Below are 54965 nucleotides of genomic sequence, written 5' to 3'. Positions count from 1 at the left end.
GACGCCCACCGCGGTCCACCAAGACCGCCAGCTGCACGCGGGCGGGGCGGCCATAGTCAAACAGTTCATTCAGCACAGCGCGAATCGTGCGGCCGGTGTACAGCACATCGTCGAGCACCAGAATGTCTGCGCCATCCACCTCAAAAGGCAAATGGGTTTGCCCCCCGGCCGACAAGCCGCGCTGGGCAAAGTCATCGCGGTGCATGACCGACGACACCTGACCCGATTCACCGGGCAAGGCCAAATCCCGCTGCAAGCGCTCGGCCAGCCAAGCACCGCCCGAAGTGATGCCCACCAAACGGGTATGGGCGGTGCACAGGCTGCGCACACCGCGCAACAGCTCCAAATAAAGGGCCTCGGCATTCAGGGCGAGTGCGCTCATGGGATGTTCCTTAAAAATTGGTCCAGAATGATCGCTGCTGCAGCGGCATCGGCGTCTTTGGCGCCATAAGAATGGGCCTCGGTGGTGGTGTAACGCTCGTCCACCTCGTAGACCGCTAAACCAAACCGACCTCGCAATTGGCGGCCAAACTTGCGGGCGCGCAAGGTGTTGTCGTGCTCGCCGCCATCGGGGTGGGTGGGCACGCCAATCACCAGCGCGTCGGGCTGCCATTCTTGGATGCGCTTGGCAATGTGCTCAAAGCGGGCATCGCCTTCGGCGGCAATCGTGCCTTGCGGTGTGGCCGATTTCATCAGCCGGTTGCCCACGGCCACGCCGGTGCGCTTGAGGCCATAGTCGAAGGCAAGAAAACTCTGGTGATGGGCAGGGACACTGTTTTCGGGAACGCTGCTCATGCGTGCCCCGCTTCAGGCGAAAGCATCCAGCTCTTGAGTCCGAGCAAATCCAGGGCGCGGTCATAGCGCTCGGCCAGGGGAACGTCAAAAATCACATCGACCGAAGCGGGTACCGTGAGCCATGTGTTTTCGCCCAACTCGGACTCCAATTGACCCTCACCCCAAGACGCGTAACCCAATGTGACCAAAACTCGGCGGGGCCCAGCGCCAGAGGACAAGGCCTCCAGGACATCGCGGGACGTCGTCATCTCAAGCCCACCCGGCACACTCAGGGTTGAGGCAAAAATCGGCCCGCGTTCTTGGTCGGCAGGCGCCATTTGGACGGGATCGTGCAGAACAAAACCTCTGTCCGTTTGCACCGGGCCGCCATGCAGCACCGGGTTTTGCACCAAATCTTCGCGGCGCAAAGGCAAATCCACCTTGTCAAACAAGTGGCGCATGCTGATGTCAGCAGATTTGTTGATGATCAGGCCCATGGCCCCGCGCTCGCTGTGCTCGCACATGTAGATGACGCTGCGGGCAAATGTCTCGTCCTCCAACCCGGGCATGGCGATCAGGAAATGATGCTTGAGGTCAATAGAGGCAGAATCAGCGGTCATGCACCGATTTTAGCGGTCCCGCCCTCGCAACTGGGGTCCAAGGTGCATTCCTTCATCCAACCCGGCAAACCCTGATGGAAACCCCTTTTTCTTGTGGTCTGGTCTGGCTGCGCCGCGACTTACGCGTGACCGACAACGCTGCCCTGTTCCAAGCCCTGAAGCATTGCCAACGGGTGCATGTGGTGTTCGTCTTTGACACCGAAATTTTGGACGCCCTGCCCCGCGCTGACCGCCGGGTCGAGTTCATTCGCGAATCGCTGGTCGAAGTCGATGCCCGTTTGCGCGAGATGGCGGGTCATCCTCAAGCAGGTCTGATCGTGCGCCACGGCGTGGCCAAAGACAAAATCGTCAAACTGGCGCACCATCTGCAAGCCCAAGCCGTGTTTGCCAACCACGACGACGAACCCCACGCGCTTGAGCGGGACATTCAGGTGCGCGGACACCTGGCCGACCACGGCATGGTGCTGCACACCTACAAGGACCATGTGGTGATGGAGCGCAACGAGGTGCTGACCCAAATGAACAAGCCCTTCAGCGTGTTCACGCCCTACAAAAACGCTTGGCTGAAAAAAATCACGTCGGAAGACCTGCAGGCCTATGAAGTGGCACCCATGGGTCAGCGCTTGGCCCCCCGCCCCGACGATTTGGCACACCCGGTGCCCAGCTTGACCGACATTGGTTTTGAAACCACCAACCTGCAGACCCTGAAAATCCCCACCGGCGAGACGGGCGCACAGGCTTTGCTGCAAGACTTCTTGACGCGCATCGACCAGTACGAAGACACCCGCAACTTCCCAGCCGTCAAAGGCCCCAGTTACCTGAGCGTGCATCTGCGCTTTGGCACGGTGTCCATTCGCCAACTGGCCCGCGAAGCGCATCCGCGCATGTTGGCGGGCAGCGAGGGGGCGAGTGTGTGGTTGTCAGAATTGATTTGGCGCGACTTTTATGTGCAAGTGCTGCACAACTTTGCCCATGTGGGCCAAGGCAAAAGTTTCAAGCCCGATTACGATGCCATCCGCTGGGAACACGGCACGCACGCCCACAAGTTGTTTGACGCCTGGTGCGAAGCGCGCACCGGCTATCCGCTGGTGGACGCGGCCATGCGCCAAATCAACCAAACCGGCTACATGCACAACCGCCTGCGCATGGTGGTGGCCAGCTTTTTGGTCAAGGATTTGGGCATCGACTGGCGCTGGGGCGAGAAATACTTCGCCACCCACCTGAACGACTTCGATTTGTCCGCCAATAACGGCGGTTGGCAGTGGGCCAGCTCCAGCGGGTGTGACGCACAACCTTATTTTCGGATTTTTAACCCGATCAGCCAAAGCGAAAAGTTTGATCCGGACGGGAAATTCATCCGCCGCTATGTGCCGGAATTGGCCGATTTGCCCACCAAGTCCCTGCACGCGCCCTGGTTGGCCAAGCCCCTGGAGTTACAAGCAGCTGGGGTGGAGATCGGCAAAACCTACCCCGCTCCCATCGTGGACCACGCGCAAGCCCGCGAAAAAACACTGGCCCGCTATGCGGTGGTCAAGAAAAGCGCAGACTGATCAGATCGCGACCATTTCAAAGTCTTCTTTGCGGGCCGCGCACTCGGGGCACGTCCAGTTCATGGGCACATCTTCCCATTTGGTGCCTGGTGCAATGCCGTGCTCGGGGTCACCCTCGGCCTCGTCGTAAATCCAGCCGCAAATCAAGCACATCCAAGTTTTGTGTTCCATCACCGTGTCGCAATCAGAGAGTCGAATAGAATGTTTTGATTGTATCGGCCCGCCCATCACCCCCCCAGAAGCTGGCCCGAAGCCCCTGAGATTCGACTTTTGCATGACCGACCCCAGCCCTGAAATTCTCGATATTGAGCAGGTCCAGGCCGAAGAAGAATCGGCCTCTTTGGCCTGTGTGCTTTCTTTCAATGCGAATGACCCGAGCGGCGCTGGCGGCTTGAGTTGCGACGCCGTCGCCATGGCCTCGGTCGGTGCCCACTGCATGCCGATTTGCACCGGCACTTATGTGCGCGACACCACCAGCATCACCGATTTCTTTGCGCTGGACGATGAAGCCGTGCACGACCAAGCCCGCGCCATGGCCGAAGACGTGCCGGTACAGGTCATCAAAGTCGGTTTTGTGGGCACCCCGGAAGCCCTGGCGGTGATCGCCGAGCTGTCCGACGACTACGACGGCGTGCCTTTGGTCGCCTACATGCCCAACCTGTCTTGGTGGGAAGAGGACAAGATCGACGCCTACCTGGACGCTTTTCGCGAGCTGCTGCTGCCCCAAACCAGTGTCTTGGTGGGCCACCACAGCACGCTGCGCCGCTGGCTTTTGCCCGACTGGAGCGGCGAGCGCAACCCCGGACCCCGCGACATCGCCAAAGCGGCGGCTGAATTGGGTGTCCCCTACACCTTGGTCACTGGCCTGCCCTTGCCCGACCAGCACATCGACAATGTGCTGGCCTCGCCCGAAACCGTGCTGGGCCATGAAAAGTTCGAACGCATCGAGGCGGTGTTTGCGGGCGCGGGCGACACACTCACCGCAGCCCTTTCCGCCTTGCTGGCCACCGGTATGGACTTGCCCGAAGCGACCAGCGAAGCCTTGCACTATTTAGACCGTTGCCTCGACGAAGGTTTTCGGCCCGGCATGGGGCAGGTCATTCCGGACCGCCTTTTTTGGGCCCTGCCCGAGGGCGAAGAAACAGACGACGAGGAAGGCCTGGAAGTTCACCCCGGTGCCGATTACTTTGAAGTGCCTTTCAACGAAACCAAACACTGAGACCTCCTATGACCGACCTGAACCAAACCCTCTTTGACCGCGCGGCCCATGTGATCCCTGGTGGCGTCAACTCACCCGTGCGCGCCTTTCGCGCCGTGGGCGGCACACCGCGATTTGTGCAACGCGCCCAAGGCGCTTATTTCTGGGACGCCAACGGCCAAAAATACATTGATTACATTGGCTCCTGGGGCCCCATGATCCTGGGCCACGGCCACCCCGCCGTGCTCGAAGCGGTGCAAAAAGCGGCGCTCGATGGTTTTTCGTTTGGCGCCCCCACCGAGCGCGAAATCGAGCTGGCCGAAGAAATCCTGAAACACGTGCCCTCTATGGAAATGGTGCGCCTGGTCAGCTCAGGCACCGAAGCGGGCATGAGCGCCCTGCGCTTGGCCCGTGGCGCCACGGGCCGCAGCAAGTTCATCAAGTTTGAAGGTTGCTACCACGGCCACTGCGATGCGCTGCTGGTCAAGGCCGGCTCCGGCTTGGCCACTTTTGGCAACCCCACCAGCGCTGGCGTGCCACCTGAAGTCGTGCGCGACACGCTGGTGCTGGAGTACAACAACATTGCCGCCCTGGAAGAGACTTTTGCACTGCACGGCAAGGAATTGGCCTGCGTGATGATCGAGCCCATCGCGGGCAACATGAACTTTGTGCGCGCCAGCGTGCCCTTCATGAAGCGCTGCCGCGAGTTGTGCACCGAATACGGCGCTTTGTTGGTGTTTGACGAAGTGATGTCGGGTTTCCGCGTGGCCTTGGGCAGCGCGCAAAGCGTTTACGCCAAAGCCATCCCTGGCTTCAAGCCCGACATGACGGTGCTCGGCAAAGTGATTGGTGGCGGCATGCCCTTGGCCGCCTTTGGCGGCCCGCGCGAGATCATGCGCCAACTGGCCCCTACCGGCCCGGTTTACCAAGCTGGCACCCTCAGCGGTAACCCGGTGGCCACAGCCTGTGGCCTGACCACGCTGCGCGAAATCGCCAAGCCCGGCTTTTTTGAGGCCTTGGGTGCCCGAACGCAAAGTTTGGTCGATGGCCTGACGGGCGCTGCCGCTGCGGCGGGCGTGCCTTTTGCGGGCGATTGCCAAGGCGGCATGTTTGGCTTTTTCTTGCTGCCCGAGCTGCCGCAAAACTATGCCAAAGTGATGACCAGCGACAGCCCCAAGTTCAACAAACTGTTCCACGGCTTGCTGGACCGCGGCGTGTACATCGCGCCCGCTTTGTACGAAGCGGGTTTTGTGAGCGCAGCCCACACCGAAGCCGACATTGCCGAGACGGTGCAAGTCGCGGCTGACGTGTTCAAGTCGCTCTGAGTCCAACCTAGCCACGTCATGAAGCGCCTGGCCTGCTTGTTTTGCGCCAGCATGGCGCTGACCGCACACGCCGAGTTCGATGTCAGCCGCCTCTGGGTGAATGCTGGCTTTTACTCGGCGCACTTTGACACTGAAAAAGGCTTGCGCAACGCCAACCCCGGTGTGGGTTTGGAGTACCGCTTCGACCCCACTTGGTCAGCCACCGCCGGGCGCTTTCGCAACAGCAACAACGCCGATTCGAACTATGTGGGTGTTTATGTCCAGCCTTGGACATATGCCGGCGTCAAACTGGGCGCTGTGGCCGGGGTCTTCAATGGTTACCCCAATGCCTACAACGGCGGCTGGTTTCCGGCGGTCATTCCGACCGCCACCCTGGAAAGCGGCCACTGGGGCCTGAACGTGGCGCTGGTTCCACCTTTCAAAGACCGCCTGTATGGTGCGGTGAGCTTTCAGCTCAAGTACAGGTTTCGCACCGACTGAGGCTGGCCAGCCATTCCTAAGCACAAGGCCGAGACTAGGCCGGATCGGACCCTGAGGCCATCGGCACAAAGCTGGCTCGCGCTTCGGTGTTGAGTTGGGTGTTGAGCAACAACAAGAGGCCCAAGAACTGCTCGCGCTGGGCGTCATCAAACGGGCTCAGCAGGGTTTCATAAGCTTGCCGCACTGGCTTTTGCGCTTGGCGAAGCAACTCCGCCCCCTCGGGTGTCAGGCGCACGGCCATTTGCCTGCGGTTGTCGGGTGACACAGCACGTTGGCAAAAACCCCGGTCTTCCAAGCCCTTGATCACCCTGAGCACGGTGACTTTGTCAAAAGCCAAGGCCCGCGCCAAACTCGATTGGTCAATGCCCGGGTGGTCTTGCATCACGCGAAGCACGCCGTATTGCGCCGGCGTCAAAGCCAAATCGGTGCAAGCCCTCTCAAAAATCGAGGCCGAGATCTGATGGGCTCTGCGCAGCAAAAATCCCGGGCGCTGGTAAAGATCGTGTGTGGCCATGGGTCAGGGATTCTATGGATGAGGTGCTGGGGTCGATTCGTCAATAATCGTTGGCATACTAACGCATGGAGATCCTGCCAATGAACCCGTCACGCCGACACGTCTCTGCCCTGTTGGGCGCAGGACTTTGCATGGGGGCCCTATCCCCTGTGGCTTGGGCCCAAAGCGCGGCCAACCCAGGCCCGCTCAAACTGATCGTGCCCTTCACGCCCGGCACAGGCATCGACCTGATCGCCCGCACCCTCGGCCCCAAACTGTCGCAGCGCCTGAACCGCCCTGTCGTGGTCGAAAACCGCGTAGGGGCTTCCGGCAACATCGGCACCGAAGCGGTGGTGCGTTCTGCCCCAGATGGCTCCACCCTCTTGGTGAGTGTCAACACGCTGGTGATGAACCGTGCCCTCTATCCGGGTTTGACTTTCGATCCTGTCAAAGACCTGGCCGCCGTGTCGCAAACCAGCTGGGGACAACTTTTGCTGGTGACCCCCGCGCAGTCGGGCTACAAAACCGCTGGAGAGTTTGTCGCCGCACTGCGCAAACAGCCGGGTCGGCTCAATTACGCATCGCCCGGTGTGGGCACACCCCACCACCTGTCGATGGAATTGTTCAAAAGCACGGCCCAGGTTTTCTTGACCCACATTCCTTACCGCGGCACCGGCCCGGCCGTGACCGACTTGCTCGGCGGCCAAGTCGACGCCATGTTCTTGCCCATCCATGTGGCTTTGCCGCACATCCGCTCGGGTCGTCTGACGGCTTTGGGCATCGGCAGCGACAAACGCCATGCCTTGCTGCCCGACCTGCCCACCTTGGCAGAAGCCAAAGCGGGCAACGTCAACGTGGACATGTGGTTTGGCATGTTTGCCCCCAAAGGCACACCGGCCGACATCGTCAACCTCTACAACCGCGAAATCAACCTGCTGCTCAGCAGTGACGATGTGAAAAAGGCTTTTGTCTCTCAGGGCATGGACCCGAGCGGCAGCACACCCCAAGCCTTTGCGCAACTGGTCGAACGCGATGCCGAACGTTGGGCCCGCTTGATCAAAGACCAAGGCATCAAGGCCGACTGATTCGGCTGGCAGCTTAAGCTGGGCTGCATCGGCCCAGCCGCTTCAGCCGGCTTGGCTCATCAGGTCCACATTCATGGGGTCGTAGGGGTACAACCAGTTGTTGCGCGACGCGGCAATGTTGCGGTCTTTGAAGGCTTGCTTCATTTGCTGCGCATCCGCAATGTGGTACAGGTCGCCCATCTCCGTGGACTCTCGCACCACGCGTGCAGCGCGGGGCGCACGGTGGTTTTGAAACACCTGCAAAGCCTGCGCCATGGGCATGTCGAGCGCCAAGGCCCGGCTCAGCACCGCCGCGTCTTCGATCGCCATGGCAGCACCCTGCGCCATATAAGGCAAGGTGGGGTGCACCGCATCGCCCAGCAAAGCCACGCGGTCTGTGCACCAGTTCATCACAGGCTTGCGGTTGTTGAGCGCCCAGCGAAAACACTGGTCGCGGTCCACGTTGTCAATTGCCGCACGCACGATCGGGTGCCAGCCGGCGTAGTCCTGGTCCAACTCTTCCCAAGGCTGACGCGAAGTCCATGACTCTTCTTCCCAAGGCCGCTCCACGCAGCCCACAAAGTTGAGCACCTGGCCGGCACGCATGTAATACATCACGGCGTGGTTGTTGGGGCCACACCAGATCGACGAGACCATGGGTGGGCGCAGTTCGGGCGCAATGCGTTCGATGGGGATGGCCAAGCGCCAAGCCACCTGCCCAGTGAACACGGGGGGGTCGGCATCGACCACATGCTTGCGCACCACCGACTTGATGCCGTCCGAGCCCACCACCAAATTGGCCCGGACCTGGCGACCGTCCTCGAAGACGATGGACGCGCTGTGCTCGTCTTCTTGCACCTCGATCGCCCGGTAGCCCAGCTGCAAAGCTTGCGGGTCGAGTTGCTCGACCACTTCCAGCAAGGCAGCGTGCAGATCCACCCGATGGATTTGGTAATAAGGGTGACCATGGCGCTGGGCGTGGTCCTCGCCCAGCTTGATTTCGTGCAGCAACTCGCCGGAGTCAAAGCGGCGGAACTCAAACGCAGAGGGTTTGACCGCTTGGGCTTCAAGCCGGTCTTTCAGGCCCAAGTGGTAAAGCACTTTGACGGCATTGGCACTCATTTGCACCGCAGCGCCGATTTCACCCACATGGCGGGCCTGTTCGTAGATGCGGACACGGTGCCCATCGCGCAACAAACAAGCCGCGGCCGTCAAGCCACCGATTCCCGCGCCGACCATTGCAATGTCCATGCTTTGACTCCTGGTGTGTATCGTTAGCATGCTACCAGAAGCCCAACATCCCCGATCACACCATGGCCTCAGAGCATGGCGCGCCTCAACGCAACAGCCAACAACGCGCCAGCCCGAAGCGCTCAAAATCGCGGTTGAAAGTGACCATGCGCCCGCGCAGAGCTGGCCCCGCAAAACAGCGATAATTCGCCCCTGCATTCACGTCCGGTCCGGGCGATTGCCCCGCCAACGAGAGCCCCCATGAAAAAGAACTTCCCCCTGCAAGCCGAAGGCAAGCACCCTGACCGCGTGCTGGAGGCCGTCAAGCACGACATCCGCAAATACTTCAAACGCGAGCGCAACCGTGACGTGCCCAAGGGCGTGGACTTTTGGGACTTTGACTGCAAAGTGGGCTTGAGCGCCGAAACCGCCCAGGTGGTGCGCGTCAGCGGTGTCATCGAAGCCGTGGACGCAGCCGCCAAAACCGGGGCCACCTCGGTGTATGTCGAAATTTTGAGCAAGCACGGCATGCGGGTGCTCAAGGCGCAAAACCAAGATGGTGGCGAAGACCACCTCGACGATCTCCACCAAGGCTGATCCTGATCCGAGCGGGCTTTTGCCCGATCTGGTGGCTGAAGTTGCGCTTACTTTGCCAAATCAGCTGCCGCCGCAGCCGCCCGCAACTTGTCTTTCTTGCTGGGCCGTGAACCCTTGATGCCCCCATTGCCGGGCGATGCCGGTGGTGGGGTTTCGGTTTGCTCAAAGCCTGGAATTTGCTCCAAAGCGAGTTCCAGGCTTTCGCGTTTCTGGATAAGCTGCCAGTGCGCGAGCGCGGCGGCAGTCACAAAGCTCACCGCATCGCCGTGCGCTCCCGCCCTGCCCGTGCGGCCGATGCGGTGGGTGTAATCGGTGGCCGAGCGCGGCAGGTCATAGTTGACCACCACGGGCAGCATGGCAATGTCGATGCCGCGTGAGGCCAGGTCGGTCGTCACCACCACGTCCCAGCGGCCGGCTTTGAACTCGCTCAGCACTTCTTGGCGTGCGCCTTGGCTCATCTCGCCATGAAAAGGTGTGGCAAAAACACCGGCTTTGTAGAGCTTGTTCGCCACATGCTCACAAGCGTAGCGCGTGGCCACAAACACCAGCACCTGCTGCCAGCCGTTTTCGGTGATCAGGTGGCGCAGCAAGGCTGTGCGGCTTTTCTCATCGACGGCAATCGCCCTTTGGGTGATGTCGGGTTGGTGGCCTTCAAAGGCTTCCACGGTGATGCGCGCCGGATCCCGCAGCAACTTGGCCGCCAGCGCTTCCACCTCAGGCGCAAAGGTCGCCGAGAACAACAGGGTCTGCCGCTTGGCAGGCAGCAGTGCCAGCACGCGTTGCAACTCGTCGGCAAAACCCAAGTCCAGCAGGCGGTCGGCTTCGTCCAGCACCAGGTGCTGCACATCGGCCAGGCGCACAGCGTTTTGGTCGATCAAATCGAGCAGGCGGCCCGGTGTGGCCACCACGATGTCGGCACCGCCGCGCAGCGCCATCATTTGCGGGTTGACCGACACGCCGCCAAACACGGTGTTCACTTTGAGCGACTGCGGCAGCTTGGAGGCCAGATGGGCCAGCACATCGCCCACTTGCACCGCCAGCTCGCGCGTGGGCACCAGCACCAAGACGCGCACGGGGCGGCGAAAGTTGGTCTGCCGCGGCGCGGCCAGCAAATGCTGCAAGAGCGGCAGCGCAAAGGCCAGTGTTTTGCCAGAACCGGTCGGTGCTGTGGCCCACACATCGGCAGATTTCAGGACCGCTGGAATGGCCTCGGCTTGAATGGGGGTGGGGGCGTACAAGCCCATGTCGCCCACAGCGCGCAAGAGCGAAGGGGTCAGGCCGAGTGGGTCAAAGTTCAAAACAATCCTATGAATGACGCGAATCAATGGCGAAAGTGCCGCACGCCGGTGAACACCATCGCCACGCCATGTTCGTTGGCCGCGTCAATCACTTCCTGATCGCGCATGGAGCCGCCGGGCTGGGCCACGCAGGTGGCCCCGGCCTCCACGACCACGTCGAGACCATCGCGGAAGGGGAAGAAAGCGTCGCTGGCGACCACGGTGTTTTGCAGGCTGAGCTGGGCGGCTTCGGCCTTGATGCTGGCGATGCGGGCTGAATCGAGGCGGCTCATTTGGCCGGCACCCACACCCAGGGTCATGCCGTCTTTACAGAACACGATGGCATTGGACTTGACGAACTTGGCCACTTTCCAGGCGAACAACAGGTCATGCAGCTCGGCCGGCGTGGGTTGTTTGACGGTGACAATCTTCATGTCGGCCAACGCCAACTCGTGGTTGTCGGCGCTTTGCAGCAGCAGGCCTGAGCCCACGCGCTTGGTTTCCAAAGCGTTGCGCACGTTACCGTAGCTGGCGGGCAAGGCGATTTTCATCAAGCGCACATTCACTTTGCTCTTGAACACTTCGAGCGCTTCGGCGCTGAAGTCGGGGGCCATGAGCACTTCCACAAACTGTTTGCTCACCGCTTCGGCCGCCGCTTTGTCCACGGGGCGGTTGAAGGCGATGATGCCGCCAAAAGCGCTGGTGGGGTCGGTTTGGAAGGCTTTGCTGTAGGCCTCGAGTGCGCTGGCGCCCACGGCCACGCCGCAGGGGTTGGCGTGTTTGACGATGACACACGCAGAGGTCTCAAAACTCTTGACGCATTCCCACGCCGCGTCGGCATCGGCGATGTTGTTGTAGCTCAGCTCTTTGCCTTGCAGCTGCACGCCCGTGGCCAAAGAACCGGAAGCGGGTGCGAGGTCGCGGTACCAAGCGGCTTGCTGGTGGCTGTTTTCGCCGTAGCGCAGGTCTTGCACCTTCACGTATTGCTCGTTGAACTGGCCGCTGAACTGGGCGCGCTCGGGCACGTAGGTTTCGCTCAACTTCTCGGCTTCGAAATTCACGCTGGAGAGGTAGTTGCTGATCGCGCCGTCGTATTGGCTGATGCGGTTGAAGGCGGCCACGGACAAAGCAAAACGCAGCTTGTCGCTGAGTTTGCATTGACCTTGAGCATGTGTGGCCTTCAACTCGGCCATCACGGCAGGGTATTGGCTGGCGTCGGTCACGATGCCCACGTCTTTCCAGTTCTTGGCGGCGGAGCGCACCATGGCGGGGCCACCGATGTCGATGTTTTCAATCGCGTCGGCCAATGTGCAGCCGGGCTTGGCCACGGTGGATTCAAAGGGATAGAGGTTGACGATGAGCAACTCAATCGTGTCGATGCCATGCGCCTTCAAAGCGGCCATGTGCTCGGGCGTATCGCGTCGCGCCAACAGGCCGCCATGCACTTTGGGGTGCAGCGTTTTAACGCGGCCATCCAGCATTTCGGGGAAACCGGTGACTTCGGCCACTTCGGTCACGGGCAGGCCTTGATCGGCCAGCAGCTTGGCGGTGCCACCCGTGGAGATCAGGCCCACACCCAAGGCGTGCAATGCCTTGGCCAGTTCGACGATGCCGGTTTTGTCAGAGACGGAGATCAGGGCGCGCATGGGGAAACTTTCTTCAACTTTTATTTCAACAAATCGTGTTCGAGCAATTTCTTGCGCAAGGTGTTGCGGTTCAGACCCAGCCATTCGGCCGCGCGCGACTGGTTCTGACCCGACTGGCTCATCACCACATCCAGCAGCGGCTTTTCAACCAGCTTGACCAGCATGTCGTACAGGCCCGTGGGCTCGGTACCGTCCAGGTCGCGAAAATAGGTTTCCAGGTTGGCCCGGATGCAGTGTTCAATGGATTGGGGTTCGCTCATGGCGTGGTCTCTAAATCGGTGCAGGCCTCAGGACGCTGGGGCTGGCGCACAGGCAATCGCTCCATCTGCTCGGCCAGGCCGTCCAGATAAGCGGCCACAGCGGCCAGTTGTTGGGCTGCGGTTTCCAGGGTGTTCATGTGCTCGCGAAAAGCGTCGCCACCGGGCAGCGTGCGCACATACCAACCAATGTGTTTGCGCGCCGAGCGCACGCCGGTGTATTCGCCATACAGGCCATAGTGGTCTTGCAGGTGTTCTAACAGGGCGCGGCGCACTTCTGCCACCAGCGGCGAGGCCAAGTGCTCACCCGTGGCCAAAAAGTGGCTGATCTCGCGAAAGATCCAAGGGCTGCCTTGCGCGGCGCGGCCCACCATCACGGCGTCAGCCCCGGTGAACTTCAGCACATCGCGTGCTTTTTCGGGCGAATCCACATCGCCATTGGCCACCACCGGGATGCGCAAGGCGGCTTTGACGGCGGCGACAGTCTCGTATTCGGCCAAGCCTTTGTAGCCTTGTTCGCGTGTACGGCCGTGCACGGTGACCATCTGCACCCCGGCGCTTTCGGCGGCGCGCGCCAGATTCAAGGCATTTTTTTCGGCATCGCACCATCCAGTGCGCATCTTCAGCGTCACAGGAACGCCGTGCGGCAAGGCCGCCTCGACCACGGCAGAAATGATCTCCAGCGCCAGCGGCTCGTCTTGCATCAGGGCTGAACCCGCCCATTTGTTGCAAACCTTTTTGGCTGGGCAGCCCATGTTGATGTCGATGATCTGCGCGCCCCGGTCGATGTTGTAACGGGCCGCGTCGGCCATCATTTGCGCCTCGGTGCCTGCAATTTGCACGGCAATGGGGCCGGGTTCGCCATCGTGGTTGGCGCGGCGAGAAGTTTTGAGCGAGGCCCACAAATCAGGCCGAGAGGTCACCATCTCGCTCACGGCATAGCCCGCGCCAAACTGCCTGCACAGCTGGCGAAACGGCCGGTCCGTCACCCCCGCCATGGGGGCAACGAACACGTTGTTCGGCAATAGGTAAGGGCCAATCTGCATGACTGGAAGACGCTGTGAAGTAGGCTTTGCTCAAAAAGAAGGCACGATTGTAGTTGCTTAATATTTCAGCAACTGACGGCCAGATGTGCTAAGAAAAGGGTCTGTCAAAGATCGCCTTCAGCCCGTTCAAACACCACATTCACGCCGGGAAATGCCCATTGTCTGGGCCGCCGCTACACTCAGTGAATGGAAATGTGGCTCAACGACATCCTGCAATGGCTGGCCCTGCCCCAGCACGGTCTGAGCACCGTGTTTGTGGTGGCTTTTGTGTCGGCCACCTTGCTGCCCATGGGCTCTGAGCCGGCGGTTTTTGGCTTGGTCAAACTCAACCTCGACCTGTTTTGGCCCGCCATTGTGGTGGCCACGGCAGGCAACACCTTGGGTGGCATGCTGAGTTGGTGGATGGGCTGGGGAACACGGCATGCCGTCAGCCGCTGGCGCGACTCGAGCAGTCACACCCGGGCATTGGTTTGGTTGGAAAAACTGGGGCCCAAAGCCTGCTTGCTGAGCTGGCTGCCTGGCGTAGGCGACCCCTTGTGCGCTGTGGCCGGTTGGCTGAAACTGCCGTTTTGGCCATGCACGCTGTACATGGCCATTGGCAAATTTTTCCGTTACCTGGTGATGACAGCCTTGCTGCTGTGGGTGTTTCCCGGCCAGTTATAAGCTTGGCCCAGCACCCCCAGCCCTGGGTCTGCCTCAGTCTTGGACGATCTTGCGCTCTTTGATGATCTGCGCAAAACGGCGCGCATCGGCCTTGGTGAGCGCGCCAAACTCGGCAGCTGACATCGGCGTGGGTTCGGCACCAATGCCTTTGATGGCTTCAACCGCACTGGGCACCATGAGGGCACGGTTGATTTCACGGTTCATGCGCTCAACGATGGCCGCTGGCGTGCCCGCAGGCGCCCAGAAACCGTGCGATGTGCCCGCATCAAAGTTCTTGAGCCCCAGCTCATTGAGCGTGGGCGCATCGGGGAACATGGACAAGCGCTGGGGCGATGTGACCGCCAACAAACGCAGACGACCTGAGCGCACATGCGAGAAAGCAATGCCCGGGTCCATCAAATAATCCACGTTGCCACCCAACAAGTCTTGCAAAGCGGCTGCAGAACCGCGGTAAGGGATGTGCAGGGTGAAGATGCCCGCTTGCGACTTGAGCATTTCACCCGCAATGTGCGGGCTGGTGCCGTTGCCGGGTGAGCCGTAGCTCATCTTGCCGGGGTTGCGCTTGGCGTAAGCGATGAATTCGGCATAAGTCTTGTAAGGGGCGTCGCTGCGGACCACCAAGAACAACTGCAAACGCGCACCGGAAGCGACCGGAATCAGGTCCTTGTCGTGGTCAAAGGGCATCTTGGGCGTGACATAAGGCACGATGGCCGCGCCGCTGCCCGAGCTGCACAAAAAGGTGTAACCATCGGGCGCACTCTTGGCAGCCAAATCGGAACCAATGATGCCGCCGGCACCGCCACGGTTGTCCACCACAATTTGTTGACCCAAAGCTTGGGACACGGTGTTGGACACCGCACGGGCCACCAAATCGGGCGATCCGCCGGCCGGGAAGTTCACGATCATGCGAATGGGTTTGGCCGTGGGCCAGGCAGGGGTTTGCGCCTGTGCGGTGCCAAAGGCGCCAAGGGCAAGACCCGACACGGCGGCAAGGCCAAGCTGTCGGCGGCGTGGGTCGTGACGGTGGGTCATACAAAAATCTCCGGGTTTATGAATTGGTAAAAAGGCTGAATCATCCAACAAATCGATTATGTGAAGAAATCAAGTGCCACACCACCCGGGAAAACCTTGCCCCCCAAAACAGGCGGCCTTCTGCGGTTCAGCCCACCGCGTTGCGCAGAGTTTGGCCTTGGCCCCAGCGGCTCAAATTGTCCAAAAACATCTGTGCCACCCGAGTCTCATTGCCATCCGAGTGGCCAGCCGCATGCGGCGTGACCATGACTTGGGGCATGGCCCACAAAGGGGAATCTTTCGGCAGGGGTTCGTGCGCAAACACATCCAAAAAGGCACCGCCCAATTGCCCGCTTTGCAAGGCCGCCACCAAAGCCGGTTCGTCCACCACCTCGCCACGCGCCACGTTGACCAAGTGTGCGCCAGGGGGCATCAAGGCCAAGGCTTGGGCGTTGACCAATTGGCGGGTTTTGGGCGTCAGGGGGCAGGCCAAGACCAACCAATCGGTTTTGGGCAGCACCTGATGCCAGTCCTCGAACGTGACCATTTCAACGCCAGCGTGGTCTGGCTGGGTCATTGATTGGGCCAAGGGCTGAGGCTGCACTTGCTGGCGCACCGCCACAACATGCATGCCCAAAGCTTGCAGCAAGCTGCCCAGCTTTTGACCAATGGGCCCCCAGCCTACGACTGTGGCCGTTTGACCCGGCAGGTCGCGTGGCATGCGCTCGCCCATCATGGGAATCCATTGCCGCTGTTGCTGCTCGGCCCACAACAGCGGAAAGCGCCTGGCCAAGGCCAAAATGCCTGCCAAAGCCACGGTGGCCACCACTTGCGCATTGGCCCCGGATGAGGTGCAAACTTGGACGCCCTTGGCCATCAGGTCCAGGTAAATCTGGCGGTCTGCACCCGCCGAATGGATGTGCACCCAACGCAAAGCAGGCGACTGGCGCAGCAAGGTATAGACCTGTTGCAAAGCCGGGTGGATTTCGTGCTTGGTCGACGCCCCCGTGACCTCGCGCGAGATGAAAGCCACATCCGCATCGGTGCGCTGCGCAGCAAGGGCGTCTTCCAAAGAGATCAGCTCATAGGGCCTTTGGCCCATTGAGGCCGAGACCGATGTGCCCAAACGGTCAATGGCCTGCTGGGACATGAGGATGCGCAAGCAGGTGCTCATGGCTTGGACTGGGCTGTACCTTGGGTCACTCGGCTTTGGCGCCCGAGTCACGCACGATGACGCGCCACTTGTCGTGTTCGCGTTGAACGAACTGGCCAAACTGGGCGGGCGTTCCGCCTGCGGGGTCAGCGCCCTGCGCGATCATTTGCTGCTCAATGGCGGGCACTTGCAAGATCTCGTTGACGGCCTTGTTGACCAGGCTGATCACCGCCTCGGGCGTGCCTTTGGGCGCAAAAAAGCCAAACCAAGATCCGGCTTCAAATTGGGGGAAGCCTTTTTCAACCACCGTGGGCACTTCGGGCATGGAACGCGAACGCTTGAGTGAGCTGACCGCAATCGGTTTGAGCTTGCCCGCCGTGATGTGCGTCATGACCGACGGAATGGTGGCGAACATGAATTGGATACGACCAGCCAACAGGTCTTTCAGAGCATCGGCCCCTTTGTAGGGAATGTGGGTCGCCTCAAAACCCACCCGCTTGGACAGCATGAAGCTGGACAAATGAGACGAGGTACCAATGCCGGTTGAACCGTAGTTGAGCTTGCCAGGGTTGGCCTTGGCGTAAGCGACCAGCTCTTCCATGGTGTTGGCGGGCACCGAGGGGTGGATGACCAACACATTGGGGACATCGGCGATCTGAACAATGGGCATCAGATCGGTCAAGGGGTTGTAGGGCAGCTTGCCGTACAAGGTGGGGTTGACCGCAATCGGACCCACCGAGTTGACGATCAAGGTGTAACCGTCCGGTGCAGAGCGGACCACCAACTCGGTGCCCAAGTTGCCCCCCGCGCCGGGTTTGTTGTCGATCACAAAGGGCTGTTTGAGTTTTTCGGACAGCTGCTGCGTGACGGTGCGCGCCAAGATGTCGGTGGTGCCCCCGGCCGTGAAGGCCACCACCACTTTGACCGGTTTTTGCGGATAGGCCTGAGCTTGCGCCCAAGAAGGCATGGCCAGGGTGAAAGCAGAAAGGCTGGCAGCCAGCCAAAGAGAAGGTGATTTCATGCGGGTCTTTCGGTGATGCTCAAAAAGCAATGGGTTCAGGTTTTGTAGCTGGGGTCTGTGCGATCGAGTTTGCGCAGCAAGGCTGGCCACTCCATCAAGCCGTAAGGCCTGCGGGTGCTGGGCTGGTAGTTGTTCCAGGTTTCTTCCAGCACATCGGGCGCCACTTTGACGAACGGGGTGTTGCAGGCCATGGCCGCGAGTTGGGCGTGGCACGACAATTCCAGGCGGTGCATCCAATTGAAGGCTTCGCCCACACTGCGCCCCACCGTCAAGACACCGTGGTTGCGCAAGATCAGGGCTTCGCCCTGCCCCAGGTCTTGCACCAGCGAGGCTTGCTCGGCCAAATCCAGCACCACACCTTGGTAGTCGTGGTAACCGATCTTGAGAAAGCGCATCGCGGTCTGGGTGACGGGCAACAAACCGCACTCAAGCGCAGAAACCGCCATGGACGCCCAGCTGTGGGTGTGGATGACGCAGTCCACTTCGGGGCGCGCTTCGTGTACCGCGCTGTGGATCACATAACCGGCCTTATTGATGCCGTAATTCAGGTCGCCAAAATCGGGCTTGGAAAGAATGTTGCCGTCATGGTCGATCTTGATGAGGCTGGACGCTGTGATCTCTTCGTACATCATGCCGTAGGCGTTGATGAGAAAAGCACCGTCCTCGCCCGGCACCCGAGCCGAGATGTGGTTGGCCATCATGTCGGACATGCCGTAGAGGGCCACCAAGCGGTAGCAAGCCGCCAAATCCACCCGTGCTTGCCACTCTGCGGGCGAGCAGCGGGACTGCATCGATTCGATTATCAAAAAACCATTTTCAACCATGACAGCTCCTTGGGACTCAGTCGAGTTTCACGTCAGCACTCTTGACCAGATTGACCCAGAACTTGGCATCTTCGGTCAAAAACGCCGCGAATTGATCGGGCGTGGTGGAAACGGACACATCCGTCCCTTCGCGGGCCAATGCCGTTTTCACAGAGGGCTGGGCCATGGCCGATTGCGCGGCATCAAAGATGCGTTTCATGACCGCTGGCGGTGTGCCCACGGGCACGAACAAACCGTACCAAAACTCGATGGCGTACTCAGGCAGTTTGGCCTCTTGCATGCCGGGCAAACCAGGGACCAAGGCCGAGCTGTTGCGCGTGCTGACGGCCAAGCCTTTCAAGCGGCCCGCTTGGATCATGGGCAAAACAGAAGGTGGGGTGCCAAAGGTCACTTGGGTGTCGCCCGCGATCACCGACTGGATCGCAGGCGCACCGCCGCGAAACGGAATGTGCACCATGTCCACACCCGTCAACTGGGTGAACAAAGCCGCGCCCAAATGGGGGGCAGAGCCGTTGCCCGAGGTGGCGTAATTGATCTTGCCGGGTGCCTGCTTGGCGCGCGCAATCAGGTCTTGCACCGAGTTGACGCCGATGTTGGGGTTGACGGCAATCACCAAAGGCGAGGTGGTGACTTTGGTGATGGGCACCAAGTCTTTGGGGGTGTAGTTCAGCTTGGGGTTGAGCGCAGGGTTGACCGAGATGCTGCTGGGGCTGGCCAACAAAATGCTGTAGCCATCGGGCGCAGCCTTGGCCACGTTTTCAGCCGCAATGCTGGAGCCCGCGCCGGCGCGGTTTTCAACAATGATGCTCTGCCCAATCGCTTTGCCCATCGCATCGCTGATGGCGCGCGCCACATAGTCGGCCGCACCACCGGGTGCAAAACCGACCACCAGACGAATGGGCTTGTTGGGATAGGCAGCGCCTTGGGCTTGCACACCCATGGCGAAGCAAGAAAGGACCAAAGCTGAAATCAGGTTTCTTTTGTTCATGGTGTTGTCTCCTTCGTGTAAAAAAGTGTCTGGCTTTGGGGAAGAGGCTCAAGCAGCGCTGGCCATGCGCAGCACGATCTTGCCGGTGTGTTGGTTGTTTTCCATATGGGCTTTGGCTTGATCCAATTGGTCAAACTCAAACACCCGATCGAGCAAAGGCTGAATCCGGCCATCGGCAAAAGCCGGCAGGATTTGCGCCGCGAATTGTGCGATGCCATCGGCGCGTTGGGCCGGCGTGCGGTTTTTGTTGGACACACCATACAGACACAAGCGCTTGGCGTGCAGGGCTTCCAAGTCAATGGTGGCATTGAGCGTGTTGTCCACATAGCCCACAAAACCCAAACGTCCCTGAAAAGCCATGCAGCGCATGCTTTCGGCAAAGACGCTGCCGCCCACGGTATTGACCACCAGGTTGGCCCCTTTTTGGTCAGTGGCTTGCAGCACGGCTTGGTGAAAATCAGCCGCACGGGTGCACAGTCCCACGTCCAGCCCCAGCGGCTTCAATTGGTCCAGCTTGGCCTGTGAGCCCGATGTGCCGATGACTTTGGCACCCAAGACCTTGGCCATTTGCAAACTGGCCACGCCCACACCCGAAGACACGCCGTTGATCAACAGCCATTGATCGGCTTTCAAGTGGCCTTGCAAAACCAAGAGGTCATAGGTCACCAAAAACGTCAATGGAATCGATGCGGCTTGTTCCAGCGTCAAGTTGTCCGGCACGCGCATGATTTCGCGCACATCCATCAGGGCGTATTCAGAAAAAGCGCCCGGGCAGCGGCCCATCACGCGATCGCCCATTTGCCAGGCACCGGTCTCGCTGCCCAGCTGAACAATCTGCCCTGCGCCTTCCATGCCTGCGGGCTTGCTGCCGCCTTTGCCATGCAGGCCATGGCCGATGATCAATTCGCCCCGGTTCAGAGCAGCCGCGTGCAGCTTGACCAACACCTGTCCCGAACCGGGCACAGGCCTGTCCACCTCACGCAGTTCCATGCGGCCTTGGCCTTCGCTGATGTTCATCCAATACGATTTCATGTGAGACCTCATTCGCCTTTGAAGACAGGTTTGCGTTTTTCCATGAAGGCCTTGCGGCCTTCGGCATAGTCGGCGCTGTCAAAGCAGCCGCGAATGAGTTGCGTACACAAGTCCAGATCCAGCTCGGGCGAGGGCTTGAGGATCTCGCGGGTGATGGCTTTGGCCGCCTGAATGGTCAGCGGCGCATTGGCCGCCAAAGCCGAGGTGTATTCGGCCAGCAACTCGGGTAAGGCCTCGGGGGCACAAACCCGCGTGACCAAACCCAGACTTTGGGCTTCTTGCGCATTGATTTTGCGGGCCGTGAAAAACAGGTCTTTGGCCGCACCGGGGCCGATCAAGTCCACCAGATTTTTCATGGCCGAATAGCGGTAACCCAGGCCCAAGCGGGCGGCTGGGACCGAGAACACGGCATCGCTGGCGGCGATGCGCATGTCGCAACTGATGGCCACATTGATGCCGCCGCCGATGCAAAACCCGCGGATGCACGCCAATGTGGGCTTGGGGAAGTTGAAGATGCCCATGAGCGCGGTCTCAGCCATGTGCTCGTAACGTGTCACGGCCTCGCGGGCCGCACGCATGTCTTCGAACTGCGAGATGTCTGCGCCAGAGACAAAGGCTTTTTCACCCGCACCGGTGAACACCACCAAGCGCACACGGGCATCGTGTTCAGCTTGGTTCAAGAGCAAGGGCACCGCCTCCCACATGTCCACCGACAGCGCGTTGTGCCGCGCCACATTGTTGAACTGGATGAACAGCGTGCTGCCGTCCAACCAGGTATTGACCCGCTCGGTGGGTGAGGTGTAGACCACTTCAGACATTCAAAACACTCCTTTGGACTTCAATGCGGCCAAGGTCTGGTCATCCAGTCCCAACTCGCCCAGAATTTCTACGCTGTGCTCGCCCCGACGCGGCGCGGCGCGGGCGATGGAGCTGGGCGTGCGCTCCAGCTGAACCGGTTGACCCACCAGGCGCTGCGGACCTTGGTGGACCGACACCACGTCTTTCACCATCTTCAGGTGTTGGATTTGCGGTTCGTTGAACACCTCGTCCATGCTGTTGATCAGGCCACAGGCCACACCGCCGTCGTTCAGGCGCTCAATCCAATAGGCCCGGTCACGGTGCGACAGGCGCTCGTTGATCTCGGCGTTCAGCGCATCGCGGTTGACCGAGCGGCTGGGCTTGTCGTGGTAACGCGGGTCGGTGACCCACTGCGGCGATTCCAGGATGTCGCAAAACCGCTCCCAAATCTTGGAGCCAAAGACCGCGATGTTCATGTAACCATCGCGCGCCTTGTACACCCCAGTGGGAATACTCGTGGGGTGAAAATTGCCCGCTTGTGTGGCCACCTCTTCGTCGATCAGCCAGCGAGAAGTTTGAAAATCCATCATGTACACCATCGACTCCAAGAGGGAGGTGTGCAGCCATTGGCCTTGGCCGGATTTTTCGCGCTCGAGCAAGGCCACCAAAATGCCTTGCGCCGCAAAAATGCCGGCGCACAAATCGGCAATCGGGATGCCCACACGCATGGGCCCTTGCTCGGCCATGCCAGTGACCGACATCAACCCGCCCATGCCCTGCGCGATCTGGTCAAAACCCGGCCGTCCGGCCAAGGGCCCGGTCTGGCCAAAACCCGAGATGCTGGCGTACACCAGGCCAGGGTTGTCTTTTCTCAGGGATTCGTAATCGATGCCCAGGCGGAACTTCACATCGGGGCGGAAGTTTTCCACCACCACATCGGCCTTGGCGATCAATTGCTTGAGCAGCGCAATGCCTTCGGGCTCTTTCAAATTGAGGGTGATGGAGCGTTTGTTGCGGTGGGTGTACTGGTAGTCCGAGCCCTCTTGCCCGCCCAGCGTGTCATCGCCGCGCATGTGCTCGGGCATTTGCACCTGCACCACGTCGGCACCCCAATCGGCCAACTGTCGGCAAGCCGTAGGGCCGGCGCGCACTTGGGTCAAATCGATCACTCGAAAGCGCGACAGCGCAGCGGAAGCGGGTTGATGCGGCATGGGATGTTCCAAACGAAAGACTCAAAGGGGCCAAGTGCAGACACTTGCTGATGGTCACAAAGTGTGAACGCCAGACCTATAAGTGTCAACACTTTGGCCGAATTGTTGACACATTCGCGACGTCTATGACTTGATTTTGACCATCTTCGGGTAGGATGAAGCACGTGTTTGCTGTTTTTTTCAGCCATCCTCGTCCCTGAACAGCCCAAGCTTTGCCCATGAACGCAGCCCCCGAAAAGCCCGAGCAGGGTTTGCCCGTTTTTGTGGCCGACCAGCTCAAACAACTCATTTACAGCGGTGAGCTCAAACCCGGTGAGCGCCTGAACGAGGCGGCTTTGGCGCTGCGCATGGGCACCAGCCGAGGCCCTGTGCGCGAAGCCATCCGCATGCTCACCGGTTTGGGTTTGGTGACGGCCGTGCTCAACCGCGGCGTGTTTGTGCGCCAGATGTCGGTGCGCGAAATGCTGGAGCTGTACGACCTGCGGGCTTTGGTGTTTGGCTTTGCCGCAGAGCGCGCCACCGACCACGTGGCCGAAAGCCACAAAGCGCAGTTTGAACAACTGCTGCGAGCCATGGATGTGGCCTGCGAGACCGAAAACGCCAACCTCTATTACGAGCTGAACCTGCAGTTCCATGCGATGGTGCTGCTCTTGGCCAACAACCAGCGAGCCCAGGCCGCATACGACGACATCATCAAGGAGATGCACCTGTTCAGGCGCGAGTACTTCAACGCACCGGGCAATATGCGCCAGTCCAACGCCGAGCACCGCACCTTGTACGAAGCCATCGTTAAAGGCTCCAAGGCCAAGGCCAAATCCACCGCTGAAAAGCATGTGCTCAAGGGGCGCGAGCGCTTGCTGAGCAACATGGGCGGAACCACACCGCTGGCGGGTTGATGACGTCAATGACTTTGACTTGCCCATGAAAAAACCGCTCCTCAGAGCGGTTTTTTCATGGCAAGGGATGCAGCTCAGGAACTGAACAAGAAGTTCATCACGTCGCCGTCTTTCACAACGTAGTCCTTGCCTTCGGCGCGCATCTTGCCCGCGTCTTTGGCGCCTTGCTCACCTTTGAATGTGATGTAGTCGTCAAAAGCGATGGTCTGGGCGCGGATGTAGCCTTTTTCGAAGTCGGTGTGGATCACGCCTGCGGCTTGTGGGCCGGTGTCGCCCACGCGAATGGTCCAGGCGCGCACTTCTTTCACACCCGCGGTGAAATAGGTTTGCAGACCCAGCAAGCCGTAAGCCGATCGGATCAAGCGGTTCAGGCCCGGCTCGTCTTGACCGATTTCCTTCAAGAACTCCAGGCGATCGGCGTCGTCCATCTCGGACAATTCGGCTTCGATCTTGGCGCAAATGGCCACCACGGGCGCGTTTTGCTTGGCGGCAAACGCCTTCAAACGGTCCAGGAAAGGGTTGTTCTCAAAGCCGTCTTCCGACACGTTGGCCACAAACATGGCGGGCTTGGCCGTGATGAAAAAGAACTGCTTGAGTTCGACACGCTCTTCTTTGCTGAAGTCGATGGTGCGCACCGGCTGGGTGTCGTTCAAGGCGGCCTGGCACTTTTCCAAAATCGCCATTTGCTTGACCGCTTCCTTGTCGCCAGAGCGCGCAATTTTGCTCACACGGTGAATGGCTTTTTCGACAGCGGCCAAGTCGGCCAAGCACAACTCGGTCTGGATGACCTCAATATCAGCAATCGGGTCAACCTTGTTGGCCACGTGAATCACGTTGTCGTCTTCAAAGCAACGCACCACGTTGACGATGGCGTCGGTCTCCCGGATGTGCGCCAAAAACTTGTTGCCCAGGCCTTCGCCCGTGCTGGCCCCGGCCACCAGACCGGCAATGTCCACAAACTCCACGATGGCGGGCACGATGCGCTCGGGCTCGACGATCTGGGCCAATTGCTGCAAGCGTGGGTCGGGCACCTCGACGACACCGGTGTTGGGCTCGATGGTGCAAAAGGGGTAATTTTCAGCGGCAATGCCAGCTTTGGTCAGGGCGTTGAAAAGGGTGGATTTGCCCACATTGGGCAGACCCACGATGCCGCATTTGAGGCTCATGGAAGGCTTTCGGTGATTCGGAGAAAGAGTCGAAATGAACCCGCAATTTTAACGACTCCACCCCAAGGGCCGGGCACCTGACCCCTGCACCGGTCAATCACCGCAGCCAAAGTCCCTGGCCGCCCAGCGCGTTGGGCCGCATCCTTACAATGCACGCATGGCTTCTCCCCCTGACATTTGCATCCGTGGCGCCGGCATCGTTGGCCGCACTTTGGCCTTGTTGCTGGCCCGCGAACGGCTCAACGTGGCCTTGGTGGATGCGCACCCTGCCACTCCCGGGCTTGTCCCTGCTGCCGACGTGCGGGCTTACTCCCTCAATGGCGCCGCCAAGGCCTTGCTGCAAGACCTGCGCTGCTGGCCCGAGCCGCCCGCTGTAACGCCTGTTCACCAAATGCAGGTTTGGGGTGACCGTGGCGGTCAACTCAGCTTTGGCGCCTCAGAACAAGGCGTGGACTCACTCAACTGGATGGTCGACGTGCCAGTGCTCGAAGCGCTGCTGGCTCAAGCCGTTCAGTTTCAACCCCAGATTCAAGTGGTGCAGGCCCCGGTGGCCGCGCCGCTCACCGTAGTCTGCGAAGGACGCGCCAGCCAGACCCGCGCCGAACTGGGTGTGGGCTTTGACATCACCCACTACCCACAACACGCCGTGGCCACCCGCTTGCTGTGCGAGCGTGCACACGAAGGCATCGCCCGCCAGTGGTTTGGCTGGAGCGCAGCGCCAGGCCTGACCCCAGCACAGGCCGAAGTGTTGGCGCTGTTGCCCATGGGCGGCGAAGGCGGGCGCGAAGTGGGACTGGTGTGGTCGGTGCACCCGCTGCGGGCCCAAGAACTGATGGCCATGTCGGCCGAAAATTTTGCGTTGTCGTTGGCATCTGCATGCCAAAACAGCTTAGGTGGCATGCAACTGTCGGCCGAACGTGCCGTTTGGCCGCTGCAACTGGCACGCGCCGAGCGCTGGATCGGCCCCATGCCGGGGGTGGTCAAGCAATCATTTGCCTTGGCCGGCGACGCCGCCCACAGCTTGCACCCCTTGGCCGGGCAAGGCTTGAATGTCGGCTTGGCCGATGTGGCCGAATTGGTGCAGGTGATCCGAGCCAAAGAGTTTTGGCGCCCCCTGCATGACCTGAAATGGCTGCGCCGTTACGAGCGCGCCCGTCAGGCCGATGTGCAGGCCATGGGCCTGGTGACCGATGGTCTGCAGCGCCTGTTTGCCCAGCCCGGCACGGTTTGGCAGAACCTTCGCAATTGGGGCATGCGCGGCTTTGACCGCAGCGGTCCCCTCAAGCACTGGATGACCCAACGCGCGATGGGCCAAAGTGCCGATCGCGCTGAACGCTGAAGTGCCCGTGGCAACCAGACCCTTCCTTTTTTGAAAGCCTGTTCGATGACGTTTGCCCCTCCCAAGTTGGCCCTGATGCTGGTCGCCGCTGCGCTGTCTTGGGGCAGCGTGGCCAACGTCATGGCCCAAGAAGCCACGATTCGCAAAAATCTGAGCGAGCGCCTGCCCAATTTGCCCAAAATTGACGAAGTCAGCAAAACGCCGATGAACGGCTTGTTTGAAATTCGCATGGGCAATGAGGTCATGTACAGCGACGCGGATGGCAACTTCCTGATCCAAGGCGCCTTGATCGACGTGCGGCAAAGACGCAACCTGACCGAAGAGCGTGTGGACAAACTCTCGGCCATCGGTTTTGACCAACTGCCGCTCAAATCGGCATTCACGCAGGTGCGCGGCAACGGCAAGCGCAAACTGGCCGTGTTTGCCGACCCCAACTGCGGCTTTTGCAAGCGCTTTGAAAAAGACCTGCAAAAGCTGGACAACGTGACCATTTACCATTTTCTGTACCCCATCTTGGGCGAAGACTCGCGCACCAAATCCAACAACGTGTGGTGTGCCAAAGACAAGGCCAAGGTGTGGAACAACTGGATGATCGGCGGCACCACACCACCCACAGCCAATTGCGACACATCGGCCATTGACACCATCGTGGCCTTTGGCCAAAAGAACCGCATCACGGGCACGCCCTTGTTGTTGTTTGCCGATGGCACCCGGGTGCCAGGTGCGGTGCCCATGGCCCAAGTCGAAAAAATTCTGAGTGATCTCAAATGAATTCGCCACACACCGAAGATGCCACTTGGCGCTTGATCCGAAAAATGGGCTACGCAGGCCTGATCCCGTTTGTCTTTTTGGCTTTGTGCCTGTGGCTGGTGGGGTCTGACTTGCACCCGTATGTGGCATTGGCCATGCAAGGTTATGGCGCCGTCATCGTGTCGTTTTTGGGCGGCATCCATTGGGGTGTGGGCTTTCGCAATGCGCTGATCGTGCGCAACGCACCCCGTGTTCACTTCACCTGGGGCGTGGCGCCCTCACTCTTGGCTTGGGTCGGCGTGATGATGCCCGCTTTTGCCGGCTTGCCCTTGCTGGGTTTTGTGCTGATCGGCTGCTACGTGATGGACCGCCGCACTTGGCCTGCGGCTGGTTTGGCGCCTTGGCTGCCCATGCGCTTGCAGCTGACCACAGTGGCCAGCCTGAGTTGCTTTTTGGCGGCAGGTGCGACATGACAGACCTCCTCTACAGCGTTGAAGCCGCCAATCTGAATGCGCATCTGTTCCGCATCACCTTGACGATCGCCAAGCCACAGGCCATCCAAACCGTGTCGCTGCCGGTGTGGATTCCGGGCAGTTATTTGGTGCGTGAGTTTTCTAAAAATCTGCAAAACCTCACCGCCCAACAAGGCCGTCGCACCGCCGCCATCCACCAGCGTGACAAATGCACCTGGGACATCGCATGCAAGCCAGGCCAGCCATTGGTACTGAGTTACGAGGTGTATGCCTTTGACAACTCGGTGCGCACCGCTTGGCTGGACAGCCAGCGCGGATTTTTCAATGGCACCAGTGTGTGCCTGCGCGTGCATGGCCAAGAAGATGCACCGCACCAGTTGCAACTGATCGCCGTCAAAAGCCAACCCGATTGGCAAGCCGCCACGGGCTTGGCACCGGTCAAAACGGATAAAAAAGGCTTTGGCCTTTACCAGGCCCAAAACTACGACGAGCTGGTGGACTGTCCGGTTGAGCTGGGCGCATTTTGGAGCGGCAGCTTTGTGGCCTGCGGCGTGCCGCACCGCTTTGTGGTGGCTGGCGCCCTGCCCTCTTTCGACGGTGAGCGCTTGCTGGCAAACACCCAAAAAATCTGCGAAGCGGCGATTCGTTTTTGGCACGGTCCGGGCAAGGCCGCGGGGAAAAAGACACCGCATAAAAACTACCTGTTCATGCTGAACGCCGTGCACGACGGCTATGGCGGACTGGAGCACCGCAACAGCACTGCCCTGATCTGCAAGCGCAGTGACTTGCCGCGCCCCAACGGCCCCAAAAACAGCGAGGGTTACACCACCTTGCTGGGTTTGATCAGCCACGAGTACTTCCACACTTGGAACGTCAAGCAACTGCGCCCCGATGCTTTTGCACGCTATGACTACAGCCAAGAAAACTTCACGCAACTGCTGTGGTTCTTTGAGGGCTTCACCAGTTATTACGACGACATCCTGCTGCGCCGCGCAGGTCTGATTGACGACACCACCTACCTCCAGTTGCTGGGCAAAACCATTGCACAGGTGCAGCAAACGCCAGGTCGCCATGTGCAAAGCGTGGCGCAGGCCAGCTTTGATGCGTGGGTGAAGTACTACCGCCAAGACGAAAACACGCCCAACGCCACGGTGAGCTATTACACCAAGGGCTCGCTGGTGGCGTTGTGTCTCGATTTGAAGCTGCGCCGTGAATTCAAAAACGACAGCATCACGCTCGACACCGTGATGCGCGGCCTGTGGCAACGTTGCAAGGCAGGCCCCATGCGTGAGCAAGATTTGCTCGACGAATTGCACGCCCGCACTGACCGCAGCTGGCAAGCAGAAATTCGGGCCTGGGTGCATGGCACACAAGAACTGCCGCTGCGCGAGTTGCTTGAAGCGCATGACATCCAAATGGACGACGAGGCATCGCCCATGGCGCAGCGGCTGGGCCTGCGGGTGGCTGAAGGTGCAGGCAGTGTGCAGGTCAAAGCAGTGTTGCGCGGCAGCGCGGCCGAAACGGCCGGTATGGCCGCTGGCGACGAATGGTTGGGTCTTGACGTGGGAACCAAAGGCCAGGGCGGCAGTTGGCGCCTGAGCAAACTGGACGAGCTACCGGCCTTGATGGGCCAGGAGCGCGTTTTGACGGCCTGGGTTGCACGCGACAAACGCCTGCTGCGCTTGCGCCTCACGATCCCGGCCCTCTTGAGCCAATGGTGCTTGAAGGCACCCACCTCCCGCGCGTCAGGCCAGTGGCCCGGCCCATGAGATCGGCCGAGGGCGCTTCAAGCACCTGACTTGAGCAGCACCACCAACGCACCCGCCCCACCTTCGGCGGGCTTGGCCTGAACGAAGGCCATGACTTGGTTTTTTTGTACCAACCAGCTGTGCACCTTGGACTTGAGCACCGGGGTTTTGCCGGGTGAGCCCAAGCCCTTGCCATGCACCACACGCAAACAGCGCAAACCTTGCCGGTGTGCTTGGCGTATGAACTCGGCCAGGGCCATGCGCGCTTCATCGCTGCGCAAACCATGCAGGTCGATCTCGCGCTGAATCGACCAATCGCCCTTGCGCAACTTGTGGATCACATCACGGCCAATGCCCGGGCGGCGAAAGCTCAGGGCGTCATCGGTGTCGAGCAAGGTGCTGGCGTCGAACTCGTCGCTCAGGCAGTCGCGCAGCACCGCTTCGTTGTCCAGTTGGCGTTGGTGCGCAATGGGCGCTGGGCTGGGTCCTAGCAGGCTGACTTGGTCATGGTCGGGCAAACGTTGCACCGCACCCACGGCCCGCACAAACAAATTGCTTTCTGCCTCGCGCTGTTTGGCCGCCAACGCCTGTGCTGCGGCCAAAGCTTGCGCCTGCGCTTTTGCCTCGGCCAGTTTTTGCCGAACTTTTTTCAGGTCTTGCAGCGCATTGATTTTCACAAAAGGGCTCCGGGCTGGGCATTCAGGGTCTGGGCTCAAGTGCGCTCACGCCCCGGGCGCATCAAGCGCCACGGTTGCGCATCCAGTCGGCGGTTTTGAAAAAGCTGGCGTTCAAGCGCTCACGCAGCACAGCATCCACGTTCAGCTCCGTCATGGCTTGGTCCATGCAGGCGAGCCACTGGTCACGTTCTAACACCCCGATCGAAAACGGCATGTGGCGCATCCGCAAACGCGGGTGACCAAAACGCTCGGTGTAATGCTCTGGGCCACCCAGCCAGCCACACAAAAACCAAAACAGTTTGTCGCGGGCGCCATCCAAACTGCTGCCATGGGCGTCGCGCAGCGCTTTGAAGCCGGGCTCCATGTCCATCAGGTCATAAAAGCGGTCGGCCAAAGCGCGCACAACCCCTTCGCCACCGATCCAGGCAAATGGGGTGTCAAACGGGGGTTTTTCTTCAAGGGTCATGAGGCGCGATTGTGCAGTGTTGAAAAGGGCCTAGAACCAACGGTATCACTGCGCCGATTGGCGCAATGTCTGAACCACGGGCTGACGCAAGACCCCAGCCAGGCTCAGGCTACCCGCACCCCAAGCCAGCAAGGCACCCACCAGGCCGCCCAGCAGCGGAACCCACAAAGGCGCCTGCCAAGGGAACTCAAACGCGTAACGCGCCAAGGCCCAGCCCACGACCAACGCCATGGCACTGGCCATGAAGCCCGCCAACCAGCCAATGCCCAAAAGCTCGGTGCGCTGCACCTGGGCCAACAAGCTGCGTCCAGCGCCCAGCGCCCGCATGATGGCGTACTCGCGCTCACGCGCTTGGCGGCTGGCACCCACGGCGGCCAAGAGCACCATGAGGCCTGCAGCCAAAGTGAAGGCAAACAAAAACTCCACCGCGCGGATGACCTGGTCCATCACCCGCTGAACCTGCGCCAACGTGCTGCGCATGTCCACACTGGTGATGTTGGGGAACTCGTTGACCATGGCGTTTTCAAAATGGGGCACGCCTTGGGGAGACTGGAAAGCGGCCATGTAAGTCATGGGCAAATCCGGCATGCTGGAGACGGGGAACAGCATGAAGAAATTGGCCCGCATGGAGCCCCAGTCCACTTTGCGCAAGGAGGTCACGCGGGCCTCGTGCGCTTGCCCGGCGATGTCAAAACCCAAAAGATCGCCGAGCTTGACCCCCAGCGCTTTGGCGATGCCCTCTTCCACGCTCACACCATGTGTTTCTTCGGCTTGCCAGCGGCCGGCCACCAAAGGGTTGTGCGCGGGCAACTCTGCGCTGTGCGAGAGGTTGATCTCGCGGTCCAGAAACCGCTTGCCACGATCGGCTTCCAAATCATCCGGCCCCAAAACGCGGCCGTTGATGGCCACCAAACGGCCACGGATCATGGGGAACCAGTCGGGATTCTGGACGCCGGCATTTTTCAAGTGCGCCAAAAATGGCTCGGCCTGCTCGGGCTGCACATTGATGACAAACCGGTCGGGCGCGTTCACCGGCGTGGCTTGGCGCCAACTGGCAATCAGGTCGGTGCGCAGCAAGACCAACAAAGCCAGCGCCAGCAAACCGACCGACAAGGCGCTGACTTGCACCACCGCAAACACGGGCCGCGCCGCCACTTGGCGCGTGGCCAGGCGCAGCCAACGAGGGGCGGATTCGTCGGGCACCGAGCGGCGAAGCACCCACAAAGCGCCGGCGGCCAGCGCGGCAAACACCACCAACGCCAGCGCAAAGCCGCCCACCGTGATCAAGCCCAAAGTCAAATTGCGGCTGACCATGAGCAAGGTCAAAGCAAAGCCCAACAAACCCATGGCCAACACCAAACCTGAGCGCACCTGCACATGGCCCAAATCGCGCCGGATCACGCGCAGCGGCGGCACCTTGGCCAACTGCAACACCGGTGGCAAACCAAAGGCCACGAGCAATGTCAGACCCATGGCCAAACCCATCAGGGCGGGCTGCCAACTGGCGCTGGGCAAGTTGGCCTCCACCAAGCCGGCCAGCAAAACCACAAATCCGAGGTGCACGCCATAACCGGCCAGCACCCCCAAGACGCTGGCCACCAAGCCCGCGCCCAAAAACTCCAGGCCATAACTCAAAGTGAGTGTGCGCTGGCTTTGGCCCAAAACCCTCAGCAAAGCGCAGGCATCGAGTTGGCGCTCGGCAAAACTGCGCGCTGCCAAAGCCACGGCCACAGCACACAACAAGGCCGCCAACAGCGCCACCAAATTCAAAAACTGCGAGGCACGGTCCAAGGTTTGGCGCATTTCAGGGCGACCGCTTTCAAGCGATTCGACTTTGACGCCACGCACCTCGGGCTTGTCGACCTCTGCGCGCGCCCAAGGCAAAAACTGGCCTACGGCCGCATCACTGCCCGCCACCGCCATGCGCCAGCTCACTCGGCTGGCCGGTTGCACCAAACCGGTCGAGGCCAGATCGGCTTGGTTCATCATGACCCGGGGCGCAAAAGCCATGAACCCCGCTCCGCGGTCGGGCTCGCGGGTGATGGTGGCGGCAATGCGCAGCTTGCGCTCGCCCAGGCCCAACATCTGCCCAAGCTGCACATCCAGCGCCTCTAACAAAGCCGCATCGACCCAGACCTCGCCCGCTCGGGGGATGGTGGCGGCAGGTTGACCTGCGATTTCCAAGCGCCCACGCAAGGGGTAGCCGGCCTCCACCGCTTTGAGGGCTACCAAACGAGTGGCAGGTGGCGAGGCATTCGAGGCAGTCGAGGCAGTCGAGGCAGTCGAGGCAGTCGAGGCAGTCGAGGCAGTCGAGGAATTCGTGGCCGTTGCAGCAGAAGATGCAGCGGGGCTGCTGGCGTCCAGGGTATTCATGGCCCGCGCCATGGTGGGGAAGCTCACATTGGTGTTGGTTTGCAAGCCCACTGCTTGGGCTTGGCGCACAAAGGCTTCAGGCGTGCGCTGGTCACTCACCACCACCGCATCGCCACCCAAAAGCTGCCGGGCATCGCGCCACAGACCCGACTGCATGCGGTCGGCCAAAAACCCCACAGCCGTCAAAGCCGACACGGCCAAAGCCACCGACAGCATCAGCAGGCGCAACTCGCCCGCCCGCAGGTCTCGCCACAGCTGACGTGCGCCTAACTTCAAACCATGCGTCCAAGATTGCTTGTTCATGCATTGACCTTAACGCAGAGGGGAAGGTTTGGCAGGGCGAGGGGCTTGTGCGACAAACCAAAAAGCCCGCACTCGTGAAAGTGCGGGCTTTGACATTTGGTGGTGATAGGTGGATTTGAACCACCGACATCAGCATTATGAATGCTGCGCTCTAACCAACTGAGCTATATCACCCGACATTGTTGGCCGTGGCCATCAAGCCCGAAATTATACACACAATCCTGAGCCGAACGCGGCAGATGCGCTGACAATGACGCCATGAACGATCACAACTCTTTGCCCAGCGCCAACGCGACTGAGTCTGCCCGCCTGATCTGGGCCCAATGGCAATCAGGCCAAGTGCTGCGCGGTTTGCCCGAATCCTGTCGCCCTGTCTCGGCCGCGCAAGGCTATGCCGCACAAGCCCAACTGCCCGCAGTGTCGGGTCGCCAAGTGGTCGGCTGGAAAATTGCCGCCACCAGCACCAACGGCCAAGCGCACATCAACGTGAGCGGCCCCATGGCTGGGCGATTGTTGTCGGGCCAGGTGTTTGAAAGTGGCGCCATCGTCCCTTCTGCGGGTAACCGCATGCGCGTGGCCGAGCCGGAGTTTGCCTTTGTGATGGCACGAGACCTGCCGCCGCAAGCTGACCCCTATACCCAACAGCAAGTCATGGCCGCCGTGGCCAGCTTGCACCCGGCGCTGGAGGTGCCCGACTCTCGGATGGACCCTTTCACGGCCGCGGGAGAGGCTCAGCTGCTGGCCGACAACGCCTGTGCCCGCCACTTTGTGCTGGGCCCGGCCGCGCCCGGTGTGTGGCGCGAACTGGACTTGAGCACTTACCCGGTGCAGGCCCAGGTCCAACACGGCAAGCAACTGAAGTTCAACCGTGACGGGACAGGCGGCAACGTGCTGGGCGACCCGCGCATCGCCCTGACCTGGCTGGCCAACCAACTGTCTGCCTTGGGCATCACGCTGCAAAAGGGCCATGTGGTGACCACGGGCACCTGCATGGTGCCCTTGGAACTGCAACCGGGCGACAGCGCCAGCGCAGATTTCGGCGATCTGGGCAGTGTGCACATGATTTTTTCGGAGATGTGAACCATGACAAAACTTCAATTGGCACTGATCGGTACGGGCGGCACCATCGCAGGCGCCGCCAGCGCTGCATCGGTCAGCACCGACTACAAACCCGCCAGCCTGAGCCTGGCCGCTGTCGTTGACACCGTGCCCGAACTGCGCCAGCGCTACGACATCGAAGTCTCACAGCCCCTGCAGCTGGCCAGTTACGACGTCAGGCCGGAGCACTGGCTCGATCTGCATGCCGCCGTGATGCAAGCTGTCCACAACCCGCAGGTTGCCGGCATCGTGGTCACACACGGCACGGACACCCTCGAAGAAACCGCCACCTTTTTGCACCTGAGCGTGGACACGCACAAACCCATCGTGGTGGTGGGGGCCATGCGCCCGGCCACCGCTTATTCGGCCGATGGCCCGGCCAATCTGCTGGACGCCTGCAGCGTGGCCGCCTGCCCCGGTGCGCAGGGACGCGGCACGCTGGTGGTGATGAACGGCCGCATCCACTCGGGCCTGTGGGTGGCCAAACGCCATGTGAGCAGTGTGGAAGCTTTTGACAGCCCACTGGCCGGCGCGGTGGGCGAAGTGGCCGACCAGTCGGTGCAATGGTTTCGCGCCGCCGGCCGTGCGCCCACTGTGGCGTGGAAAACACCATCGACATGGCCTCGTGTGGACATTGCGGTGGCGTATGCGGGCGTGGACGAGACCGCCCTGCGCGCTTTTGTGGCCGCTGGGGCGCAGGGCATTGTGCATGCGGGTTTGGGCAACGCCAACACGCCCACGGCCTACCGCGCGTTCATTCAATCGCTACCGGCCCAAGGTGTTTTGGTGGCACGATGCGCCCGCTTCATCACGGGCAGCGTGACGCGGGCCAGTGTGTATGCCGATGCGCAGCATGGCATCTTGACGGCCGGTCCTTTGCCGCCGCACAAGGTGCGCATTGTCATGTTGTTGGGCTTGGCCCACGGCATGGACGGTCCTGCCATTCAATCGTGGATCGACCAGATCTTGTTGGCGGGCTGACCGACTGAAAAGTGAACTGGCAAAACACAGCTCAACGGGGCCGCTGACTCCAGTAAAGCACCGTGCCGCTGACGCTGGCCATCACCATGAGGCCCACAAAACCTGCGCGGTAGGTGCCAAACAAACCCGACAAAGCCCCAAACATGGGCGGCCCCAACACCACGCCTAAAAACGTGAAAGCCAAGGTGCCACCGGTGGCCATGCTGGCCATGCCTGGGGGCGCACGGCGGGCCACTTCGGCCAAATACACGCCATTCCAGCCAATGGCCGAAGCGCCGAAGCCAACCAACAAGGCGATCACCACGGCATGGGGGGTGTCGGTGACCAAAAAGGCCGAACCCAAGGCGCACAAAGCCATCATGCTGGCCAAGAGCAACAACATGCGCCGCGCCCCCAGCCAGCGGTCGGCCACATAACCCCAGGCCACACGACCACCAATGCCACCCAGCTGGGTCACGGACAAAGCCAAGCCGGCCGCTACCAAGCCATACGACAAATCGTCGTGCAAAAAAGTGACCAAATAGGTGGTAAGCGACAACTGCACCATGGAAAACATGAACGAGCAAGAGGCCATGGTGAGCAAGGCTCGGTGCGCCAAGACCATGCGGATGGGCTCGATCAAACTGCCCCACCGAATGCGCAGATCGGCTTGACGGTCGCTGTCCAGCTCGGCCCGCAAGCTTTGCGACACCCCGGCACAGGCCAAACACAGTGCGGCCACCACCCACATGCTCAGCTGCCAATCGATGAGCAAGGCCAAAGGGGGCACGATCGCGCCTGCCAACATGCTGCCCAAAGGGACGCCAGTTTGTTTGATGGAAAAGACCAAAGACATTTGAGCCTTGGGCGTGGTGCGGGCCAACAGGTGCGAGCTGGCCGGGGTAATGGGGCCATAACCCAGGCCGATGAACACGGCGCCTAAAACCATGGCCGGCAACCAAGGCACAGCGCACAAGACCAAACCCACAGCGCAAAGGACAAGTCCCCATTGGCTCACCCGAATGGCGCCCATGCGCGCCACTGTGGCACCGCCCATCAAGGTGGCCACCATGGCCCCGGCGTAAGTGACCGACACATACAAGCCTACGAGCGCAGGAGACACTTGCAGGTCTAGCGCCACCACCGGTGCAATCACCGGCAAAGTCAGCAAGGCCATGGCCACCATGGCCTGGATGACCAGGGTCAGCAACAAGGGCCACCAGCTTTGCATCATGAAATCTCCCAAACAGGCGAGACGCAGACCCCTTGGCCCTTGCGCAGCGGGTGTATCAATTGGCTTTGACGCCAGCCTTGATCAAAAGACCCCCCAAGGTGTCAATTTCGTTTTTGAGGTGGTTGCGCAAAGCTTCAGGACGCGCTTGGTCAACCGACACGGCCGAAATGCCCATGGCCTCTAAGCGCTGGCGCACTTCAGGATCGGTCACCGACTTTTGCAGGGCCGAGGTCAATTGGTCGAGGACCGGCTTGGGGGTGCCTTTGGGGGCGTACAGACCAAATGAAATGTTGATGTCAAAGCCTTCCACGCCGGCATCGGTGATGGCAGGCACTTCCGGCAGCTGGGGCAGGCGCGCTTTGCCCGCAGAAGCATAAGCCTTGATTTTGCCGCCCTTGACCGAGGGTACTGTGCCCGAAGTTTGGTCGCACAAAATGTCCACTTGGCCGCCCATCAGGTCGGTCAAAGCCGGCCCTGTGCCTTTGTAGGGAATTTCATTGAGCTTGACGTTCAAAGCGTTCATCATCATGAGACCGCACAAATGCGAGGCCGAGCCCACACCGGCGTGCGCCAAGCTGACTTTGGGTCCGTTGGCTTTCACATAGGCCACAAATTCGTTCAAATTGCGTGCCGGAAAATCATTGCGGGTGACGATGACCATGGGGCCACTGGTGGCGCGCCCAATCGGCTCAAAATCGTCCACCGGGTGGTAGGGCAAGCCTTTGTACATGGCCACATTGGTGGCATGGCTAACGTGGATCATCAACAAGGTGTAGCCATCAGGTCTGGCCCGCGCCACTTTGGCTGTGCCAATGGAGCCAGAGGCACCAGCGGTGTTGTCCACCACGATCTGCTGGCCCAAGTGCTTTTGCATGGCACCGGCAAACACGCGGGTGATGGTGTCACCCGGCCCGCCTGCGGCATAAGGCATGACCATGGTGATGGCACGGTTGGGAAAGTCTTGTGCCGATGCATGCCAGGCCGTGGCGGCCAACATCAGGGCCAATGCGCTGCGAACAAAACGGAATCTCATGGCGGTCTCCTTGGGAATGAGGAATGGGGCAATGGTTCAAAAAATCATGCCAACAAGCGTTGACGAATGTCCAGGGGGTCCATCACCTGCAAAGGCGCCTCGCCCCCATCCGGAATACCCACTTGTGTGGCGTTCAGCAACATGGACACCATGACGTAGGTGCCCGACAAGACCGTGAGGTCCACCACAGCTTGCTCGCCCATGGCGGTGACGGCTTCTTGCCACAAAGCATCTGACACGCGGTGGTTGAGCGACAACTGGGTGCAATAGTCGTACACCAAACGTTCGTCGGCTTGCATGGTGGTGGGGCGTTGGCATTGCTGCAAGTCGCGCATCACCGCATCCGACAAACCCGCCTTGCGTGCGATGCGCTCATGCGCCCACCACTCAAATTGCGCATTGGAAATGCGCGCCTGGATCAGGATGGCGAATTCGTTCAAACGCTTGTTGACCGACGTGCGAAAGCGCAGATAGTCCAGAAAATCAAAGGCCCGGCGCGCCATATCAGGACTGCGCAACAGCGCGTTGTAAGGCCCACCCAAAGCGGCACTGGACACTTTGAGGATGTCATCGGCCAAGGGGCGTACATCGGACGGCAGGTCCTCGTAAGTGATTTGGGAAAATCTCTCGGTCATTGGAGTAGGCAAAAAGAGGGACATTAACAACAAGCCTCGCTGGGGACAGTCGCCCAAATGACTGCATCAGCACCCCCTTGATGAGCGGTTTCAGCGACACTGACACCCACTCTTTTTTTCACTGCCAGATCGGATGAACCATGTTGAAATTTTTCTTCAATGCTGCCCCTAACCCCATGAAGATCGCCTTGTTGCTCGAAGAGCTGGGGCTGCCTTTTGAAGCGGTGCCGGTCGACACGCGCAAAGGCCAGCAATTTGAGCCCGCCTTTTTGGCAGTCAACCCCAATGCCAAGGTGCCCGCCATCACCGATGGCGACACCACCGTGTTCGACAGCAATGCCATCTTGTTGTACCTGGCCGACCGCGAACAAAAGTTTGTACCCAGCGTGGACCAAGCCAAAGAACGTGGCGCTGCCCTGTCTTGGTTGATGTTCATCGCCAGCGGCATTGGTCCGTTTTCCGGCCAATCTGTGCACTTTCGCCACGCGGCGCCAGAGCCCAAAGACTACGCCTTGAACCGCTACGACTTTGAAGCACACCGCCACTGGACCGTGCTGGAAAAACACCTGAGTCAGCACACCTACATGCTGGGCGAGCACTACAGCATCGTGGACATGGCCCTATGGGGCTGGGCACGCCTGCTGCCGTATGTGCTGGGCACGGGGGATGCCACCTGGACCCAATACCCCCACATCAAGCGCCTGCTCGATGCGGTCAATGCGCGCCCTGCCGCTCAGCGTGCCGAGGCGTTCAAAGCGCAATACACCTTCAAGACCGAAATGGACGCGGAAGCCAAGAAGTTCATGTTTCCGCAAAACGAACGTTTGCAAAAACCATGAATTGACCGCATGAATTTGACGGGCGGTTGGCATTGGCATGTGCGTGCGTGGCGGTCTCAGGCGCGCTGGGCACCTGCCTGTGTGCAGATCAACGATTGGTTGATGGCCCAAGGGATGCCCCGCCAACAACTGGTGTTGATCGGCGCCAGTGCGGGCTGGATGTTGCCCACCGCTTGGTTGGCGCAATTTGAAGAGGTCCATGCTTGGGACATTGACCCTTGGGCCAAGCCGCTTTTTTATGCGCGCCATGGCCGACACCTGAAACGCCAAGGCACGGGCGTGCACCTGCACACGGGCGACGGATTGGCCCTTTTGCCCGAACTGGTGCGCAGCATGCCGGGTGCTTTTTTCTGGTTTGACAATGTGCTGGGGCAATTGCGCTTCACGGGCTTGCCCCTGCAAGAAACCGCGCGCCAATTGGGCCAAATACAGCATCAGATGAAGGGCGTGGCCTGGGGCAGTGTGCACGACCGCATGTCAGGCCCCCGTCGGCCTGACCACCCATGGCCAAAGCCCAAGGCAGCCCTTGCAGGATGGGCGATGGAATCCAGCCCAGGCCAAGATTGGCTGCGCAGCACGGGGGCTGTGAGCCCTTGGCTTGATCACCTGACCGAGCAGGTCCTGCCACAGGGCACACCCGTGCAGTACACCGCATGGCCCTTCAAACCGGGCTACGCGCATTGGCTTGAAATGGGTTGGTGTCCGCCAACCCTTTGATGCCCGCCTGAGCGCCGGTCACTTCGAGCTGGGGGGATCCTGCTCGAAACTTTGCCCCAGCGCCAGCAGTTGCGGCGTTTCAATGACCGCATTCAGGCCATCAAAGTCCAGCATTTTTTCTTGCCAGGGGCGCGTGGTCTGGTGCGCATGCAAGCTGGCGTAATAGCCTTGCAGCGTGTGCAGCACGGCCCGCGCTGTACCACCGGGAAAGATCACGATTTTGAAACCGCGCCCGCCCAACTCGGCCGCACTTTGCACCGGCGTTTTGCCGCCTTCGACCATGTTGGCCAAGAGCGGTACGCGCTGGGCCAACTGCGCGCAGGCGCGGTTCATCTGTTCATCCGAGCGCAAGGCTTCGATGAACAAGGCATCCACGCCGCATTCCAGGTAGCGTTCGGCCCGCTCCAGCGCAGCGTCCAGGCCTTCCACAGCCACCGCATCGGTGCGCGCCAGGATCAGGGTGTTGGGGTCGTGCCGTGCATCGAGTGCAGCGCGCAGCTTGCCCTGCATTTCAGCCACCGGCACCACGCCTTTGCCGTCCAGGTGGCCGCAGCGTTTGGGGAAAGTCTGGTCCTCGATCTGGATCATCGCAGCCCCGGCTCGCTCGAAGTCGCGCACCGTGCGCTGCGTGTTGAGCGCATTGCCAAAGCCGGTGTCGGCGTCCACAATGACCGGGATACTCACCCGGTCGGTGATGTGCGCCAGCGTCTGCGCCACTTCGGTGGCGGTGGTCAGGCCAATGTCGGAGCGCCCCAGCCGTGTGTAGGCTATCGATGCGCCCGACAAATAGAGCGCCTCAAAACCCGCCTGCTGCGCCACCAGCGCGGTGAGCGCGTCGTACACACCGGGTGCCAGCAAGGCTGGTTCTTGTTGCAGGCGCTGGGGCAAAGTGTGGCGTTGGCTCATGGTGACTTTCTTTGTTTGAGGCGTGGCAGCAAGCCGCCTGCATCGACCAGGTCCATCAAAAATCCGGGAATGGGCGCACAGGCCAGCGTCAGGCCGTTGGCACGCTGCACCATGGGCGTGTCGCCGTCCAGGCGCAGACTCACCCGCTCGGCTTCCTCGATGGTTTCTGCCTCGGGGCAGCTCAGCAGCAGCAGGCCCAGGTTGAAGGCATTGCGAAAAAACAAACCGCTGAAAGACGGCGCAATGACTGCCGCCAGGCCAAGGTGTTTCAGCACACCCGCGGCCTGCTCACGAGAAGAACCGATGCCGAAATTGGCCCCGGCCACGATCACATCACCTGGATGGACGCCGCTGGCAAAGTCATGTCTCACCGCCTCCAGGCAATGCTTGCCAATCACTTCAAGGCCATGCTTCATGTAGGCGCCGGGTGCCAGGGCATCGGTGTCCACATTGGCACCCAAACGCCACACTCGGGCGTCATGCCTGTTGCACGCCGTCATGCCAACACCTCACGGGCATCGCTGATCCGCCCGCGCAAAGCCGAAGCCGCGACCGTGTACGGTGAGGACAGGTAAACGTTCACACTGGCCGGGCCCATGCGGCCCTTGAAATTGCGGGCGGTGGTGGAGATCACCGTCGCCCCTTCCGGGAAAGTCGCACCGTAGCCCGCGCAAGCACCACAGCTGTTGGGCAGCACGGTGGCCCCGGCATCCAGCAGGATCTGCATGACACCTTCTTGTGTGGCCTGCGCTTGTTCCCGGGCACTGGCAGGTGCGACCAAGAGCTGCACACCCGCTGCCACCCGGTGGCCCTTGAGCACCGAGGCGGCGGCCCGCAGATCCTCGAGCTTGGCACCGGTGCAGGCGCCGATGTAGGCAATGTTGGGTGCCACGTCGGCAAACTCGCCGACATCCCGCGTGTTGGCCGGACTGTGCGGCGCTGCCACCTGGGGATGGAGCTGGCTGGCGTCAAAGTCCCATTGTTCGTAGTCGGCGTCTTCGTCGGTGAACCACTGCTCGGCGCCGGCCAATTGCTCAGGCGCAACGCCGATGCCGCGCAGGTGATTCAAGGTGGTCTCGTCGGCCGCAATCAGACCGGCTTGCGCCCCCATTTCGGCGCTCATGTTGGACAAAGTCATGCGCTCGGCCATGCACAGGGCCTGAACGGCCGAGCCGGAAAATTCCACCGCCTGGTACTGTGCACCGTTCATGCCAAAGCGCCCCACCATGTGCAGCATCATGTCCTTGGCCGACACCCCGGCTTGCAGGCGACCCGCCCAATGCATGCGCAAGGTACGCGGAACCTGCACCCAGATTTGGCCCGTGACACACACACCCAGCATTTCGGTGGCGCCGATGCCAAACATGTAACAAGCAAATGCCCCACCTGTGGGGGAATGCGAGTCACCGCCCACACAGAACATGCCCGGCTTCAAATGGCCCCGCTCGGGCAGCACCACATGGCAAATGCCCTCGCTGTCGATGACATGCGGCAGCTTCCACTGTCTGGCTGTATCGCGTGCGATCTGCACGATCTGCTGCGCATCCGCATCCTTTGCGGGCACATAGTGGTCCAGCACCAGCACCACTTTGTTGGTGTCCCAAATCTGCGCACCCAATTCGTCGAGCATGGGCTTCAGACGCCGCGGGCCAGACGAGTCGTGGAACATGGCCAGGTCCACGTCGCAGGTGACCACCTCCCCGACGGCCACATGGCTGCGCCTGGCGGCGCGGGCGATGAGTTTTTGCGCCAGGGTCTGTGGCCGGTGATTCGACAGCGGGTGCGGCTGCGGCATGACCGAGCTCATTCGGGCTTGGCTCCGGCATATTTCACCACCGCTCGCCAACGCACAATTTCGCTGTCCACGAAGCGGGCGAACTCTTCGGGGCTGTTGCCCACGGGCGTGGCCCCTTCATTTTCGATGCGGCGCTTGACCTCGGGCGAGAGCACCGCCGCCCGTGCGGCATCGGCCAGGCGTTTGGTCAACTCTGGGCTCATGCGCCCTGGACCGAACAAACCAAACCAAGCGCTGGACTCATAACCCGGCAGAACTTCGCCAATCGAGGGCACATCGGGGTAAGCCGGCAGACGCTTGGCACTGGTCACGCCCAGCGGCCTGAGCTTTCCGGCCTTGATGTGCGACTGCACGTTGCCCACCGCCGCAAACATCAGGTCCACCTGCCCGGCCAACACGTCCTGCACCGCAGGGGCGGTGCCGCGATAAGGGATGTTGACAATGAACACGCCGGACTGCATCTTGAAGGCATCGCCGGCCATGTGCAGCGATGAGCCCAATGCACCGATCGCAAAGTTCAGTTGGCCGGGCTTGGACTTGGCCAGCGCGATCAGTTCCTTGACGTTGTTGGCCGGCACTTTGGGGTGGGCCACCAACATCGAAGGCGAGGTGGACACCATGGTCAGGGGCGTGAAGTCCTTGACCGGATCGAAAGGCAAACTGGGGTAGAGCGAAGCATTGATGGCGTGGCTGGTGAAACTCATCAACAAGGTGTTGCCATCGGGCGCCGCCTTGGCCACGGCGTCAGCCGCCAAATTGCCACCCGCGCCAGGTCGGTTTTCCACCACCACGGTGCGCCCCAACTGTGGGCCCAGTACCTGTGCCAGCGTGCGGGCCATGGTGTCGGTGGTGCCCCCAGCGGGCGCGCCCACGAAAATTCGGATGGGCGCCTGGGACTGGGCTTGGGCCCAACCTGCACAGACGCCAACCAGGCTCATGGCCAGCACTCTGCGTGAAATTTTCGAGATGGGTGTCATTTGAATTTTTCCTCGATTGACTGTGCGAAATTACCACTTTTGGGGCTCGTGAGCTGCCGCGCGACGGTGGGTGCTTCGAGCTGGCTTGGGTGCTCCGGGGCTCCGGAGCGGGATCTCAGGCGTAGCGCACCCGCAAATCCCGCTTGAGCAGTTTGCCGCTCGGGTTCTTGGGCAGCGTGTCGGTGAACACCACGCGCTTGGGGCACTTGAAGCCAGCCATGTGCTCTGCGCAGTGCGCGATCACCGCCGCCTCGTCCAACGTTTGCCCGGCCTTGACCACGATCACGGCCGTCACAGCTTCGACCCACTTGGGGTCGGGCAAGCCGATCACCGCCACTTCGCTGACCTGTGGCAGGCGGTAGATCATTTCTTCGACCTCGCGGCTGGCCACGTTTTCACCGCCGGACTTGATCATGTCCTTCTTGCGGTCCACCACGGTGATGTAGCCCTCGTCGTCGATCAGCCCCAGATCGCCGCTGTGGAACCAGTCGCCTTCAAACGAAGCTTGGGTCCGCTCATCGTCATGAAAGTAACCCAGCATCAAATGCGGCGAGCGGTGCACGATCTCACCCACTTCGCCCACGGCCACGTCCTGCATGGCCTCGTTCACCACCCGGGTTTCGACGTTGCGCACCGCTTTACCGCATGAACCCAGTTTGCGCAGTTGGTCCTCCGGGCCGAGCAAGGTGGCCAGCGGCGCGATTTCGGTCTGACCATACAGGTTCCATAAGCGCACCTTGGGCAGGCGAGACGCCAACTCTTTCAGCACCTCAACCGGCATGATGGACGCGCCGTAGTAGCCCTTGGCCAGTTTGGAGAGTTTGTCGGCATCCATGAGGGGTGAGCGCAGCAAGGCGATCCACACGGTAGGCGGCGCAAAAAAGCTGGTGATGCCGAATTTTTCAATCATCGGCAGCAGGTTGTCGGGTGTGGGCTTGGCCGTGATGACGTTGGTGCTCCCCATGTAAATGGCCGGACCAAAGAACACATCGAGTTGGGCGCAGTGGTACAGCGGCAGCGCGTGCAGGGCCACATCCTGCTCAGCGATTTCAGCGTCGATCACGCAGCTGACGTACTGCCACATGACGGCGTCATGCGTGAGCTGTGCGCCTTTGGGCGAGGACTCGGTGCCGCTGGTGTAGACGATCTGCGCCACATCGCAGCTGCCCAGCCGCACATCGGGGAGCCCATCCTGGCAGGCGGCCAGGGTGTCAAAGCTGTGCATGCCCGCCACGGGCTGGCTCGGGTCTTCGGACGGTAGCCAGATGAACTGCTGCACTTGGGTGTCCAGCTTGGCAGCAGCCTGCGCCAGCTCGGCCAAGCCGCTGTCGGTGGCCAAGGTTTTGGCACCTGCGTGGCGCAGGATGTAGGCCACCTCGTCGGCCTTGAGCATGAAGTTGATCGGCACCATGACCGCACCCCGGCGGGCCAGTGCAAAACGCAACGCCGCAAAACCGTGCGAGTTGCGGGCCAGTACCGCCACCTTGTCGCCCTCGGCCACACCGATGCTGGCCAAGCCTGCACCCAAGCGCGTGACCAGCGCATCAAACTCGGCATAGGTCCAGGTGGTGGCACCGCACACGATGCCGGTTTTGGCGGGCAAGCGGATCGCGGTGCGGCGCAGGGCATCGGCAATGGTCTGACGGCGAACAGTGGGGTGGATGGTGGTGGACATGCTGCGGACTCCTGCATCGATATGATCGGTGGATTGAACACCAGACCCGCGAGAATTCCATTGGCACTTCCCCCTCCCTCCCCCCGAAAACTGTCACATACGCGAACCGTGGTTTACCAAGGCTTTGACCGCGAAGACGGCCTGTGGGACATCGAAGCCCAACTGACCGACGTCAAGACCTTCGGCTTCCAGGTACCCAACGAACGGCTTTTCCCCGGCGATAAGCCGATCCATAACCTCAAAATCCGCGTCACACTCGACAACCAGATGGTCATCCAGGACATCGCCACCTCCATGGACGACATCCCCCACCCCGAATGCGTCGGCGCGCCACACGGCATGCACAAGCTCATCGGCTGCACCATGGGTCCGGGCTGGCGCAAGGTCATCCACCAACACGTAGGCGGCACCGAGGGCTGCACCCACTTGCGCGAGATGCTGTTCAACATGGCCACGGCCGCTTACCAAACCCTGCCCTCGGGCCAATGGCAGCGCCGCGAACTGGCCGGCCAGCCCCACCCCGAAATGACCCAAGCGCCCTATTTCCTGGGCCAATGCCACAGCTGGGCTTATGACAGCCCGACGGTGCAGCGGGCTTATCCGATGTTTTTCAAGCCGAAGGCGGTCGTAGACCAGGAAAACTGAGCGGGGGCTCGCCTGCGATAATCCACGCCTTCCAAAGCGCATCTGCGCTTTTCTTTTTCACAGCCTCTGGATCTACACCATGAACCGCTGCACTTTGGCCCTTTTCGGGCGTGCTTTACTTTGGCGTGCTTTGCTTGGCCTTGACTTCATCCCCTCCGTGAACGCCTTGGAGGCCGCATGAGCAAGAAGGTCTTCATCAAAACCTTTGGCTGCCAGATGAACGAGTACGACTCGGACAAGATGGCCGATGTGCTGGGCGCGGCCCAGGGTTATGAGCCCACCCAGGACGTGGACCAGGCCGATCTGATCTTGTTCAACACCTGCTCGGTGCGCGAGAAGGCGCAAGAAAAAGTGTTCAGCGACTTGGGCCGGGTGCAGCACCTCAAGGCCAAGGGCGTGCTGATTGGTGTGGGCGGCTGCGTGGCCAGCCAGGAAGGCGCCGAGATCATCAAGCGCGCACCTTATGTGGACGTGGTGTTTGGCCCGCAAACCCTGCACCGCCTGCCCGATTTGCTGAACGAGCGCGAGCGCAAGCAGCGCCCGCAGGTGGACATCAGCTTTCCCGAGATTGAAAAATTCGACCACCTGCCCCCCGCCAAGGTGGACGGCGCGACCGCCTTTGTGTCGATCATGGAAGGCTGCAGCAAATACTGCAGCTACTGCGTGGTGCCCTACACCCGGGGCGAAGAGGTGTCACGCCCATTTGACGATGTGCTGGTCGAGGTGGCCGGTCTGGCCGCGCAGGGCGTGAAAGAAATCACCTTGCTGGGCCAGAACGTGAACGCCTACCGGGGCAAGATGGGTGGCACCTCAGACATTGCCGACTTTGCCTTGTTGCTGGAATACGTGGCCGACATGCCGGGCATCGAGCGCATCCGCTACGTGACCAGCCACCCCAATGAATTCACCCAGCGCCTGATCGACGCGTACGAGAAGATCCCCAAACTGGTGAGCCACTTGCACTTGCCGGTGCAGCATGGCTCGGACCGGATTTTGATGGCCATGAAACGCGGCTACACGGCGATGGAATACAAGAGCACGATCCGCAAGCTGCGGGCGATCCGCCCCGACATGTCGCTCAGCAGCGATTTCATCGTGGGCTTCCCCGGCGAGACCGAGGACGACTTCCACAAGATGATGAAGCTGATCACCGATGTGGGTTTTGACACCAGCTTCAGCTTCATCTTCAGCCCCCGCCCCGGTACACCGGCGGCCAACCTGCACGACGACACGCCACACGCCGAGAAACTGCGCCGCCTGCACCACCTGCAAGCAACCATCGAAGAGAACGTGCAGCGCATTGGCGACAGTCGCGTGGGCACGGTGCAGCGCATTTTGGTAGAACGCCCTTCACGCAAAGATGCGACCGAGCTGGCTGGGCGCACCGAGTGCAACCGGGTGGTCAACTTCCCCGGCGGCCCGAACATGGACCGTCTGATTGGTCAGATGGCCGATGTGCGCATCACGCAGGGCCTGTCGCACTCGCTGCGCGGCGAGTTGGTGATCAAGGACTGATCAGGATTCGCGGCCGACTTCGCGGATGTAGCGGCGGTAGTCGCCATGTGGGATGGGTGTGCAGCCATCGACTGGGCGGTTGTACACATAGGTCTGCACGGGCTGGCCTTGCAGCGGGCCGCTGGCCACCGGCACCACCTCTCGCCAATAGTGTGATTCGGCGCGGTCACCGGGCACCACGCCTTCCACCCCATCCAGACGGGCCAGGTGTGCGTCATCGACTTCATAGACCTCGCCCGTGACGTGGCCGTCTCCTGGCAGCAAGCCGGGGTAACGCCCAAGGTCGAACAAACGGCCAGGCACTTGGGCTGGCCCCACGAATCGGGCACCGTGCATTTCAGCTTCCAAGCGCAAACCAGGCATCAGGGTGCCGTAAATGAAGAGGTAAGTCATCTGCGGATGGCCTGTGTGATCAACGCGGCATGCCAGGGAAGCCCCCGCCGCCGCCCATCATGCCTTTCATGGCACCCATGCGTTTCATCATCTTCATCATGCCGCCGCCAGACATTTTTTTCATCATGTCCTGCATCTGCTCAAACTCCTTGAGCATGCGGTTGACGTCCTGCACCTGAACGCCAGCACCCGCTGCAATCCGGCGCTTGCGTGTGGCCTTGATCAGCTCGGGCTTGCTGCGCTCTTTGGGCGTCATGCTGTGGATGATGCCTTGCTTGCGGCCAATGTCTTTCTCAACTTTGTCCATGTCCATGGCGCCGGCCTTGGCTGTCAGCTGGCTGGGCAACTTGTCCATCAAACTCGACAGCCCACCCATTTGCTTCATCTGCTGGATCTGGGCCAAGAAGTCATTCAAATCAAAACTGCCACCACTTTTGACCTTGGACGCCAGTTTTTGCGCGGCCTCCATGTCCACACCGGCCGTGACCTGCTCGACCAAGGCCACGATGTCGCCCATGCCCAGCACCCGGCCCGCATGGCGCTCGGCATCGAACACTTCCAGGCCGTCGATCTTTTCGCTGGTGCCGGCAAACTTGATCGGCACGCCCGTGATCTGGCGCACCGACAGGGCGGCACCGCCGCGTGAATCGCCATCCAGTTTGGTCAGCACAATGCCCGTGAGCGGCAAGGCCTCGCTGAAAGCGCGGGCGGTATTGGCCGCATCCTGGCCCTGCATGGCGTCCACCACGAACAGGGTTTCAACAGGTTTCAATTCAGCGTGCAACGCCTTGATCTCGGCCATCAGGGCTTCGTCAATCGCCAAGCGTCCCGCCGTGTCAACCAGCAGCACGTCAAAAAAGTGCTTGCGGGCATAGTCAATGGCGGCGCGGGCGATGTCGATCGGTTTTTGATCGGGCGAGCTGGGGAACCACTCGGCTCCCGCTTGCGCTGTGACGGTTTTGAGCTGCTCAATGGCCGCAGGGCGGTAAACGTCGCCCGAAACCGTCAGCACTTTCTTTTTGCGCTTTTCAATCAGGTGCTTGGCCAGCTTGGCGGTGGTGGTGGTTTTACCGGCACCTTGCAAACCAGCCATCAGGATCACAGCGGGCGGTTGCGCGGCCAAGTTGATGTCTGACACGCCCTCGCCCATGGTGGCGGCCAACTCGCGGTTGACCACACCCACCAAGGCCTGACCGGGCTTGAGTGAGCCCATGACTTCTTGGCCCAGGGCTTTTTCTTTCACACGGGCGATGAAATCGCGCACCACCGGCAAGGCCACGTCAGCCTCCAGCAGGGCCATGCGCACCTCGCGCAGCATGTCCGCCACGTTGGATTCGGTGATGCGGGCCTGTCCGCTGAGGGTCTTGACGAGGCGTGAAAGTTTGTCGGTCAGGGCGGAGGCCATGGGGGAATCCAGAAAAAACCGGTTGAGCGTGATGGCGAAGCCCCAATGGCTGCGCCCGAAAGGCTAAACTCGGCTTCATGATTTTAGCGAGTGCGCCTTTCTGGACGCTGCCCTTCTCGGCATTGGCAGCATTGACCTATGCTTTGCCCGCTCTGGTGCCCAGTCGCCTGAGCGATGTGCACGCCCGCCGCCTCCTTTGGCTGGCTTGGGCGTTGCATGCCGTCAGTTTGCTGGCCCTCTTGATGGGCCCTGTGCGCTTCGGTTTTGCGCCAGCGTTGTCGGTCACCGCTTGGTTGGTGGTCACGGCTTACATGATCGAGACCCAGTTTTTCCCCAAATTCAAAGCCCGTTGGGCCGTGGGTTGTTTGGGGTCTGTCACCGTGGCGCTGGCTTGGTTTTTTCCGGGCACCCTGTTGACCAGCCAAGCCTCGGCTTGGCTGCCTTTGCACTTTGCTCTGGGTTTGTCGGCCTACGGCATGTTTGCAGCCGCTGTGGTGCACGCCTGGATGATGACCCGCACCGAGCAAGACATTCGGCAAGCGCACGAAGGGTCCAGCGGTTTGCCTTTGTTGACGCTGGAGCGACTCACCTTCCGTTTTGTCACTGCAGGCTTTTTGCTGCTGACGGCAACCTTGGTCGCCGGTGCCTTGTTTGGTGAGGCTTTGTATGGCCAAGGTCATACCGAATGGCGTTGGGATCACAAACGGGTGTTCGCTTTGTTGTCATGGCTGACTTTCGCCACCTTGTTGGTGGGTCGTAGCCAGTGGGGATGGCGTGGTCGCCGCGCTGTGCGGGTGCTCTACATCGGCGCAGGTTTGTTGTTGCTTTCTTACGCAGGTTCGCGCTTTGTCTTGGAAGTCTTGATTGGACGCGCTGCATGAAATACCTGATTTGGCTGGTGGTCATATTGGCTGCAATTTGGGCCTTCAAACGCAGCCGAAGAGCCGTGAAACCGCCCGCCGAAAAGTCAACGCCACCCGTAACCCCCTCCAACATGGTGGGCTGCGCCCATTGCGGGCTTCATTTGCCGCAAGAAGAAGCTGTCACCGGCGCAAAGGGCTTCTACTGCAGCACCGAGCACCGCGCTGCAGCCCTGGACCGCAACCCTGCTTGAACTTTCTTGGCCTGATCCTTCGTCCATGCTGCAGAACTTTGTGCCAGAGGCCTTGAGCATCGTTGAACGTAGACGCCATGTCTTTTCCGCCCGTTGAACCCACCGCGCTCTGGCAGGACGGCTGGTATGGGCCGGCAAATCGGCTGGATTCCCCCAACTTTGGCGCCAGACCCACAGGGGCATGCATTGACTTGGTGGTGATCCACTCGATCAGTCTGCCGCCCGGTCAATACGGTGGCCCAGAGGTACAAGACCTCTTCACCAACCAACTGGACTGGGACGCTCACCCTTATTTCTCGCAAATCAGGGGCTTGCAAGTGTCCGCTCATTTCTTCATTCGACGAGATGGCACCTTGATCCAGTTTGTCAGCGCCAACGACCGGGCTTGGCATGCCGGACAGTCCGCGTACCGTGGACGGCCCCAATGCAACGACGACTCCATTGGCATTGAACTGGAGGGCCTAGAAGGCGACATCTTCACAGAAGCGCAATACGTGCAACTGGCACGTCTTTGCCAAGACTTGCATGGCCCCTACCCCATAGCCCATGTGGCAGGGCATGAACATGTGGCGCCCGAACGCAAGCAAGACCCCGGGCCCGGTTTTGCTTGGGAACGCTTTCAAAAGCTGGTGAACTTCCCGGATTCGTACTTTCCCTAGGAATTGAAAGCCACAGTTGGAAAAAATATTTTTTTAACTTTTTACATTTCTCGCGCGGCACTGTCACCTTGAATGGTTGACTTCAAAAATCAAAACCCTTCTTTTAAAAGCGATAGAAGGGCAAAGTCTGTCCAAGGCCACATGGCCATTGGCTTCGCGCCCAAAAACACTGTTTTCAAAGCGTTTGGAGCCACTTTTTTCAGCTCCTGAAAAGATCTTTCCGATACCCGATTTTCGGCCATCGACCGCGGGCACTCAAAAAGCATCGGTACACTACCTGTAGTGGCTTGCAAGGGTCATGGACACCAGATATAGTGTCTGAAACATTTTTTCACATTTGCAACAGCAACCCGGTTCAAGCCCTTGTTAACGCCTTAAAACAGACCATAAATTAGAAAAAAACCATGCAAACAGAACTCAACGTTTCATCTTCTGCATCTGGCCTGATGAACCAGCCCATGTCTGACCGTGCAGGCCAACCCTCCACGCAAAGCTTGAACCAATACCAAATCATTCGTCGCAATGGTGCAGTCGTTCCTTTTGAGCCGAGCAAAATTGCTGTCGCCTTGATGAAAGCCTTTTTGGCTGTGCACGGCACACAAGGTGCCGCATCGGCCAGCGTGCGTGAAGTGGTCGAAGAATTGACACAAAACGTGGTTCGCGCGCTGATGCGCTCACGTCCCGGCGGCGGTACTTTCCACATCGAAGATGTGCAGGACCAAGTCGAATTGGGCTTGATGCGCAGCAGCAACCATGAAGTGGCCCGCGCCTATGTGCTTTACCGTGAGCGTCGCACCCAAGAGCGCGCCCAACAAACTCAACAATCCTCGCAGACCAGCCAAGAACCTGCGTTGCACGTTATCGACCGCGGCCAACGCGTTGTCCTTGATCTGGGTTACCTCAAATCACTCATGGTCAATGCTTGCGCTGGCTTGGGCAAAGATGTGAGCCCCGAGCCCATCGTTGCCGAAACCATGCGCAACCTGTACGACGGCGTGCCCATGGAAGAGGTTTACAAGGCGTCCATTTTGGCGTCGCGCACCTTGATCGAAAAAGACCCGGACTACACCTATGTGACCGCCCGTTTGCTGATGCACACCATTGCCAAGGAGATCTTGGGCAAGGAAGTGCCTCAGAGCGAGATGGCCGAGGCGTACATCAACTACTTCCCTCAGTTCGTCAAAAAAGGGGTTGAGAACGACCTGCTCGATGAAAAGCTGCTGCAATTCGACCTGAAGCAATTGGCGGCAGCCCTCAAGCCCGAACGCGACTTGCAGTTTGATTACCTCGGCTTGCAAACCCTGTACGACCGTTACTTCTTGCACGTGCGCAAGACCCGCATCGAGATGCCCCAGGCCTTTTTCATGCGCGTCGCCATGGGCTTGTCCCTCAACGAAATCAACCGTGAAGCGCGCGCCATCGAGTTCTACGAGGTCCTGTCGTCGTTCGACTTCATGTCGTCTACGCCCACCTTGTTCAACAGCGGTACTTTGCGCTCGCAACTGTCAAGCTGCTACCTGACCACCGTGCCCGACGACCTGGGTGGCATCTATGACGCCATCAAGGAAAATGCCTTGCTGTCTAAATTTGCAGGCGGCTTGGGCAACGACTGGACACCTGTGCGCGCCTTGGGCGCCCACATCAAAGGCACCAACGGCGAATCACAAGGTGTGGTGCCCTTCCTGAAAGTGGTCAACGACACCGCCGTGGCGGTCAACCAAGGCGGCAAGCGCAAGGGCGCGGTCTGCGCTTACCTGGAAACTTGGCACCTGGACATCGAAGAGTTCCTGGAGTTGCGCAAGAACACCGGCGATGACCGTCGCCGCACGCACGACATGAACTCGGCCAATTGGATTCCTGACCTGTTCATGCGCCGCGTCATGGAAAAAGGCACTTGGACCTTGTTCTCACCCTCAGATGTGCCTGACTTGCACGACCTGTTCGGTCTGGCTTTCGAAAAAGCCTATGTGGCTTATGAGCAAAAAGCAGAGCGCGGCGAGATCAAGCCCAGCAAAACCATCCCAGCCACCGACCTGTGGCGGAAGATGCTGTCCATGCTGTTCGAAACCGGCCACCCTTGGATCACTTTCAAGGACCCTTGCAACGTGCGCTCACCCCAGCAGCACGTGGGTGTGGTGCACTCTTCCAACCTGTGCACCGAAATCACGCTCAACACCAGCGACACCGAAACAGCCGTCTGCAACTTGGGCTCGGTCAACCTGTCACGCCACCTCAAGGACGGCGCGAACGGCAAAGTGATCGACCACGACAAGTTGAAGAAAACCATCACGATTGCCATGCGCATGCTGGACAACGTGATTGACATCAACTACTACGCCGTCAAAAAGGCCCGTGACTCCAACATGCGTCACCGCCCCGTGGGTTTGGGCTTGATGGGTTTCCAAGACTCGCTGTACGAAATGCGCACGCCTTATGCCTCTCAGGCCGCTGTGGAATTCGCTGACCAATCCATGGAAGCGATCTGCTACTACGCCTACTGGGCATCCACCGAACTGGCCAAAGAACGCGGTCAATACGCTACTTACAAGGGTTCGTTGTGGGACCAAGGCATCTTGCCTTTGGACACGCTGAAACTTTTGGAGCGTGAGCGCGGTGGTTATGTAGAGGTCGACCGCTCGTCCACCCTGGACTGGGATGCACTGCGCCAGAAAATTGCTGCCGACGGCATGCGCAACTCCAACTGCGTGGCCATTGCGCCCACAGCCACCATCTCCAACATCATTGGTGTGGATGCGTCCATCGAGCCTTGCTTTGGCAACTTGTCTGTCAAGTCCAACCTGTCGGGCGAATTCACCGTGATCAACGGCTACTTGGTGCGCGACCTGAAGCGTTTGGGCTTGTGGGACGATGTGATGGTCATGGACCTGAAACACTTTGACGGCTCGCTGCGCCCGATCGACCGCGTGCCCCAAGAAATCAAGTCGCTGTATGCCACCGCGTTTGAAGTTGAAACGACTTGGCTGGTTGAGGCTGCCGCACGTCGTCAAAAATGGATCGATCAAGCTCAGTCGCTCAACATTTACATGGCCGGTGCATCGGGCAAAAAACTCGACGACACTTACAAATTGGCTTGGTTGCGTGGCCTCAAAACCACTTACTACCTGCGTACATCCAGCGCCACACAAGTTGAAAAATCTACGGTGAATGCTGGCTCACACAACGCCGTTTCATCCTCAGGCATGAACGCCGCGGAATCTTCAGCTGCAGCATCCCCATCATCCATGAACACACCGTCAGCAACCGACGTCAAGTTTGTGGCCATCGACGATGTTGGCTGCGAAGCTTGTCAGTGATTTGAAATGCATTGCACTGGGTTATGACAAGCCCATTGCGATGCAATTGCACAACACTTCTGGTGCGTTGTTCGTCATAAAACGATTCACTGCTTTGCAATTCGTTTGCAAGCTTTCATAATTTAAGAACTGGAATTTTTATGCTCTCTTGGGACGATCAAGTCAAACCTGCTTTGCAACCCGCAATGCCTATTCTTTCTGGCGCAGACGCATCTGCCGCCATGGCATCGGCGTCCTCAACTTCTGGTTCCACAACAGCTGCGCCTCGCCGCATGAATGCAGCAGACAAGCGCATCATCAACGGCCAGACCGACGTCAACCAGTTGGTGCCTTTCAAATACAAATGGGCCTGGGAAAAATACCTGGCCACTTGCGCCAACCACTGGATGCCGCAAGAAGTGAACATGAACCGTGACATCGCCTTGTGGAAAGACCCCAATGGTCTGACAGAAGACGAACGCCGCATGGTCAAGCGCAACCTCGGTTTCTTTGTGACTGCCGACTCTTTGGCTGCCAACAACATCACCTTAGGCACATACCGTCACATCACAGCGCCCGAGTGCCGTCAGTTTTTGCTGCGCCAAGCTTTTGAAGAAGCCATCCATACCCACGCTTACCAATACATCACGGAGTCATTGGGTCTGGACGAGAGCGAAATTTTCAACGCTTACAACGAAGTCAAATCCATCCGCGACAAGGACGAGTTCCTGATCCCGTTCATCAACGTGATCATGGACCCCAACTTCAAAACCGGCACCCAAGAAACCGATCAGACGCTGCTCAAGTCTTTGATTGTGTTCGCTTGCCTGATGGAAGGCCTGTTCTTTTACGTGGGTTTCACGCAAATCTTGGCCTTGGGTCGCCAAAACAAGATGACGGGCGCTGCAGAGCAGTACCAGTACATCCTGCGTGATGAATCCATGCACTGCAACTTTGGCATTGACATGATCAATACCATCAAGCACGAAAATCCACAGCTCTGGACCGCCGAGTTCAAGGCTGAAATCAAAGAATTGTTCTTGCACGCTGTCGAACTGGAATACCGTTATGCCGAAGACACCATGCCACGCGGTGTGTTGGGCATGAACGCTTCCATGTTCAAAGGCTACTTGCGTTACATCGCCAATCGCCGTGCTACCCAGATCGGCTTGGAGGCGCTCTTCCCCAATGAAGAGAACCCCTTCCCCTGGATGAGCGAAATGATCGACTTGAAGAAAGAGCGAAATTTCTTCGAGACCCGAGTCATTGAGTACCAAACCGGCGGCGCTTTGTCCTGGGACTGATCTTCTGAACACCCCCTCAATGTCCCCCTTCTTCAAGCCACACGCCTCATTGCCTTCGGGTCATGGGGGATGTGGCTTTTCTGTGTTCATGGTGTTGAGCACTTGCTCAGCGCCATGGATCGCTTTGTGCAATCCAACAAGCACCAAGCGTTCCCTTTCCGTTGAGTTCTCAACTTGATCAAGGAGAAAATCATGGCAACTGCAAAAAAAGTAGCGGCAAAAAAAGCTGCTCCCGCAAAAAAGGCCGCCACGGCCGCGAAACCTGCCGCTAAAAAAGTAGCTGCAGCCAAGAAACCAGCCGCTAAAAAAGCAGAAATGC

Annotated in this window: 55 protein-coding genes and 1 tRNA gene (1 of these 56 running past the window's edge); 23 read left to right on the top strand and 33 right to left on the bottom strand. The window is 60.1% G+C overall.

Going from position 1 to position 54965, the window contains the following annotated elements; all coding sequences use genetic code 11:
- The 3 genes in view from pyrR to B472_RS13895 are tightly spaced (each overlapping or abutting the next) and all read right to left on the bottom strand, a layout consistent with a single transcriptional unit that may run on beyond the window.
- Nucleotides 1-382, bottom strand: partial view of a bifunctional pyr operon transcriptional regulator/uracil phosphoribosyltransferase PyrR gene (gene pyrR / locus B472_RS13905; protein WP_019427591.1) — the 5' portion only. Its footprint begins 119 nt before the window's first position; the window shows 382 of its 501 coding nt (coding positions 1-382); the start codon lies at nucleotides 380-382; its stop codon lies beyond the left edge, outside the window.
- Nucleotides 379-795, bottom strand: a complete 417-nt coding sequence (gene ruvX, locus B472_RS13900) for a Holliday junction resolvase RuvX (protein ID WP_019427590.1) — start codon at nucleotides 793-795, stop codon at nucleotides 379-381. Before ruvX ends, pyrR begins: the two co-directional genes overlap by 4 nt.
- Nucleotides 792-1394, bottom strand: a complete 603-nt coding sequence (locus B472_RS13895) for a YqgE/AlgH family protein (protein WP_019427589.1) — start codon at nucleotides 1392-1394, stop codon at nucleotides 792-794. The genes ruvX and B472_RS13895 overlap by 4 nt, the downstream gene beginning before the upstream one ends.
- Nucleotides 1395-1468: 74 nt before the next feature.
- Between B472_RS13895 and B472_RS13890 the strand changes: the two genes are divergently transcribed.
- The gene (locus B472_RS13890) at nucleotides 1469-2944 is read left to right on the top strand and encodes a deoxyribodipyrimidine photo-lyase (protein ID WP_019427588.1); all 1476 of its coding nucleotides are present in this window, start codon (nucleotides 1469-1471) and stop codon (nucleotides 2942-2944) included.
- Here the strand turns inward: B472_RS13890 and B472_RS13885 are convergent, their stop codons facing one another.
- Nucleotides 2945-3115 carry a rubredoxin gene (locus B472_RS13885; protein WP_019427587.1) on the bottom strand — a complete coding sequence of 57 codons (171 nt, stop codon included), beginning with the start codon at nucleotides 3113-3115 and terminating at the stop codon, nucleotides 2945-2947. It lies immediately after the preceding gene.
- Nucleotides 3116-3218: 103 nt separating this feature from the next.
- Between B472_RS13885 and B472_RS13880 the strand changes: the two genes are divergently transcribed.
- The 3 genes from B472_RS13880 to B472_RS13870 are packed head-to-tail and all read left to right on the top strand — an operon-like array spanning nucleotide 3219 to nucleotide 5947.
- Complete coding sequence (locus B472_RS13880) at nucleotides 3219-4163, top strand: bifunctional hydroxymethylpyrimidine kinase/phosphomethylpyrimidine kinase (RefSeq protein ID WP_019427586.1); 945 nt, start codon at nucleotides 3219-3221, stop codon at nucleotides 4161-4163.
- A gap of 8 nt (nucleotides 4164-4171) precedes the next feature.
- Nucleotides 4172-5467: a glutamate-1-semialdehyde 2,1-aminomutase gene (hemL, locus tag B472_RS13875; RefSeq protein WP_019427585.1), complete on the top strand. Its 1296-nt coding sequence runs from the start codon at nucleotides 4172-4174 to the stop codon at nucleotides 5465-5467.
- Between the two features lie 18 nt (nucleotides 5468-5485).
- The gene (locus B472_RS13870) at nucleotides 5486-5947 is read left to right on the top strand and encodes a hypothetical protein (protein WP_019427584.1); all 462 of its coding nucleotides are present in this window, start codon (nucleotides 5486-5488) and stop codon (nucleotides 5945-5947) included.
- A gap of 34 nt (nucleotides 5948-5981) precedes the next feature.
- Here B472_RS13870 and B472_RS13865 read toward each other — a convergent pair whose 3' ends face one another.
- Nucleotides 5982-6461 carry a MarR family winged helix-turn-helix transcriptional regulator gene (locus B472_RS13865; RefSeq protein ID WP_019427583.1) on the bottom strand — a complete coding sequence of 160 codons (480 nt, stop codon included), beginning with the start codon at nucleotides 6459-6461 and terminating at the stop codon, nucleotides 5982-5984.
- 131 nt (nucleotides 6462-6592) lie between these two features.
- Here B472_RS13865 and B472_RS13860 point away from each other — a divergent pair, with 131 nt between their 5' ends.
- Entirely contained in the window at nucleotides 6593-7525 is a 933-nt protein-coding gene (locus tag B472_RS13860; RefSeq protein WP_238147449.1) for a tripartite tricarboxylate transporter substrate binding protein, read from the top strand.
- A gap of 42 nt (nucleotides 7526-7567) precedes the next feature.
- Here B472_RS13860 and B472_RS13855 read toward each other — a convergent pair whose 3' ends face one another.
- On the bottom strand, nucleotides 7568-8755 hold the full coding sequence (locus B472_RS13855) for an FAD-dependent monooxygenase (protein ID WP_019427581.1): 1188 nt from the start codon (nucleotides 8753-8755) through the stop codon (nucleotides 7568-7570).
- Nucleotides 8756-8995: 240 nt separating this feature from the next.
- On the opposite strand from B472_RS13855, the gene B472_RS13850 reads away from it, so the two are divergent.
- Nucleotides 8996-9331 carry a DUF6172 family protein gene (locus tag B472_RS13850; protein ID WP_019427580.1) on the top strand — a complete coding sequence of 112 codons (336 nt, stop codon included), beginning with the start codon at nucleotides 8996-8998 and terminating at the stop codon, nucleotides 9329-9331.
- A 47-nt stretch (nucleotides 9332-9378) separates the two neighbouring features.
- Here the strand turns inward: B472_RS13850 and B472_RS13845 are convergent, their stop codons facing one another.
- Genes B472_RS13845 through dusB form a run of 4 tightly spaced genes read right to left on the bottom strand, consistent with a single transcriptional unit; the run spans nucleotide 9379 to nucleotide 13557 of the window.
- Nucleotides 9379-10629 (bottom strand): DEAD/DEAH box helicase, encoded by a 1251-nt coding sequence (locus tag B472_RS13845; RefSeq protein ID WP_019427579.1) that lies wholly within the window; start codon nucleotides 10627-10629, stop codon nucleotides 9379-9381.
- A gap of 23 nt (nucleotides 10630-10652) precedes the next feature.
- On the bottom strand, nucleotides 10653-12254 hold the full coding sequence (gene purH / locus B472_RS13840) for a bifunctional phosphoribosylaminoimidazolecarboxamide formyltransferase/IMP cyclohydrolase (protein ID WP_019427578.1): 1602 nt from the start codon (nucleotides 12252-12254) through the stop codon (nucleotides 10653-10655).
- A gap of 20 nt (nucleotides 12255-12274) precedes the next feature.
- Nucleotides 12275-12514, bottom strand: coding sequence for a Fis family transcriptional regulator (locus tag B472_RS13835; RefSeq protein ID WP_019427577.1), 240 nt, complete (start codon nucleotides 12512-12514; stop codon nucleotides 12275-12277).
- Nucleotides 12511-13557: a tRNA dihydrouridine synthase DusB gene (gene dusB / locus B472_RS13830; RefSeq protein ID WP_019427576.1), complete on the bottom strand. Its 1047-nt coding sequence runs from the start codon at nucleotides 13555-13557 to the stop codon at nucleotides 12511-12513. Before dusB ends, B472_RS13835 begins: the two co-directional genes overlap by 4 nt.
- Before the next feature lie 186 nt (nucleotides 13558-13743).
- Between dusB and B472_RS13825 the strand changes: the two genes are divergently transcribed.
- The gene (locus B472_RS13825) at nucleotides 13744-14220 is read left to right on the top strand and encodes a YqaA family protein (RefSeq protein WP_019427575.1); all 477 of its coding nucleotides are present in this window, start codon (nucleotides 13744-13746) and stop codon (nucleotides 14218-14220) included.
- 33 nt (nucleotides 14221-14253) lie between these two features.
- Here the strand turns inward: B472_RS13825 and B472_RS13820 are convergent, their stop codons facing one another.
- The 8 genes from B472_RS13820 to B472_RS13785 form a co-directional block, all read right to left on the bottom strand.
- Complete coding sequence (locus B472_RS13820) at nucleotides 14254-15252, bottom strand: tripartite tricarboxylate transporter substrate binding protein (protein WP_019427574.1); 999 nt, start codon at nucleotides 15250-15252, stop codon at nucleotides 14254-14256.
- Between the two features lie 127 nt (nucleotides 15253-15379).
- Nucleotides 15380-16405: a D-2-hydroxyacid dehydrogenase gene (locus tag B472_RS13815; RefSeq protein WP_026039661.1), complete on the bottom strand. Its 1026-nt coding sequence runs from the start codon at nucleotides 16403-16405 to the stop codon at nucleotides 15380-15382.
- Between the two features lie 25 nt (nucleotides 16406-16430).
- A complete protein-coding gene (locus tag B472_RS13810; RefSeq protein ID WP_019427572.1) occupies nucleotides 16431-17405 on the bottom strand; it encodes a tripartite tricarboxylate transporter substrate binding protein in 975 nt (324 codons plus the stop codon).
- A gap of 35 nt (nucleotides 17406-17440) precedes the next feature.
- On the bottom strand, nucleotides 17441-18229 hold the full coding sequence (locus B472_RS13805) for a class II aldolase/adducin family protein (protein WP_019427571.1): 789 nt from the start codon (nucleotides 18227-18229) through the stop codon (nucleotides 17441-17443).
- 16 nt (nucleotides 18230-18245) lie between these two features.
- Nucleotides 18246-19217 carry a tripartite tricarboxylate transporter substrate binding protein gene (locus B472_RS13800; protein WP_019427570.1) on the bottom strand — a complete coding sequence of 324 codons (972 nt, stop codon included), beginning with the start codon at nucleotides 19215-19217 and terminating at the stop codon, nucleotides 18246-18248.
- A gap of 48 nt (nucleotides 19218-19265) precedes the next feature.
- Nucleotides 19266-20249 (bottom strand): zinc-binding dehydrogenase, encoded by a 984-nt coding sequence (locus B472_RS13795; RefSeq protein ID WP_026039660.1) that lies wholly within the window; start codon nucleotides 20247-20249, stop codon nucleotides 19266-19268.
- A gap of 8 nt (nucleotides 20250-20257) precedes the next feature.
- The gene (locus B472_RS13790; RefSeq protein WP_019427568.1) at nucleotides 20258-21067 is read right to left on the bottom strand and encodes an enoyl-CoA hydratase; all 810 of its coding nucleotides are present in this window, start codon (nucleotides 21065-21067) and stop codon (nucleotides 20258-20260) included.
- Nucleotides 21068-22258 (bottom strand): CaiB/BaiF CoA-transferase family protein, encoded by a 1191-nt coding sequence (locus tag B472_RS13785; protein WP_019427567.1) that lies wholly within the window; start codon nucleotides 22256-22258, stop codon nucleotides 21068-21070. It abuts the gene before it with no gap.
- Nucleotides 22259-22476: 218 nt separating this feature from the next.
- Here B472_RS13785 and B472_RS13780 point away from each other — a divergent pair, with 218 nt between their 5' ends.
- A complete protein-coding gene (locus B472_RS13780; RefSeq protein WP_019427566.1) occupies nucleotides 22477-23154 on the top strand; it encodes a GntR family transcriptional regulator in 678 nt (225 codons plus the stop codon).
- Nucleotides 23155-23228: 74 nt separating this feature from the next.
- Here B472_RS13780 and ychF read toward each other — a convergent pair whose 3' ends face one another.
- Entirely contained in the window at nucleotides 23229-24320 is a 1092-nt protein-coding gene (ychF, locus tag B472_RS13775; protein ID WP_019427565.1) for a redox-regulated ATPase YchF, read from the bottom strand.
- A gap of 157 nt (nucleotides 24321-24477) precedes the next feature.
- Between ychF and B472_RS13770 the strand changes: the two genes are divergently transcribed.
- From B472_RS13770 to B472_RS13755, 4 genes are read left to right on the top strand one after another with little or no spacing between them, the layout of a single operon-like run.
- Nucleotides 24478-25659 (top strand): FAD-dependent monooxygenase, encoded by a 1182-nt coding sequence (locus B472_RS13770; RefSeq protein WP_019427564.1) that lies wholly within the window; start codon nucleotides 24478-24480, stop codon nucleotides 25657-25659.
- Nucleotides 25660-25704: 45 nt separating this feature from the next.
- A complete protein-coding gene (locus B472_RS13765) occupies nucleotides 25705-26430 on the top strand; it encodes a DsbC family protein (protein ID WP_019427563.1) in 726 nt (241 codons plus the stop codon).
- Nucleotides 26427-26882 (top strand): DUF3429 domain-containing protein, encoded by a 456-nt coding sequence (locus B472_RS13760; protein ID WP_019427562.1) that lies wholly within the window; start codon nucleotides 26427-26429, stop codon nucleotides 26880-26882. The genes B472_RS13765 and B472_RS13760 overlap by 4 nt, the downstream gene beginning before the upstream one ends.
- Nucleotides 26879-28651, top strand: coding sequence for a M61 family metallopeptidase (locus B472_RS13755; RefSeq protein WP_019427561.1), 1773 nt, complete (start codon nucleotides 26879-26881; stop codon nucleotides 28649-28651). Before B472_RS13760 ends, B472_RS13755 begins: the two co-directional genes overlap by 4 nt.
- 17 nt (nucleotides 28652-28668) lie before the next feature.
- On the opposite strand, the gene B472_RS13750 is transcribed toward B472_RS13755, so the two are convergent.
- The 4 genes from B472_RS13750 to B472_RS13735 form a co-directional block, all read right to left on the bottom strand.
- On the bottom strand, nucleotides 28669-29307 hold the full coding sequence (locus B472_RS13750; protein ID WP_019427560.1) for a Smr/MutS family protein: 639 nt from the start codon (nucleotides 29305-29307) through the stop codon (nucleotides 28669-28671).
- 61 nt (nucleotides 29308-29368) lie between these two features.
- Nucleotides 29369-29773, bottom strand: coding sequence for a group II truncated hemoglobin (locus B472_RS13745; RefSeq protein WP_019427559.1), 405 nt, complete (start codon nucleotides 29771-29773; stop codon nucleotides 29369-29371).
- Between the two features lie 45 nt (nucleotides 29774-29818).
- The gene (locus B472_RS13740; protein WP_019427558.1) at nucleotides 29819-32449 is read right to left on the bottom strand and encodes an ABC transporter permease; all 2631 of its coding nucleotides are present in this window, start codon (nucleotides 32447-32449) and stop codon (nucleotides 29819-29821) included.
- Nucleotides 32450-32546: 97 nt separating this feature from the next.
- Nucleotides 32547-32623, bottom strand: a tRNA-Met gene (locus B472_RS13735).
- 84 nt (nucleotides 32624-32707) lie between these two features.
- On the opposite strand from B472_RS13735, the gene B472_RS13730 reads away from it, so the two are divergent.
- Nucleotides 32708-33529 (top strand): 2-keto-4-pentenoate hydratase, encoded by an 822-nt coding sequence (locus B472_RS13730; protein ID WP_019427557.1) that lies wholly within the window; start codon nucleotides 32708-32710, stop codon nucleotides 33527-33529.
- Nucleotides 33530-33532: 3 nt separating this feature from the next.
- A complete protein-coding gene (locus B472_RS13725; protein ID WP_019427556.1) occupies nucleotides 33533-34528 on the top strand; it encodes an asparaginase in 996 nt (331 codons plus the stop codon).
- 31 nt (nucleotides 34529-34559) lie between these two features.
- Here the strand turns inward: B472_RS13725 and B472_RS13720 are convergent, their stop codons facing one another.
- Genes B472_RS13720 through B472_RS13710 form a run of 3 tightly spaced genes read right to left on the bottom strand, consistent with a single transcriptional unit; the run spans nucleotide 34560 to nucleotide 37409 of the window.
- Nucleotides 34560-35741, bottom strand: a complete 1182-nt coding sequence (locus B472_RS13720; protein WP_019427555.1) for an MFS transporter — start codon at nucleotides 35739-35741, stop codon at nucleotides 34560-34562.
- Between the two features lie 55 nt (nucleotides 35742-35796).
- Nucleotides 35797-36774 (bottom strand): tripartite tricarboxylate transporter substrate-binding protein, encoded by a 978-nt coding sequence (locus B472_RS13715; RefSeq protein WP_026039659.1) that lies wholly within the window; start codon nucleotides 36772-36774, stop codon nucleotides 35797-35799.
- Between the two features lie 44 nt (nucleotides 36775-36818).
- Nucleotides 36819-37409, bottom strand: coding sequence for a carboxymuconolactone decarboxylase family protein (locus B472_RS13710; RefSeq protein ID WP_019427553.1), 591 nt, complete (start codon nucleotides 37407-37409; stop codon nucleotides 36819-36821).
- 140 nt (nucleotides 37410-37549) lie between these two features.
- Between B472_RS13710 and B472_RS13705 the strand changes: the two genes are divergently transcribed.
- Nucleotides 37550-38248: a glutathione S-transferase family protein gene (locus tag B472_RS13705; RefSeq protein WP_019427552.1), complete on the top strand. Its 699-nt coding sequence runs from the start codon at nucleotides 37550-37552 to the stop codon at nucleotides 38246-38248.
- Between the two features lie 9 nt (nucleotides 38249-38257).
- Nucleotides 38258-38965, top strand: a complete 708-nt coding sequence (locus B472_RS13700) for a hypothetical protein (RefSeq protein WP_019427551.1) — start codon at nucleotides 38258-38260, stop codon at nucleotides 38963-38965.
- An 18-nt stretch (nucleotides 38966-38983) separates the two neighbouring features.
- Here the strand turns inward: B472_RS13700 and B472_RS13695 are convergent, their stop codons facing one another.
- From B472_RS13695 to B472_RS13675, 5 genes are all read right to left on the bottom strand, one after another.
- Nucleotides 38984-39871: an oxaloacetate decarboxylase gene (locus B472_RS13695; RefSeq protein ID WP_019427550.1), complete on the bottom strand. Its 888-nt coding sequence runs from the start codon at nucleotides 39869-39871 to the stop codon at nucleotides 38984-38986.
- Nucleotides 39868-40371 (bottom strand): hypothetical protein, encoded by a 504-nt coding sequence (locus B472_RS13690; protein ID WP_019427549.1) that lies wholly within the window; start codon nucleotides 40369-40371, stop codon nucleotides 39868-39870. The genes B472_RS13695 and B472_RS13690 overlap by 4 nt, the downstream gene beginning before the upstream one ends.
- Nucleotides 40368-41666, bottom strand: a complete 1299-nt coding sequence (locus B472_RS13685) for a 3-isopropylmalate dehydratase large subunit (RefSeq protein WP_116798690.1) — start codon at nucleotides 41664-41666, stop codon at nucleotides 40368-40370. The genes B472_RS13690 and B472_RS13685 overlap by 4 nt, the downstream gene beginning before the upstream one ends.
- Nucleotides 41667-41674: 8 nt before the next feature.
- On the bottom strand, nucleotides 41675-42643 hold the full coding sequence (locus tag B472_RS13680; RefSeq protein WP_019427547.1) for a tripartite tricarboxylate transporter substrate-binding protein: 969 nt from the start codon (nucleotides 42641-42643) through the stop codon (nucleotides 41675-41677).
- A gap of 115 nt (nucleotides 42644-42758) precedes the next feature.
- Entirely contained in the window at nucleotides 42759-44318 is a 1560-nt protein-coding gene (locus B472_RS13675) for an acyl-CoA synthetase (RefSeq protein ID WP_019427546.1), read from the bottom strand.
- A 108-nt stretch (nucleotides 44319-44426) separates the two neighbouring features.
- Here B472_RS13675 and B472_RS13670 point away from each other — a divergent pair, with 108 nt between their 5' ends.
- Together B472_RS13670 and miaB are read left to right on the top strand one after the other, a co-directional pair.
- Nucleotides 44427-44963 (top strand): DUF2889 domain-containing protein, encoded by a 537-nt coding sequence (locus tag B472_RS13670; RefSeq protein ID WP_019427545.1) that lies wholly within the window; start codon nucleotides 44427-44429, stop codon nucleotides 44961-44963.
- Nucleotides 44964-45140: 177 nt separating this feature from the next.
- Nucleotides 45141-46478 carry a tRNA (N6-isopentenyl adenosine(37)-C2)-methylthiotransferase MiaB gene (gene miaB, locus B472_RS13665; RefSeq protein ID WP_019427543.1) on the top strand — a complete coding sequence of 446 codons (1338 nt, stop codon included), beginning with the start codon at nucleotides 45141-45143 and terminating at the stop codon, nucleotides 46476-46478.
- Here miaB and B472_RS13660 read toward each other — a convergent pair whose 3' ends face one another.
- Together B472_RS13660 and ffh are read right to left on the bottom strand one after the other, a co-directional pair.
- Entirely contained in the window at nucleotides 46479-46871 is a 393-nt protein-coding gene (locus tag B472_RS13660) for a gamma-glutamylcyclotransferase (RefSeq protein WP_019427542.1), read from the bottom strand. It lies immediately after the preceding gene.
- A 19-nt stretch (nucleotides 46872-46890) separates the two neighbouring features.
- On the bottom strand, nucleotides 46891-48276 hold the full coding sequence (ffh, locus tag B472_RS13655) for a signal recognition particle protein (protein WP_019427541.1): 1386 nt from the start codon (nucleotides 48274-48276) through the stop codon (nucleotides 46891-46893).
- 77 nt (nucleotides 48277-48353) lie between these two features.
- Here ffh and B472_RS13650 point away from each other — a divergent pair, with 77 nt between their 5' ends.
- The 5 genes from B472_RS13650 to B472_RS13630 all read left to right on the top strand — a co-directional run bounded on the left by B472_RS13650 (nucleotide 48354) and on the right by B472_RS13630 (nucleotide 54646).
- Entirely contained in the window at nucleotides 48354-49157 is an 804-nt protein-coding gene (locus tag B472_RS13650) for an inner membrane protein YpjD (protein ID WP_019427540.1), read from the top strand.
- Nucleotides 49154-49390, top strand: a complete 237-nt coding sequence (locus B472_RS13645; protein ID WP_019427539.1) for a PP0621 family protein — start codon at nucleotides 49154-49156, stop codon at nucleotides 49388-49390. Before B472_RS13650 ends, B472_RS13645 begins: the two co-directional genes overlap by 4 nt.
- Before the next feature lie 77 nt (nucleotides 49391-49467).
- A complete protein-coding gene (ampD, locus tag B472_RS13640; protein WP_019427538.1) occupies nucleotides 49468-50049 on the top strand; it encodes a 1,6-anhydro-N-acetylmuramyl-L-alanine amidase AmpD in 582 nt (193 codons plus the stop codon).
- A gap of 404 nt (nucleotides 50050-50453) precedes the next feature.
- Nucleotides 50454-53363 carry a ribonucleoside-diphosphate reductase subunit alpha gene (locus tag B472_RS13635; RefSeq protein ID WP_019427536.1) on the top strand — a complete coding sequence of 970 codons (2910 nt, stop codon included), beginning with the start codon at nucleotides 50454-50456 and terminating at the stop codon, nucleotides 53361-53363.
- A gap of 140 nt (nucleotides 53364-53503) precedes the next feature.
- Nucleotides 53504-54646 (top strand): ribonucleotide-diphosphate reductase subunit beta, encoded by a 1143-nt coding sequence (locus tag B472_RS13630; RefSeq protein ID WP_026039656.1) that lies wholly within the window; start codon nucleotides 53504-53506, stop codon nucleotides 54644-54646.
- Nucleotides 54647-54965: the final 319 nt, after the last annotated feature.

The organism is Limnohabitans sp. Rim28 (assembly GCF_000293865.2).
GTDB lineage: Bacteria > Pseudomonadota > Gammaproteobacteria > Burkholderiales > Burkholderiaceae_C > Limnohabitans_A.
This window is presented reverse-complemented; position numbering and strand designations above follow the sequence as displayed.

Excerpts from the sequence above, each read along its gene's own strand:
- ruvX (WP_019427590.1), bottom strand. The coding sequence starts at position 795 with ATGAGCAGCGTTCCCGAAAACAGTGTCCCTGCCCATCACCAGAGTTTT.
- B472_RS13895 (WP_019427589.1), bottom strand. The coding sequence starts at position 1,394 with ATGACCGCTGATTCTGCCTCTATTGACCTCAAGCATCATTTCCTGATC.
- B472_RS13890 (WP_019427588.1), top strand. The coding sequence starts at position 1,469 with ATGGAAACCCCTTTTTCTTGTGGTCTGGTCTGGCTGCGCCGCGACTTA.
- B472_RS13885 (WP_019427587.1), bottom strand. The coding sequence starts at position 3,115 with ATGGAACACAAAACTTGGATGTGCTTGATTTGCGGCTGGATTTACGAC.
- B472_RS13880 (WP_019427586.1), top strand. The coding sequence starts at position 3,219 with ATGACCGACCCCAGCCCTGAAATTCTCGATATTGAGCAGGTCCAGGCC.
- hemL (WP_019427585.1), top strand. The coding sequence starts at position 4,172 with ATGACCGACCTGAACCAAACCCTCTTTGACCGCGCGGCCCATGTGATC.
- B472_RS13870 (WP_019427584.1), top strand. The coding sequence starts at position 5,486 with ATGAAGCGCCTGGCCTGCTTGTTTTGCGCCAGCATGGCGCTGACCGCA.
- B472_RS13865 (WP_019427583.1), bottom strand. The coding sequence starts at position 6,461 with ATGGCCACACACGATCTTTACCAGCGCCCGGGATTTTTGCTGCGCAGA.
- B472_RS13860 (WP_238147449.1), top strand. The coding sequence starts at position 6,593 with ATGGGGGCCCTATCCCCTGTGGCTTGGGCCCAAAGCGCGGCCAACCCA.
- B472_RS13855 (WP_019427581.1), bottom strand. The coding sequence starts at position 8,755 with ATGGACATTGCAATGGTCGGCGCGGGAATCGGTGGCTTGACGGCCGCG.
- B472_RS13850 (WP_019427580.1), top strand. The coding sequence starts at position 8,996 with ATGAAAAAGAACTTCCCCCTGCAAGCCGAAGGCAAGCACCCTGACCGC.
- purH (WP_019427578.1), bottom strand. The coding sequence starts at position 12,254 with ATGCGCGCCCTGATCTCCGTCTCTGACAAAACCGGCATCGTCGAACTG.
- B472_RS13835 (WP_019427577.1), bottom strand. The coding sequence starts at position 12,514 with ATGAGCGAACCCCAATCCATTGAACACTGCATCCGGGCCAACCTGGAA.
- dusB (WP_019427576.1), bottom strand. The coding sequence starts at position 13,557 with ATGCAGATTGGCCCTTACCTATTGCCGAACAACGTGTTCGTTGCCCCC.
- B472_RS13825 (WP_019427575.1), top strand. The coding sequence starts at position 13,744 with ATGGAAATGTGGCTCAACGACATCCTGCAATGGCTGGCCCTGCCCCAG.
- B472_RS13820 (WP_019427574.1), bottom strand. The coding sequence starts at position 15,252 with ATGACCCACCGTCACGACCCACGCCGCCGACAGCTTGGCCTTGCCGCC.
- B472_RS13815 (WP_026039661.1), bottom strand. The coding sequence starts at position 16,405 with ATGAGCACCTGCTTGCGCATCCTCATGTCCCAGCAGGCCATTGACCGT.
- B472_RS13810 (WP_019427572.1), bottom strand. The coding sequence starts at position 17,405 with ATGAAATCACCTTCTCTTTGGCTGGCTGCCAGCCTTTCTGCTTTCACC.
- B472_RS13805 (WP_019427571.1), bottom strand. The coding sequence starts at position 18,229 with ATGGTTGAAAATGGTTTTTTGATAATCGAATCGATGCAGTCCCGCTGC.
- B472_RS13800 (WP_019427570.1), bottom strand. The coding sequence starts at position 19,217 with ATGAACAAAAGAAACCTGATTTCAGCTTTGGTCCTTTCTTGCTTCGCC.
- B472_RS13795 (WP_026039660.1), bottom strand. The coding sequence starts at position 20,249 with ATGAAATCGTATTGGATGAACATCAGCGAAGGCCAAGGCCGCATGGAA.
- B472_RS13790 (WP_019427568.1), bottom strand. The coding sequence starts at position 21,067 with ATGTCTGAAGTGGTCTACACCTCACCCACCGAGCGGGTCAATACCTGG.
- B472_RS13785 (WP_019427567.1), bottom strand. The coding sequence starts at position 22,258 with ATGCCGCATCAACCCGCTTCCGCTGCGCTGTCGCGCTTTCGAGTGATC.
- B472_RS13780 (WP_019427566.1), top strand. The coding sequence starts at position 22,477 with ATGAACGCAGCCCCCGAAAAGCCCGAGCAGGGTTTGCCCGTTTTTGTG.
- ychF (WP_019427565.1), bottom strand. The coding sequence starts at position 24,320 with ATGAGCCTCAAATGCGGCATCGTGGGTCTGCCCAATGTGGGCAAATCC.
- B472_RS13770 (WP_019427564.1), top strand. The coding sequence starts at position 24,478 with ATGGCTTCTCCCCCTGACATTTGCATCCGTGGCGCCGGCATCGTTGGC.
- B472_RS13765 (WP_019427563.1), top strand. The coding sequence starts at position 25,705 with ATGACGTTTGCCCCTCCCAAGTTGGCCCTGATGCTGGTCGCCGCTGCG.
- B472_RS13760 (WP_019427562.1), top strand. The coding sequence starts at position 26,427 with ATGAATTCGCCACACACCGAAGATGCCACTTGGCGCTTGATCCGAAAA.
- B472_RS13755 (WP_019427561.1), top strand. The coding sequence starts at position 26,879 with ATGACAGACCTCCTCTACAGCGTTGAAGCCGCCAATCTGAATGCGCAT.
- B472_RS13745 (WP_019427559.1), bottom strand. The coding sequence starts at position 29,773 with ATGACCCTTGAAGAAAAACCCCCGTTTGACACCCCATTTGCCTGGATC.
- B472_RS13740 (WP_019427558.1), bottom strand. The coding sequence starts at position 32,449 with ATGAACAAGCAATCTTGGACGCATGGTTTGAAGTTAGGCGCACGTCAG.
- B472_RS13730 (WP_019427557.1), top strand. The coding sequence starts at position 32,708 with ATGAACGATCACAACTCTTTGCCCAGCGCCAACGCGACTGAGTCTGCC.
- B472_RS13725 (WP_019427556.1), top strand. The coding sequence starts at position 33,533 with ATGACAAAACTTCAATTGGCACTGATCGGTACGGGCGGCACCATCGCA.
- B472_RS13720 (WP_019427555.1), bottom strand. The coding sequence starts at position 35,741 with ATGATGCAAAGCTGGTGGCCCTTGTTGCTGACCCTGGTCATCCAGGCC.
- B472_RS13715 (WP_026039659.1), bottom strand. The coding sequence starts at position 36,774 with ATGAGATTCCGTTTTGTTCGCAGCGCATTGGCCCTGATGTTGGCCGCC.
- B472_RS13710 (WP_019427553.1), bottom strand. The coding sequence starts at position 37,409 with ATGACCGAGAGATTTTCCCAAATCACTTACGAGGACCTGCCGTCCGAT.
- B472_RS13705 (WP_019427552.1), top strand. The coding sequence starts at position 37,550 with ATGTTGAAATTTTTCTTCAATGCTGCCCCTAACCCCATGAAGATCGCC.
- B472_RS13700 (WP_019427551.1), top strand. The coding sequence starts at position 38,258 with ATGAATTTGACGGGCGGTTGGCATTGGCATGTGCGTGCGTGGCGGTCT.
- B472_RS13695 (WP_019427550.1), bottom strand. The coding sequence starts at position 39,871 with ATGAGCCAACGCCACACTTTGCCCCAGCGCCTGCAACAAGAACCAGCC.
- B472_RS13690 (WP_019427549.1), bottom strand. The coding sequence starts at position 40,371 with ATGACGGCGTGCAACAGGCATGACGCCCGAGTGTGGCGTTTGGGTGCC.
- B472_RS13685 (WP_116798690.1), bottom strand. The coding sequence starts at position 41,666 with ATGCCGCAGCCGCACCCGCTGTCGAATCACCGGCCACAGACCCTGGCG.
- B472_RS13680 (WP_019427547.1), bottom strand. The coding sequence starts at position 42,643 with ATGACACCCATCTCGAAAATTTCACGCAGAGTGCTGGCCATGAGCCTG.
- B472_RS13675 (WP_019427546.1), bottom strand. The coding sequence starts at position 44,318 with ATGTCCACCACCATCCACCCCACTGTTCGCCGTCAGACCATTGCCGAT.
- miaB (WP_019427543.1), top strand. The coding sequence starts at position 45,141 with ATGAGCAAGAAGGTCTTCATCAAAACCTTTGGCTGCCAGATGAACGAG.
- B472_RS13660 (WP_019427542.1), bottom strand. The coding sequence starts at position 46,871 with ATGACTTACCTCTTCATTTACGGCACCCTGATGCCTGGTTTGCGCTTG.
- ffh (WP_019427541.1), bottom strand. The coding sequence starts at position 48,276 with ATGGCCTCCGCCCTGACCGACAAACTTTCACGCCTCGTCAAGACCCTC.
- B472_RS13650 (WP_019427540.1), top strand. The coding sequence starts at position 48,354 with ATGATTTTAGCGAGTGCGCCTTTCTGGACGCTGCCCTTCTCGGCATTG.
- B472_RS13645 (WP_019427539.1), top strand. The coding sequence starts at position 49,154 with ATGAAATACCTGATTTGGCTGGTGGTCATATTGGCTGCAATTTGGGCC.
- ampD (WP_019427538.1), top strand. The coding sequence starts at position 49,468 with ATGTCTTTTCCGCCCGTTGAACCCACCGCGCTCTGGCAGGACGGCTGG.
- B472_RS13635 (WP_019427536.1), top strand. The coding sequence starts at position 50,454 with ATGCAAACAGAACTCAACGTTTCATCTTCTGCATCTGGCCTGATGAAC.
- B472_RS13630 (WP_026039656.1), top strand. The coding sequence starts at position 53,504 with ATGCTCTCTTGGGACGATCAAGTCAAACCTGCTTTGCAACCCGCAATG.